The organism is Rhodoplanes sp. SY1, from assembly GCF_046000175.1.
Lineage (GTDB): Bacteria > Pseudomonadota > Alphaproteobacteria > Rhizobiales > Xanthobacteraceae > Rhodoplanes.
The window spans coordinates 1-56993 of sequence record NZ_JBEOMB010000007.1 but is presented as its reverse complement, the minus strand read 5'-3'; the positions used below and the strand labels follow the sequence as shown (position 1 = coordinate 56993).

General features: G+C 70.7%; 46 protein-coding genes (1 of these 46 running past the window's edge). 27 read left to right on the top strand and 19 right to left on the bottom strand.

Annotated elements, in window-relative coordinates:
* On the bottom strand, positions 1–58 hold the 5' portion of the coding sequence (fmt, locus tag ABTU92_RS02285) for a methionyl-tRNA formyltransferase (protein ID WP_408087266.1). Its footprint begins 875 nt before the window's first position; only the first 58 of its 933 coding nucleotides appear in the window; the start codon lies at positions 56–58; the stop codon falls past the left edge of the window.
* A 259-nt stretch (positions 59–317) separates the two neighbouring features.
* Between fmt and ABTU92_RS02280 the strand changes: the two genes are divergently transcribed.
* The 5 genes from ABTU92_RS02280 (at position 318) to atzF (ending at position 7869) form a co-directional block, all read left to right on the top strand.
* On the top strand, positions 318–1010 hold the full coding sequence (locus ABTU92_RS02280; RefSeq protein ID WP_408087264.1) for a DUF2848 domain-containing protein: 693 nt from the start codon (positions 318–320) through the stop codon (positions 1008–1010).
* A gap of 2 nt (positions 1011–1012) precedes the next feature.
* Positions 1013–1807: a M15 family metallopeptidase gene (locus ABTU92_RS02275; RefSeq protein WP_408087262.1), complete on the top strand. Its 795-nt coding sequence runs from the start codon at positions 1013–1015 to the stop codon at positions 1805–1807.
* Positions 1808–1988: 181 nt separating this feature from the next.
* Positions 1989–4673 (top strand): EAL domain-containing protein, encoded by a 2685-nt coding sequence (locus tag ABTU92_RS02270; RefSeq protein WP_408087260.1) that lies wholly within the window; start codon positions 1989–1991, stop codon positions 4671–4673.
* Between the two features lie 179 nt (positions 4674–4852).
* Positions 4853–5770 carry an NAD(P)-dependent oxidoreductase gene (locus ABTU92_RS02265; RefSeq protein WP_408087258.1) on the top strand — a complete coding sequence of 306 codons (918 nt, stop codon included), beginning with the start codon at positions 4853–4855 and terminating at the stop codon, positions 5768–5770.
* 296 nt (positions 5771–6066) lie between these two features.
* On the top strand, positions 6067–7869 hold the full coding sequence (gene atzF / locus ABTU92_RS02260) for an allophanate hydrolase (RefSeq protein WP_408087256.1): 1803 nt from the start codon (positions 6067–6069) through the stop codon (positions 7867–7869).
* Here the strand turns inward: atzF and ABTU92_RS02255 are convergent.
* From ABTU92_RS02255 to ABTU92_RS02230, 6 genes are all read right to left on the bottom strand, one after another.
* On the bottom strand, positions 7814–8533 hold the full coding sequence (locus tag ABTU92_RS02255) for a GntR family transcriptional regulator (RefSeq protein WP_408087254.1): 720 nt from the start codon (positions 8531–8533) through the stop codon (positions 7814–7816). The two genes, atzF and ABTU92_RS02255, sit on opposite strands and share 56 nt — an antisense overlap.
* On the bottom strand, positions 8530–9609 hold the full coding sequence (locus ABTU92_RS02250; RefSeq protein WP_408087252.1) for an oligopeptide/dipeptide ABC transporter ATP-binding protein: 1080 nt from the start codon (positions 9607–9609) through the stop codon (positions 8530–8532). The genes ABTU92_RS02255 and ABTU92_RS02250 overlap by 4 nt, the downstream gene beginning before the upstream one ends.
* On the bottom strand, positions 9606–10577 hold the full coding sequence (locus ABTU92_RS02245) for an ABC transporter ATP-binding protein (protein WP_408087250.1): 972 nt from the start codon (positions 10575–10577) through the stop codon (positions 9606–9608). Before ABTU92_RS02245 ends, ABTU92_RS02250 begins: the two co-directional genes overlap by 4 nt.
* The gene (locus ABTU92_RS02240; protein WP_408087248.1) at positions 10574–11428 is read right to left on the bottom strand and encodes an ABC transporter permease; all 855 of its coding nucleotides are present in this window, start codon (positions 11426–11428) and stop codon (positions 10574–10576) included. The genes ABTU92_RS02245 and ABTU92_RS02240 overlap by 4 nt, the downstream gene beginning before the upstream one ends.
* 181 nt (positions 11429–11609) lie before the next feature.
* On the bottom strand, positions 11610–12623 hold the full coding sequence (locus ABTU92_RS02235) for an ABC transporter permease (protein WP_408087246.1): 1014 nt from the start codon (positions 12621–12623) through the stop codon (positions 11610–11612).
* A 191-nt stretch (positions 12624–12814) separates the two neighbouring features.
* Positions 12815–14434: an ABC transporter substrate-binding protein gene (locus tag ABTU92_RS02230; RefSeq protein ID WP_408087244.1), complete on the bottom strand. Its 1620-nt coding sequence runs from the start codon at positions 14432–14434 to the stop codon at positions 12815–12817.
* A gap of 381 nt (positions 14435–14815) precedes the next feature.
* Between ABTU92_RS02230 and phnD the strand changes: the two genes are divergently transcribed.
* The 4 genes from phnD (at position 14816) to phnE (ABTU92_RS02210) (ending at position 18469) form a co-directional block, all read left to right on the top strand.
* Positions 14816–15775, top strand: a complete 960-nt coding sequence (gene phnD, locus ABTU92_RS02225) for a phosphate/phosphite/phosphonate ABC transporter substrate-binding protein (protein WP_408087242.1) — start codon at positions 14816–14818, stop codon at positions 15773–15775.
* A gap of 37 nt (positions 15776–15812) precedes the next feature.
* Complete coding sequence (gene phnC, locus ABTU92_RS02220) at positions 15813–16682, top strand: phosphonate ABC transporter ATP-binding protein (protein WP_408087240.1); 870 nt, start codon at positions 15813–15815, stop codon at positions 16680–16682.
* A 4-nt stretch (positions 16683–16686) separates the two neighbouring features.
* The gene (gene phnE / locus ABTU92_RS02215) at positions 16687–17496 is read left to right on the top strand and encodes a phosphonate ABC transporter, permease protein PhnE (protein WP_408087238.1); all 810 of its coding nucleotides are present in this window, start codon (positions 16687–16689) and stop codon (positions 17494–17496) included.
* 154 nt (positions 17497–17650) lie between these two features.
* Positions 17651–18469: a phosphonate ABC transporter, permease protein PhnE gene (phnE, locus tag ABTU92_RS02210; RefSeq protein WP_408087236.1), complete on the top strand. Its 819-nt coding sequence runs from the start codon at positions 17651–17653 to the stop codon at positions 18467–18469.
* A 123-nt stretch (positions 18470–18592) separates the two neighbouring features.
* Here phnE (ABTU92_RS02210) and hutW read toward each other — a convergent pair whose 3' ends face one another.
* The 5 genes from hutW to ABTU92_RS02185 form a co-directional block, all read right to left on the bottom strand.
* Positions 18593–20659, bottom strand: a complete 2067-nt coding sequence (gene hutW / locus ABTU92_RS02205) for a heme anaerobic degradation radical SAM methyltransferase ChuW/HutW (protein WP_408087234.1) — start codon at positions 20657–20659, stop codon at positions 18593–18595.
* A gap of 20 nt (positions 20660–20679) precedes the next feature.
* Complete coding sequence (locus tag ABTU92_RS02200; RefSeq protein WP_408087388.1) at positions 20680–21498, bottom strand: heme ABC transporter ATP-binding protein; 819 nt, start codon at positions 21496–21498, stop codon at positions 20680–20682.
* A gap of 151 nt (positions 21499–21649) precedes the next feature.
* The gene (locus ABTU92_RS02195) at positions 21650–22738 is read right to left on the bottom strand and encodes a FecCD family ABC transporter permease (RefSeq protein ID WP_408087232.1); all 1089 of its coding nucleotides are present in this window, start codon (positions 22736–22738) and stop codon (positions 21650–21652) included.
* Positions 22735–23730, bottom strand: a complete 996-nt coding sequence (locus ABTU92_RS02190) for a hemin ABC transporter substrate-binding protein (RefSeq protein WP_408087230.1) — start codon at positions 23728–23730, stop codon at positions 22735–22737. Before ABTU92_RS02190 ends, ABTU92_RS02195 begins: the two co-directional genes overlap by 4 nt.
* A 7-nt stretch (positions 23731–23737) precedes the next feature.
* Positions 23738–23947 carry a hemin uptake protein HemP gene (locus tag ABTU92_RS02185; protein ID WP_408087228.1) on the bottom strand — a complete coding sequence of 70 codons (210 nt, stop codon included), beginning with the start codon at positions 23945–23947 and terminating at the stop codon, positions 23738–23740.
* A 315-nt stretch (positions 23948–24262) separates the two neighbouring features.
* Here ABTU92_RS02185 and ABTU92_RS02180 point away from each other — a divergent pair, with 315 nt between their 5' ends.
* The 3 genes from ABTU92_RS02180 (at position 24263) to ABTU92_RS02170 (ending at position 27983) form a co-directional block, all read left to right on the top strand.
* Complete coding sequence (locus tag ABTU92_RS02180) at positions 24263–26407, top strand: TonB-dependent hemoglobin/transferrin/lactoferrin family receptor (protein WP_408087226.1); 2145 nt, start codon at positions 24263–24265, stop codon at positions 26405–26407.
* Positions 26408–26415: 8 nt separating this feature from the next.
* Positions 26416–27585, top strand: a complete 1170-nt coding sequence (locus tag ABTU92_RS02175; RefSeq protein WP_408087224.1) for an energy transducer TonB — start codon at positions 26416–26418, stop codon at positions 27583–27585.
* A 62-nt stretch (positions 27586–27647) separates the two neighbouring features.
* A complete protein-coding gene (locus ABTU92_RS02170; protein ID WP_408087222.1) occupies positions 27648–27983 on the top strand; it encodes an antibiotic biosynthesis monooxygenase family protein in 336 nt (111 codons plus the stop codon).
* A 64-nt stretch (positions 27984–28047) separates the two neighbouring features.
* Here the strand turns inward: ABTU92_RS02170 and mutS are convergent, their stop codons facing one another.
* A complete protein-coding gene (gene mutS / locus ABTU92_RS02165; protein WP_408087220.1) occupies positions 28048–30798 on the bottom strand; it encodes a DNA mismatch repair protein MutS in 2751 nt (916 codons plus the stop codon).
* A 243-nt stretch (positions 30799–31041) separates the two neighbouring features.
* Positions 31042–32061: an amidohydrolase family protein gene (locus ABTU92_RS02160; protein WP_408087218.1), complete on the bottom strand. Its 1020-nt coding sequence runs from the start codon at positions 32059–32061 to the stop codon at positions 31042–31044.
* A 312-nt stretch (positions 32062–32373) separates the two neighbouring features.
* Here ABTU92_RS02160 and ABTU92_RS02155 point away from each other — a divergent pair, with 312 nt between their 5' ends.
* The 12 genes from ABTU92_RS02155 (at position 32374) to ABTU92_RS02100 (ending at position 43806) form a co-directional block, all read left to right on the top strand.
* Positions 32374–33225, top strand: a complete 852-nt coding sequence (locus ABTU92_RS02155; protein ID WP_408087216.1) for a CoA transferase subunit A — start codon at positions 32374–32376, stop codon at positions 33223–33225.
* A gap of 132 nt (positions 33226–33357) precedes the next feature.
* Positions 33358–34146, top strand: coding sequence for a CoA-transferase subunit beta (locus ABTU92_RS02150; protein ID WP_408087214.1), 789 nt, complete (start codon positions 33358–33360; stop codon positions 34144–34146).
* Between the two features lie 202 nt (positions 34147–34348).
* Positions 34349–35047 carry a protocatechuate 3,4-dioxygenase subunit beta gene (gene pcaH, locus ABTU92_RS02145; RefSeq protein WP_408087212.1) on the top strand — a complete coding sequence of 233 codons (699 nt, stop codon included), beginning with the start codon at positions 34349–34351 and terminating at the stop codon, positions 35045–35047.
* 1 nt (position 35048) lies between these two features.
* Positions 35049–35639: a protocatechuate 3,4-dioxygenase subunit alpha gene (gene pcaG / locus ABTU92_RS02140; protein ID WP_408087210.1), complete on the top strand. Its 591-nt coding sequence runs from the start codon at positions 35049–35051 to the stop codon at positions 35637–35639.
* A 242-nt stretch (positions 35640–35881) separates the two neighbouring features.
* The gene (locus tag ABTU92_RS02135) at positions 35882–37057 is read left to right on the top strand and encodes an ABC transporter substrate-binding protein (protein WP_408087208.1); all 1176 of its coding nucleotides are present in this window, start codon (positions 35882–35884) and stop codon (positions 37055–37057) included.
* A 212-nt stretch (positions 37058–37269) separates the two neighbouring features.
* On the top strand, positions 37270–38130 hold the full coding sequence (locus ABTU92_RS02130) for a branched-chain amino acid ABC transporter permease (protein ID WP_408087206.1): 861 nt from the start codon (positions 37270–37272) through the stop codon (positions 38128–38130).
* Positions 38127–39206 carry a branched-chain amino acid ABC transporter permease gene (locus ABTU92_RS02125; protein ID WP_408087204.1) on the top strand — a complete coding sequence of 360 codons (1080 nt, stop codon included), beginning with the start codon at positions 38127–38129 and terminating at the stop codon, positions 39204–39206. Before ABTU92_RS02130 ends, ABTU92_RS02125 begins: the two co-directional genes overlap by 4 nt.
* Positions 39207–39211: 5 nt before the next feature.
* Positions 39212–39988: an ABC transporter ATP-binding protein gene (locus tag ABTU92_RS02120; RefSeq protein ID WP_408087386.1), complete on the top strand. Its 777-nt coding sequence runs from the start codon at positions 39212–39214 to the stop codon at positions 39986–39988.
* Positions 39981–40742, top strand: coding sequence for an ABC transporter ATP-binding protein (locus ABTU92_RS02115; protein WP_408087202.1), 762 nt, complete (start codon positions 39981–39983; stop codon positions 40740–40742). Before ABTU92_RS02120 ends, ABTU92_RS02115 begins: the two co-directional genes overlap by 8 nt.
* Before the next feature lie 167 nt (positions 40743–40909).
* Positions 40910–42013 (top strand): cobalamin-independent methionine synthase II family protein, encoded by a 1104-nt coding sequence (locus ABTU92_RS02110; RefSeq protein WP_408087200.1) that lies wholly within the window; start codon positions 40910–40912, stop codon positions 42011–42013.
* 145 nt (positions 42014–42158) lie between these two features.
* Positions 42159–43139 carry an ROK family protein gene (locus ABTU92_RS02105; RefSeq protein WP_408087198.1) on the top strand — a complete coding sequence of 327 codons (981 nt, stop codon included), beginning with the start codon at positions 42159–42161 and terminating at the stop codon, positions 43137–43139.
* 157 nt (positions 43140–43296) lie between these two features.
* The gene (locus tag ABTU92_RS02100) at positions 43297–43806 is read left to right on the top strand and encodes a GNAT family N-acetyltransferase (protein WP_378476773.1); all 510 of its coding nucleotides are present in this window, start codon (positions 43297–43299) and stop codon (positions 43804–43806) included.
* Between the two features lie 144 nt (positions 43807–43950).
* Here the strand turns inward: ABTU92_RS02100 and ABTU92_RS02095 are convergent, their stop codons facing one another.
* The 4 genes from ABTU92_RS02095 to ABTU92_RS02080 form a co-directional block, all read right to left on the bottom strand.
* Positions 43951–45735, bottom strand: a complete 1785-nt coding sequence (locus tag ABTU92_RS02095) for a chloride channel protein (RefSeq protein WP_408087196.1) — start codon at positions 45733–45735, stop codon at positions 43951–43953.
* Positions 45736–45826: 91 nt separating this feature from the next.
* Positions 45827–47698 carry a DNA translocase FtsK gene (locus ABTU92_RS02090; protein ID WP_408087194.1) on the bottom strand — a complete coding sequence of 624 codons (1872 nt, stop codon included), beginning with the start codon at positions 47696–47698 and terminating at the stop codon, positions 45827–45829.
* Positions 47680–49833, bottom strand: a complete 2154-nt coding sequence (locus tag ABTU92_RS02085) for a hypothetical protein (RefSeq protein ID WP_408087192.1) — start codon at positions 49831–49833, stop codon at positions 47680–47682. Before ABTU92_RS02085 ends, ABTU92_RS02090 begins: the two co-directional genes overlap by 19 nt.
* Positions 49830–50636, bottom strand: a complete 807-nt coding sequence (locus ABTU92_RS02080) for a hypothetical protein (RefSeq protein WP_408087190.1) — start codon at positions 50634–50636, stop codon at positions 49830–49832. The genes ABTU92_RS02085 and ABTU92_RS02080 overlap by 4 nt, the downstream gene beginning before the upstream one ends.
* Before the next feature lie 437 nt (positions 50637–51073).
* Here ABTU92_RS02080 and ABTU92_RS02075 point away from each other — a divergent pair, with 437 nt between their 5' ends.
* Both ABTU92_RS02075 and ABTU92_RS02070 read left to right on the top strand, forming a co-directional pair.
* Positions 51074–52096 (top strand): Bug family tripartite tricarboxylate transporter substrate binding protein, encoded by a 1023-nt coding sequence (locus ABTU92_RS02075; protein ID WP_408087188.1) that lies wholly within the window; start codon positions 51074–51076, stop codon positions 52094–52096.
* Between the two features lie 197 nt (positions 52097–52293).
* Positions 52294–53271 carry a tripartite tricarboxylate transporter substrate binding protein gene (locus ABTU92_RS02070; RefSeq protein WP_408087186.1) on the top strand — a complete coding sequence of 326 codons (978 nt, stop codon included), beginning with the start codon at positions 52294–52296 and terminating at the stop codon, positions 53269–53271.
* A 142-nt stretch (positions 53272–53413) separates the two neighbouring features.
* On the opposite strand, the gene ABTU92_RS02065 is transcribed toward ABTU92_RS02070, so the two are convergent.
* Positions 53414–53956, bottom strand: a complete 543-nt coding sequence (locus ABTU92_RS02065; RefSeq protein WP_408087184.1) for a hypothetical protein — start codon at positions 53954–53956, stop codon at positions 53414–53416.
* Between the two features lie 550 nt (positions 53957–54506).
* Here ABTU92_RS02065 and ABTU92_RS02060 point away from each other — a divergent pair.
* The gene (locus ABTU92_RS02060) at positions 54507–56828 is read left to right on the top strand and encodes a transglycosylase domain-containing protein (protein WP_408087182.1); all 2322 of its coding nucleotides are present in this window, start codon (positions 54507–54509) and stop codon (positions 56826–56828) included.
* The last annotated feature ends 165 nt before the right edge of the window (positions 56829–56993 follow it).

Below are 56993 nucleotides of genomic sequence, written 5' to 3'. Positions count from 1 at the left end.
CGAGGAAGGTCGGCACGGCGAAGTCCGGCGTGCCCATGAAGACGAGGCGGAGCGGCATGACGAGCCCGAATCGCCGGAACGGCGCGCCGCGACCGTAGTCGAACGGGATGCCGCAAGCCAAGCCGTGCCGACACTATTCGGTAACCATCGGCGCGTGCCGGCATATCGTCCGGTTCACGACCCGGAACGTCCCTTAGTTGTCGGCGCTTTTTGGGACGGGCTATGGTTTGCTGGGGACGTGGCCCGCGACCGCGGTGGCGTGCCGGCCGTCGTGCACGGCCCTGGTCGCACCCGGGCGGCATTCAGGACAGGACCACATGCCTGCCGAGACCCTGACCTTCCGGACGCTGAGCGGCAGCGCCATGGACCGGCGCCCGATCGACCTGCGCGCCGTCGTGATCGCGGTGTGGACCAGCCGCGACCCGACCGGACGCGACCTGCGCGTCGCCGAGATGGAGGCGCTCGGGATTCCGCGCCCGCCTTCGACCCCGCAGTTCCGGCGGATCTCCACCCATCGGCTGACCTCGGCGGACGCCATCGAGGTGGTGGGGGCAGAGTCGTCGGGCGAGGTCGAGGTGGTGCTGGTGCGCGACGTCCGCGGCCTGTGGGTCGGGGTCGGCTCCGACCATACCGATCGCCGCATGGAGCGCAGCGAGCCGCATGTGGCGAAGCAGATGTGCGACAAGCCGATCGCCCCGGATCTGTGGGCCTTCGACGACGTCGCCGACCACTGGGACGCGCTGATCCTGCGCTCCTGGATCGTCGAGCACGGCGAGACGCGGCTCTATCAGGAAGGCAGCGTCGCCGCGATCCTGCCGCCCGGCGAGCTGATGCGCGCCTTCGCGGGGCGCGAGGATCTGCCCGAGGGCACGGCGCTCTACTGCGGCACCTTCGCGGCGATCGGCGGCATCCGCCCGTCGTCGCGCTTCGCCTACGAGCTGTTCGATCCGCAGCGCGAGCGGCGCATCGTCCACGCCTACGACGTCGTCGCGCTGCCGGCCGGGATCTGACGATGCCGATGCGGCGGCCGGAGTCTCTCGTCGGCGTGATGGTGGTCGTCCTGATCGCGGCGGCGATCGCGGGAGCGGGCTCGACCGCGCCGGCCGCGGCCCAGTCGCCGTCCGTCCCCTCGGCCGGACTGCCGGATGGCTTCGTGCGGCTGCGCGAGCGCGATCCCTCGATTCGCCAGGACATGCGGTATGCCGGGCCGTTCAACTTCACCGGACGGCGCGTGCCGGGCTATCTGGCCGGCGAATGCATCCTGCTGCGGCCGGTCGCCGAGGCGCTCGCCCGCGCCCAGGCGCGCCTGCTGGCCGACGGCTATTCGCTGAAGGTGTACGACTGCTACCGGCCCGAGCGGGCGGTGCGGGCCTTCGTCGAGTGGGCGCAGAGCCCCGAGCCCGACCGCATGGCGCCGATCTTCTCGCCCGCCATCCACAAGTCGCAGCAGTTCGCGCTCGGCTACATCGCCAAGCGATCGCGCCACTCGCTCGGCATCGCCGTCGATGTCGGCCTGGTGCGGGCCGACGAGCCCGACCTGCCGACGCCGCGCGACGCCGGCCCGTGCGACGGTCCCTTCGCGCAGCGGGCGCGCGAGTCGAGCCTCGACATGGGCACGGCCTTCGACTGCTCGGCCCCGGCGAGCGCGACGGCCGCCCGCGTCGCACCGGCGGCGCGGGCGAATCGCGACCGGCTGGTCGGTGCGCTGGCGGCGGAAGGCTTCCGCAACTACCGGCTCGAGTGGTGGCACTTCGACTATGGCGGGCCGACACCGCCGCTGCGCGCGTGGGATTTTCCCGTGAAGTGAGAACTCGCCTTCGCGATCGCACGGCGGGCGGTCCGATGCCGCGACGGGTGATGGATACCGGCTTCGCCCGGCTCGCCCGCGTGATTAACCTTTCGGTAAGGGCCGACGAGAAAATACCGGGAGTTGAGTCGATTCCTCCACCTTCGCCGTCCAGAATAGGGCGATTGTCGGTGGGGACCACATGAAGGCGCGCGGACTCGTTCTGCCGTTCCATGCGCTGATCGCAGTCGCCGGAGCCCTGATCGGAATCGGGCTGCTGGCGATCGGCTTGACCGTCTGGGGACTCAGGTCGGACGCGATCCGCGTATCGGTGCGCGACTCGGAGAACATCGCCCTGCTGATCGGCGATCAGATCGCCGGAGCAGTGGAGCCGCTCGTCGACATCCTCGACGAGGTTCGCGAGCGCGCCGCCGCGGTGCGCATCGACAGCGAGGAGGCGTTCCGCCGCCACTTCGGCTCCGAGGCGGTGTTCCAGACGCTCAACGATCGCCTCCGCCGGCTGCCCGGTCGCGCCGTCATCACCATCACCAACCGCGACGGCGAGACCGTCAACACCACCCGGGCGTGGCCGCCGCTCGCGATGAATCTGGGCGACCGCGAGTACGTGACCCATTTCGGCGGCGAGCCGTCCGACTCGCTGTTCGTCAGCACGCCGCTGGTCAGCCGCGTCACCGGCGAGACCACGATCTACTTCAGCAAGGCCATCGTGAGCGATCGCGGCGAGTATCTCGGCGTCGTCACGGCCGGTTTCGAGATCGCCTATTTCGAGCGGATCTGGCGCTCGATCGCGAGCCTGACCGGCCGGACCTTCCTGCTCGTCCGCACCGACGGAACCATCCTGGCCCGCTTCCCGGATCCGCGCCGCTGGGCCGGCGAGCGGCTGCCGGCGACCTCGCCGTGGTACCGCGTGGTGGCGGACGGCGGGGGCTCGTTCCGGGGGGGCGGCTATTTCGATCCGGAGCGGCGCTGGGTCTCGGTGCAGCCGCTCGACCGCTTCCGGCTCGTCGTCGACATCGCCGTGTCGGAGAACCTGGTGCTCGAGGCGTGGCGCCGCCGCGCCGTGCTGATCGCGGTCGCCACCCTGCTCGCGGTGTTGTCCGCCGTGATGCTGCTGCGGGCCCTGATCGTCCAGTTCCGTCGGCTGACCCGCTCGGAGTCCTCGCTCGCCGCGACCTCGGCGGAGCTCAAGCAGGTCAATGCGCGGCTCGACACGGCGCTCAACAACATGTCGCAGGGCCTGTGCATGTTCGATCGCGAGCAGCGCCTGGTGATCTGCAACGAGCGCTATCTGCGCATGTACGGGCTGACGCCCTACGACGCGCCGCCCGGCATCACGCTCGAGCAGCTGCTCGCCCGCCGTCTCGCCGCCGGCACCTTCATGGGCGACATCACGGATTACCAGTCCCGCCTGCTCGACCGGCTCGGCGACGGCACCCGCATCTACATCCAGACCGAGCTGCCCGACGGCCGCATCGTCGCGGTGCTCAACCAGGCGACGCCGGACGGTGGCTGGGTCGCCACCCACGAGGACGTCACCGAACGCCAGCGCGCCGCCTGGCGCATCGCCCACATGGCGCGCCACGATGCGCTCACCGACCTCGCCAACCGGCTGCTGTTCAGCGAGCGCATGGACGAGGCCTTCACGCGGCTGCGCGACACGGGCGAAGGCTTCGCCCTGTTCATCTTCGATCTCGACCTGTTCAAGGCCGTCAACGATTCGCTCGGCCACCCGGTCGGCGACGCGCTGCTCAAGGCGGTCGCCGAGCGCCTGCGCAAGCACGTGCCGGAGGACTGCACGGTCGGTCGGCTCGGCGGCGACGAGTTCGCCATCCTGATGCCGGGCGGCGACGATCGCCGCGGTGCCGCCGCGCAGCTCGCCACGACGCTGCTCGAAGTCGTCGGCGCCCCCTACGACATCGACGGCAGCCGCATCGGCATCGGCATCAGCGCCGGCATCGCGCTCGCGCCGGAGGACGGCGACGACACCTCGACGCTGCTCAAGAACGCCGACCTCGCGCTCTACCGCGCCAAGGCGGCGGGCCGGCACTGCATCCGCTTCTTCGAGATGGAGATGGATGCGCAGGCCCGCATGCAACACGTGCTGGAGATCGACCTGCGCAACGCGCTCGCCCGCGGCGAGCTCGACGTCCACTATCAGGTCATCGTCGACGTCGGCTCCCGCATGCCCTGCAGCGTCGAGGCGCTGGTGCGCTGGCAGCATCCCGTCTTCGGGCCGTTGTCGCCGGACCGCTTCATCCCGATCGCCGAGGACACCGGGATGATCATGGCGATCGGCGAGTGGATCCTGCGCCGCGCCTGCACGGACGCGATGGCGTGGCCGGCGCACATCAAGGTCGCCGTCAATCTCTCGCCCGTGCAGTTCCGCGATCCGGGCCTGGTGCCGACCGTGCGCGGCATCCTCGCGACCGCCGGCCTGCCGCCGGCGCGGCTGGAGATCGAGATCACCGAATCGGTGCTGCTGCAGAAGAACACCGCCATCACGGGCATGCTCACCGAGCTCGCCGGGCTGGGCATCAACATCGTGCTCGACGATTTCGGAGTCGGCTACTCGTCGCTCAGCTATCTGCGCCAGTTCCCGTTCTCGAAGATCAAGATCGACCGCGGCTTCGTGAGCGAGATGACGCAGCGCACCGACTGCGCCACCATCGTCAGCGCCGTCACCGGGCTCGCTCATGCCCTCGACATGCAGACCACGGCCGAGGGCGTCGAGACGTGGGAGCAGTTCCGCCTCGTCCAGGCGGCCGGCTGCAGCCAAGCCCAGGGCTATCTGTTCAGCAAGCCGCAGCCGGCCGACTGCATCGACTTCTCGCGGCGCGGCAACGGCGAGCGCAGCAACCACGGCTGAGCGTTTCGCGATCCGAGATCGCGCGGCCGCGCGCGACGCCTGACGAGCCAGCCGCTGACAAGCGCGACACGACGCGTTAGAACAAGCGACAGCGCCGGCGACCTTCGGATCGTCGGCGACCCGCCTCGCGTCGGTTCCGTCCGCATCCGTCCCATCTCCCTCATCGTCAGGATCTCGTCATGCAGGATTCGCGCACGCCGGTCGGCCTGATCGGCCTCGGTCTCATCGGCACGGCGCTGGCGCAGCGTCTGCTCGGCGCCGGCTTCGCCGTGGTCGGCACCGACATCGCGGCCGATGCCCGCGCCCGCCTCGCCGGGCTGGGCGGCACCGCGGTCGACACGGTCGCGGAGATCGCGCGGCGCTGCGAGCGTGTACTGATCGCGGTGTTCAACAGCGATCAGGTCGAGAGCGTGATCGAAGGCGAGGGCGGGATCCTGTCGGTCGATCCGGCGTCGCGCCGCACGACCCTCGTCCTCAACTTCGCGACCTGCGATCCCGACCGCATGGTGGCGCTCGCGGCGCGGCTCGCGCCGTCCGGGCTCGGCTTCCTGGAGACGCCGCTGTCCGGCGCGAGCGATCAGGTCGCGCGCGGCGAGGCGGTGTGCCTGGTCGGCGGCGAGCCGGCGGCGCTCGACGCGGCGCGCGATATCGTCGCGGCGGTCTGCGCCAAGTCCTTCCATCTCGGCCCGGTCGGCAACGGTGCCAAGGCGAAGCTCGCCACCAACCTGATTCTCGGCCTCAACCGCGCGGCGCTCGCCGAAGGGCTCGTCTACGCCGATCTGCTCGGCCTGCCGCTCGACGCCTTCTTCGAGGCGGCGCGCAACTCCGCCGCCTACTCGCAGGCCATGGATGTCAAGGGCCGCAAGATGATCGCGCGCGACTTCGCCACCGCCGGCAAGGTGTCGCAGTCGGCGAAGGACTTCGCCTTGATCCTCGGCACGGCGCGCGAGCACGGCCAGGCGCTGCCCTTCGCGGCCGCCTATGCCGAGGCGATGGCCGGCTGCATCGCGGCCGGCGAGGGCGACTGGGACAACTCGGCCATCATCGAGCACGTCCGCCGCCAACGCACGCGAGGGGTGAAGCGCCACGATCGCTGACGCATCCTGCTGAGTTGACGAGCCCCTCCGCCGCGTGTCCCGGCCAAGGCGCAGCGGGCCGAAGGCCCGAGGCGCCGCAGAGCCGGGACCCAGGGCCGCACGGCAATCGCATCGCCTCATGGCTCCTGGGTCCCGGCTCGCGGTGCGACGCACCGCGTCCGGGACACGAAGCCGCGTCCAGCCGTTCGGTCTGCGCACGCCTCTGATCCTGGCATTGCGCTTGCACGAATCTCGTGCTGACAAGGCATGTGCATGACAAGGCATCCGGCGCAGGCCGGCAGCACGAGGGGGAGCCCGTGGCGGAGACCGTCGTCGACATCGTGACCGCGCATCGCAGCGGTCGCGCCGATCCGGCCGAGACGGTCGCGCGCGCCTATGCGCGGGCCCGCGCCTACGACGATCCCGCCCTGTTCATCACGCTGCGCGACGAGGCCGAGGCGATCGCCGAGGCGCGCGCGGTCGCGTCGCAAGGCCCGGCCGGCAAGCCGCTCTACGGCGTGCCGATCGCCGTGAAGGACAACATCGACGTCGCCGGCCTGCCGACCACGGCGGCCTGTCCGGGCTTCGCCTACATGCCCACGCGGGACGCGACCGCGGTGGCGCGGCTGCGCGCCGCCGGCGCCATCGTGATCGGCAAGACCAATCTCGATCAGTTCGCCACCGGCCTCGTCGGCGTGCGCTCGCCCTACGGCACGCCGCGCAACCCGCACGATCCGGCGCTGGTGCCCGGCGGCTCGTCCTCGGGCTCCGCCGTCGCGGTCGCCGCCGGCATCGTGCCCCTGGCGCTCGGCACCGACACGGCCGGCTCCGGCCGCGTGCCGGCCGGGCTCAACAACATCGTCGGGCTGAAGCCGAGCCTCGGCCTCGTGCCGGCGACCGGCGTCGTCCCGGCCTGCCGCTCGCTCGACACGATCTCGGTGTTCGCGCTGACCACCGACGACGCCCATCTGGCGCTCGCCGCGATGGCCGGCCCGGATCCGGCGGACGCCTTTACGCGCAGCTTTCCGGCCGTGGCGCTCGGCCCGCTGGCGACGGGGTTGCGCATCGGCGTGCCGCGCCACGCCGACCGCATCTTCTTCGGCGACGGACGGGCCGAGACGGCGTTCCTGCGGGCGCTGGAGATCGCCACCGAGCTCGGCGCCACGCTGGTCGATCTCGACATGACGCCGTTCTACGCGACGGCGCGCCTGCTCTACGAGGGCCCGTGGGTCGCCGAGCGCTTCGCCGCGGTCGGCGAGTTCATGGCGACGCATCCCGACGACGTGCATCCGGTGACCAGCGAGATCGTGCTGGGCGGCAGCCGGCCGACCGCCGTCGACGCCTTCCAGGCCTTCTACAAGCTGCAGGAGCTGCGCGTGCGGGCGCGCGAGACGCTCGCGCATGTCGACCTGCTGATGGTGCCGACCGCGCCGGCCGCCTACACGGTGGCGGAGCTCGAGGCCGAGCCGATCCTCTTCAACAGCCGGCTCGGCACCTACACCAACTTCGTCAATCTGCTCGACATGGCGGGGCTTGCCGTGCCGGCGACCATCGCCGCGGACGGCACGCCGTTCGGCGTCACGCTGCTCGCGCCGGCGGGCCGCGACGCGGCGCTGGCGTCGCTCGGTCGCGTGCTGCACGCGAAAACCGGCCTGCCGCTGGGCGCGCTCGGAGTGCCGCAGCCCGACCTGCCGCCGCTCGCGCCGGCACCGCGGGAGGGCGAGGTCGTGCTGGCCGCGGTCGGCGCGCATCTCACCGGTCTGCCGCTCAATCACGAGCTGACCGGGCTCGGCGGTCGTTATCTGGAGACCACGCGGACCGCCGCCGACTATCGCCTGTTCGCGCTGCCCGGCACGACGCCGCCGAAGCCGGGGCTCCTGCGCGTCGCCGCGGGCTCGGGCGGGCCCATCGAGGTGGAGCTGTGGGCGCTGTCGGCCGAGAGCTTCGGCCGCTTCGTCGCCGCGGTGCCGTCACCGCTGTCGATCGGCAACGCGACGCTGGCGGATGGTCGCGTGGTGAAGTGCTTCCTGGTCGAGGCCGAGGCGGTCGCCGGCGCCCGCGACATCACGGCGTCGGGTGGGTGGCGCGCGTTCCTCGCGAAAGGGGCGGCTCCGGCGTGAGCACGCCGCGCGTGTCGGCGTAGACGCCGTACTCCTCGCACACCGTCATGATGTGGGCCTGCATGGCGCGGACGGCGCCGTCGCGGTCGCCGCGCAGGATCGCCTGCACGACGCGGTCGTGCTCGCCGTGTGATTTGGCGAGCCGGCCGAGATTGCGGAACTGGGCGCGGCGGAACGGCTGCAGCCGCGCCCGCGTCGCCACCGTGATCTCGGTCAGATAGGCGTTGTGGGCGCCGGCATAGACGGCGCCGTGAAAGACCTCGTTCGCCTCGTGGAAGCGCTGCGGATCGCCGAGCCGGACGAGCGCGCGCAGGTCCTCGTGCACGCCCTCGAGCGCGCGCCGCTCGGCCCCCGTCATGCGCTCGGCGGCGAAGCCGGCGCACAGGGCCTCGAGCTCGGCCATCACCTCGAACATGCCGACCACCTGGGCGTCGCTCGGCCGCGCCACCACGGCGCCGCGATGCGGCCGCGAGTCGACCAGGCCGCTCGCCGCGAGCTGGCGGATCGCCTCGCGCACCGGCGTGCGCGACACCTTGAATCGGCGCGCGAGCTCGCTCTCGTCGAGCGCGGTGCCGGGCTGGAGCGCGCCGCGTACGATCTCGTCGGCGAGCTGCAATCGCAGCTCCTCGGCGAGCGTGCGCCGCCCGGTGTCGGTGCTGCTCATCGCGACGGGATCTCCTCGGCGAAGTGACAGGCGACCTCGCGGTCGCCGAAGCGGCGCAGCGCCGGCATCGCGGTCGTGCAGCGGTCGGTGCCCTTCGGGCAGCGGCCGTAGAAGCGGCAGACGGCCGGATCCGGATCGATCGGCGAGCGTGGCTCGCCCTGCAGCCGGATGCGCCCGGCGCCGCGATCGTGCAGGCTCGGCGCGGCGTCGACGAGCGCGCGCGTGTAGGGATGCAGCGGGTTCGCGAAGACCTCGCGGGCCGGGCCGGACTCGACGATCTTGCCGAGATACATGACCAGCACGCGGTCGCAGATCAGCCGCACCACGCCGAGATCGTGCGAGACGAACAGATAGCTCATGCCGAGATCGGCCTTGAGCGTCTCCAGGAGCTGCAGGATCACGACCTGCACCGAGACGTCGAGCGCCGCGGTCGGCTCGTCGAGCACCAGGAGGTCGGGCTCGACCGCGACGGCGCGGGCGATGCCGACGCGGGCGCGCTGGCCGCCCGAGAGCTGATGCGGAAACCGCGTCAGCAGCGCGCGCGGCAGCCCGCACTGGTCGGCGGCGCGCTCGACCTTCGCGGTGAGGGCCGCGCCCTTCAGGCCGCGCAACCGGCGCAGCGGGTCGGCGATCGCCGCGAAGGCCGTGAAGCGCGGATTGATGCTCTCGCCGGCATCCTGAAACACCATCTGGATGCGGCCGCGGTCGGGATCCTTGGCGAAGCGCCGCGCCGGGGTGAGAGACAGCTCGCGCCCGGCGAGCCGCACGATGCCGCCCGACGGATCGAGCAGACGGGTCAGCACGCGCACCAGCGTGGACTTGCCGCAGCCGGATTCGCCGACCAGCCCGACCGTCTCGCCTTTCCTGATCACGAAGCTCACGTCGTCCACGGCGTGAACGTGGGGCAGGTGGACGGGGCCGCCCTTCATGCGGCGGCGCAGCCGGCCGAGCGGGCCGATCGTGCCGCTCACCGGGAACCGCTTCTCCAGCTCGGCGACGTCGAGCAGCGGCATGTCCGCGGGCGGGGCGTCGTGGATGGTGGCGGCATGCTCGGTCACGGCGAGGGGCGCGGTCATGACAGCGGGTTCCGGCAGGCGACGACGTGCTCGGGGATCGCGAGGGCGGGCGGCAGCGCGGCGTCGCAGTCGGCGAGGCGCCGCGGGCAGCGCTCCGCATAGCGGCAGGCCGGCAGGTCGAGCCGGCGCAGATCCGGCAGCGCGCCCGGAATGGAGGCGAGATCGCGCAGGCTCGTCGCCGCGTCGGGCGTCGCGGCGATCAGCTCGGCCGTGTAGGGATGGCGCGGCCGCGCGAACAGTTCTTGGGTCGCCGCGTTCTCGACGACGTGGCCCGCATGCATGACGACGATCCGGTCGGCGCGCTGGGCGGCGAGCGCCAGATCGTGGGTGATGAAGATCGTCGCCATGCCGATGTCACGGGCGAGATCGCCGATCAGATCCATGATCACGGCCTGGGTGGTCACGTCGAGCCCGGTGGTCGGCTCGTCGGCGATCAGCACCGAAGGCTTCGCCGCGAGCGCGATGGCGATCATCACGCGCTGGCACATGCCGCCCGACATCTCGAACGGATAGGCCTTCGCACGCCGCCCCGGATCCGTGATACCGACCGCGCGCAGGAGCTCGACGGCGCGCTCCGGCGCCTCGCGGCGCGGCACGTTGGCGTGGCGGATCAGCACGTCGGCGATCTGCCGGCCGACCGGACGGATGGGGTTGAGGGCCGTGCGCGGGTTCTGGAAGATCATAGCGATCTCGCGCCCGCGCACCGCGGCCACCTCGTCGGCGGTCGCGGCGAGCAGATCGAGGCCGCCCAGCATGGCGCGTCCCGACGTGATCTGTCCGGCCGGATCGAGAATCCCCATCACGGCATAGGCCGTCACCGACTTGCCGGAGCCCGACTCGCCGACGATCGCCAGCGTCTCGCCCTTGGGCACCGCGAAGCTGACCCGCTCCAGCGCCCGCACCGTGCCGGAGCGCGTGCGGAACGCGACGGAGAGATCTTCGACCAGAAGGGCAGGAGCCGCCGTCATGTTCGCCTCCGCGGATCGACGATGTCGCGCAGGCCGTCGCCGAGCAGGTTGAAGCAGAACACGGCGATCATCAGCGCGAGGCCGGGGAAGAAGGCGATCCACCATTCGCCCGAGACGATGAAGGCGGCGCCCTCGGCGACCATGATGCCCCACTCGGGCGTCGGCGGGCGCACGCCGAGGCCGATGAAGGAGAGGCCGGCCGCGTTGAGGATCGCGTAGCCCATGGTGAGCGACATCTGCACGACCAGAATCGGAATCACGTTGGGCAGGATCTGGAGGACGAGGATTCGCCACTCGCCGTTGCCGGACAGCCGGGCGGCTTCCACGAATCCCGCCTCGCGCCGGACATTCGCCTCGGCGCGCGCGACACGCGCGTACAGAGGAAAATTCACGATCGCGGTGGCGATGACGATGTTCTGCACCGTGTTGCCGAGCGCCGCGACGATGCCCATGGCGAGGACGAACAGCGGGAACGCCATGATGGTGTCGGCGATGCGGCCGACGATTCGGTCGGTCCAGCCGCCGAAGAAGCCGGCCGCGACGCCGGCGAGCCCGCCCATGCAGAACACCAGCACGACCGAGGCGACCGCGATACCGAAGTCGAGCCGGGTCGCGACGATCACGCGCGAGAAGATGTCGCGCCCGAGCTGATCGGTGCCGAACCAGAACCGTGCGGAGGGCGGCTGCAGCGCCATCGCGGTGTTGGAGGCGAGCGGATCGTGCGGCACCAGGAACGGCCCGAACAGCGCGGTGAGGACGATGGCGACGAACAGCCCGAAGGCGAGCCCGGTGACCGGGTTCTCGGAGACGACATAGCGGGCATGACGCAGCGTGGCGACGAGGGCGGTCATGGGTTGCGCCTCGTGCTCAGCGAGAGGGTCATCGATCGGCCTGTCCCGGCCTCATGGTGAGGAGCGCTCCGCAAGAGCGCGTCTCGAACCATGGGCCGCCCCCGCCCTTCGAGACGCGGCCTGCGGCCGCTCCTCAGGACGAGGGCGGAGGAAGGCCCGGCCATGACGAATCCGGGGGCGTTCATGCGTCCATCCTCGCGCGGGGGTCGATCAGGCCGTAGAGGAGGTCGATCGCCAGATTGAGGGCGACGTAGAGCACCGCCATGGTGAGCACGAAGCCCTGGACGGGCGCGAAGTCCGAGGCGATCAGCGCCTCGACCGCGAAGGAGCCGATGCCGGGCCAGGCGAACACTTTTTCCACCAGCACGTTGGCGCCGAGCAGGAACGAGAACACCATGCCGAGCGTGGTGATCACGGGCAGCATGGCGTTGCGGAACGCGTAGGTGACGACCACCGTGTAGGAGGCGAGGCCGCAGGCGCGCGCCGTCCGCACGAAGTCGGAGGAGAGCACGGCGAGCATCGAGGCGCGCGTCATGCGGGCGATCGGCGCGAGGGCGAAGATGCCGAGCGTCAGGGCCGGCAGCGCGAGCTGCTTCAGGCTGGCCCAGAAGGTCGGAACATCGCCGGTCAGGAGACTGTCGATCAGATAGAAGCCCGTCACGGTCGGCGGCGGGCTGTCGAACACGCCGAGCCGGCCGAGCGGCGCCGGCGCCCAGCCGAGCAGATAATAGAACACATAGACCAGGATCAGCCCGGTGAAGAACACCGGCAGCGACACGCCCGCCGTGGTGACGATGCGGCAGGCGTGGTCGATCATCGAGCCGGGCTTGGTCGCCGCGAGAATGCCGAGCGGCACGGCGATCGCCATCGAGACGAGTAGCCCGAGCAGCGTCAGCTCGGCCGAGGCCGGCAGCCGCGCCGCGATCTCGGCCGCCACCGGCTGGCCGGTGGTCAGCGAGGTGCCGAGATCGCCGCGCGATAGCGCCGCGACATAGTCGACGAACTGCACGGGGAGCGGCTGGTCGAGCCCGAGCGATTTCCTGATCTGCTCGATCGCTTCCGTGCTGGCGGCCGGCCCGGCGAAATAGGCGGCCGGATCGCCCGGCAACGCGCGGGTGAGCAGGAACGTCACGATCACGACGCCGATCAGGCTCGGGATCGTCATCACGAGGCGCTTGAGGATCAGGGTCGGCATGGTGCGCTCCGCTGCGTGACGCCGGTCTCACCTCTCCCCGCGCGCGGGGAGAGGTCGACATTCGCGCGTTCAGCGCGAATGTCGGGTGAGGGGGCATCTCGTGGATACGGAGGCGCCCCCTCACCCCACCCCTCTCCCCGCGTGCGGGGAGAGGGAGCGCCCCCGTCGTGCGGGCGCGCCGTGCCTCTCACTCACGCCTTGCTCAGCGTGCGGTAGTCGAGCTGGCGGTGGAACCAGTAGCGATAGCCGGAGACGTTCTTCTGCATCGCCGCGTTCAGATAAGGCTGGAACAGCGGGATGCGCGGCACGTCGTCGAACGCCTTGGCGACGAAACCCTTCACGTCCTTGTCGTAGGCGGCGGTGTCGCCCTCGGCGGCCGCCTTGCGGGCGGCGTCGATCAGCGCGTCCATCTCCTTGTTCTGGTAGCTCATGGTGTTGAACAGCGCGTTCTGGCCGTGATAGCACCAGAAGAAGAAGTACTCGGGATAGTCGAGCCAGCCCGAGAAGAAGTTGGAGATCAGCGGCATCTCCTTCTTGGTCATCTCGGCGCGCCAGCTCGAGCCCGGCACCTTGTTGATGGTCGCCTTGATGCCGATCTGGGCGAGGCTCTCCTGTACCAGCACGCACAGCGGCTCGTTGACGGCGGCGAAGCCGAGATCGAACGAGAGCGTCGTCTCGAAGCCGTTCGGCAGGCCGGCCTTGGCGAGCAGCGCCTTGGCCTTGGCGAGATCCGTCACATAGCCGTGCGGCTGCGGCCAGGCGACCGAGAGGGCGGCGCCCTCCGGCGCGCCGAACATCGGCTTGGCGAGCCCGAACATCACGGCGTCCATGATCTTCTGATAGGGGATCGCGTAGGCGACGGCCTGGCGCACCTCGAGCTTGTCGAAGGGCGGCTTGGTCACGTTCATGCCGATGTACTGAATGCCGTTGCCGATCGGGCTCGACACCACGGCCACCTTGCCGGCCTGGCTCAGCTCGACGAAGTCCTTGTTGGGCAGGTCGAACGAGATGTCGGCGTCGCCGCGCTCGATCAGGGCGCGCCGGTTGCCGGCGGACGGCACCATGCGCCACACGATGCGCTTGATCTTGGGCAGCGGCCCGCCCTTCCAGGTCTCGTTGCGCTCGTAGATCACCTCGGTGCCGGGCGTCCACTTCGTCACCTTGTAGGCACCGCCGCCGGCCGTGTTGGCCTTGGCGTACTCCATCGCCCACGGGTCCTTCTCGGTGGCGTTCTTCTTCATCAGCGCGGAATTGAAGATCGACGGGACGATCACGGCGATGTCCGGGATCGTCAGCTTGTCCTTGCGGATGAAGTCGACCCGGAAGGTGTGGTCGTCGACGACGACGAACTGCTCGGGCTTCTCCAGCGAGCCGGCCTTCATCTGGAAGGTCGGGAAGCCGCCGACCGTCACGGCGCGGTCGAACGACCACTTCACGTCCTTGGCGGTCACCGGGGTGCCGTCGTGGAAGGTCGCGTCCTTGCGCAGCTTGAAGGTCGCCGAGGTGTCCGTGACGTTCCAGTCCTCGGCCAGCTCCGGCGTGTACTTGTCACGGTCGTAGGAGGCGACGCCGTTCTCCAGGGTCTTGGTGCCGTGCGAGATCAGCCGGTCGTAGCAGTTCCAGGCGACCTCGTAGCCGGGGCGGTTGGTGCCGACGCCGTGGATGTCGAGATTGTTCGGCCCGCTCTCGGAGACCAGCAGCAGCGTCTCGTTGCGGGCCTGCGCCTTGGCCTCCGACCAGATCGCCGGGGCCGGGAGCATGCTGCCGGCCGCCAGGGCCGTCATCGATTTGAGGACGTCACGACGCTTCATTCTCGTTCTCCGAATGGCAGGGCGGGGGCGCGGGGCGAGAGACATTCCGCAAGCCGCGTGCCAACTCGGCCGAGCGCGCCGCATCGACGGCGCAACCGCTTGAGTTCGCGAGAGAAGGTGCGCCGGGGACGGGAGCGCCCAGGTCGGCCGACCGGGGGTGAGGCGCGCCTCGATTGCATACAAGAGAGGGCGGTATGGCTAATGAGTAGGCAGGCCTGAGAGTGTTCTTCCGGCTCGGGCCGCTCGTCGGCGGCGCCGGTCACAATCGTCACATCACTGTAATACGAGCGGCCTACGCGATCGGTTCGGACCCCGGCCCCGGCCGCGGCGCGTCATCGGACAGCCGCCGGTGGGCGACGGGGCGCACATGGAGACTTCGCGATGCGCGTTCGCCGCCTCGGCGCCCTTCTCGGCGCCCTCGCCCTCGCCCTGCAGCCGTTCACCGCCGCCGCGCTCGATGCCCGCTACACCGACGCCGACGGCGATCTCGTCGCCGACACGCCGACCGATCCCAAGCAGTGGGTGGATCCGTCGACGCTGATCTTCGCCTACACGCCGGTCGAGGACCCTGCCGTCTACGCCAAGGTGTGGGACGGCTTCCTGCGCCACATGGAGAAGGTGACGGGCAAGAAGGTGCAGTTCTTCCCGGTGCAGTCGAACGCCGCCCAGCTCGAGGCGATGCGGGCCGGCCGCCTGCACGTCGCCGGCTTCAACACCGGGTCGAACCCGATCGCCGTCAACTGCTCGGGCTTCGTGCCCTTCGCCATGATGGCCTCGCTCAAGGGCGAGTACGGCTACGAGATGGAGATCATCACGTATCCGGGCTCCGGCGTGACCAAGCCGGAGGAGATCCGCGGCAAGAAGATGGCGTTCACGTCGCAGACCTCGAACTCCGGCTACAAGGCGCCGTCCGCCCTGTTGCGCGAGAAGTTCGGGCTCGAGCCGGGCAAGGACTACGAGCCGGTGTTCTCCGGCAAGCACGACAACTCGGTGATCGGCGTGGCCAACAAGGACTATCCGGTGGCGGCGATCGCCAACTCGGTGATGCTGCGCATGCTGGCCCGCAACGTGGTCAAGAAGGATCAGCTCGTCTCGATCTACAAGTCGCAGACCTTTCCGACCACCGGCTACGGCATGGTCTACAACCTGAAGCCCGAGCTGGCCGCCAAGGTGAAGGAGGCGTTCTTCTCGTTCGACTGGACCGGCAGCGATCTGCTCAAGGAGTTCCAGTCGACCGAGCCGCCGCAGGAGAAGTTCATCCCGATCACCTTCAAGCAGCATTGGGAGGTGGTGCGCGACATCGACAAGGCGATGGGCGTCTCCTACGACTGCAAGGGCTGATCCGACGAGCACTGTCACGGGCGAGAGTGGAGCCGGCATGCTGCGGATCGAGGGCTTGCGAAAGCAGTACCGCACCGGCGACGCCGCGCTGCGCGGCGTCGACCTCGTGGTGCCGGCCGGCGAGGTGATCGGCCTGATCGGCCCGTCGGGCGCCGGCAAGTCGACGCTGATCCGCTGCGTCAACCGGCTGGTCGAGCCGACCTCCGGCCGCATCCTGCTCGGCGACGACGAGGTGACGGGCGCGTCGCGCCGCGCGCTGCGCCGCCTGCGTCGCCGCATGGGCATGATCTTCCAGGAGTTCGCGCTGGTCGAGCGGCTCACCGTGATGGAGAACGTGCTGGCCGGCCGGCTCGGCACGGTGCCGTTCTGGCGGAGCCTGACGCGCCGCTTCCCGCCCGACGACGTGCGCAACGCCTTCGCGACGCTCGACCGCGTCGGCCTCCTCGATCACGTCGACAAGCGCGCCGACGCGCTCTCTGGCGGCCAGCGTCAGCGCGTCGGCATCGCCCGTGCGCTCTTGCAGGATCCCGACCTGCTGCTGATCGACGAGCCGACCGCGAGCCTCGACCCGAAGACGTCGCGGCAGATCATGCGGCTGATCGGCGAGGTCTGCGCCGAGCGCCGCCTCGCCGCCATCGTCAACATCCACGACGTCGCGCTCGCCCAGATGTTCCTCTGCCGCATCGTCGGGCTCAAGGCCGGCGAGGTCGTCTACGACGGGCCGTCGTCCGGGCTCGACGCCACGGTGCTGACCCGCATCTACGGCGAGGAGGATTGGACTCGCACGGCGCGCGCGGGCGAGGCCGAGGCGGACGAGGACGGTCAGGCGTCCACGTCGGGGCTCGCGGTCCCGCCTGCGTCCGCGTCCGCGCCGCCGATCGCGGCGCTGCGCGCCGCCGCCGAGTGACGCCGTGACGCTCGCCGCCGCATCCTATCCCGATCACTGGCGCCGCCCGCCCTTCGTCGCGCGCCCGTGGCTGCGCGTCGCGCTCTATGGCGGCGCGATCCTCTATCTCGTCCTCGCCGTCGGCTCGGTCGAGGTGAACGGGGCGCGGCTCGCGGAGGGCCTCCAGCGCGGCGCCCGCCTGCTCGCCGGCTTCATGAGCCCGGACTTCGCCAGCCGTTGGGGCGACATCGTGCTCGGCATGCGCGAGAGCCTCACCATGACGGTGACGTCGACGGTCGCCGGCATCCTGCTGGCGATCCCGATCGGCATCGGCGCCGCCCGCAACCTCGCGCCGCTGCCCGTCTATCTGGTCTGCCGCGCCGTCGTCGCGCTGTCGCGCAGCTTCCACGAGGTGATCGTCGCCATCCTGTTCGTCGCCATGGTCGGCTTCGGCCCGTTCGCCGGCTTTCTCACCTTGACGATCGCCACCATCGGCTTCATCGCCAAGCTCCTGGCCGAGGACATCGAGGACATCGACCCGGCGCCCGTCGAGGCGATCCGGGCGACCGGGAGCTCGTGGCTGCAGCTCGTCGAGTACGCGGTGCGGCCGCAGGTGATGCCGCGGCTGATCGGCCTGTCGCTCTACCGGCTCGACATCAACTTCCGCGAGTCCGCCGTGGTCGGCATCGTCGGCGCCGGCGGCATCGGGGCGACGCTCAACACCGCGCTCGACCGCTACGAGTACGGCAGCGCCGCCGCGATCCTCATCCTGATCATCGCCATCGTGATGGCGGCCGAGTACGGCTCCGGCCTGGTGCGCAAGAGGATCCAGTGATGCCGGTGCTCGCGGGTCAGCTCTGGTCATTCCGGGGCGCGCCAACGGCGCGAACCCGGAATCCAGCCAAGGACTCCCAGTGCGCCGCTGGACTCCGGGTTCGCGGCTTCGCCGCGCCCCGGAGTGACGACAACGATGGCCTGGACGTGACGCCATGCCGGTGAGCCGCGCCATCGACGGCACGCCGGTGTGGCGGCGCACCACGCGCAGGCGCGTGCTCGTCGGCTGGTTCGCGTGGCTCCTGCTGGTCGCGCTCGTCGTCGCCGCCTGGGAGGAGATGACGCGCGACACCATCTGGGCCTTCGTGTGGGACGCGCCGCGCCAAGGCGCCGACATCGGCGCCCGCATGGTGCCGCCGCGCTGGTCCTATCTCGGCGAGCTCCTGCGCCCGTTGTGGGACACGCTGGCGATCGCCACGCTCGGCACGCTGCTGGCGCTGCCGATCGCCGTGCCGGTCGCCGTGCTGGCGGCCCGCAACACGACGCCGAGCGTCGCGCTGGTGCGGCCGGTCGCGCTCCTGATCATCGTCGCGTCGCGCTCGATCAACTCGCTGATCTGGGCGCTGCTGCTGGTCACGATCCTCGGCCCCGGCGTGCTCGCCGGCATCGTGGCGATCGCGCTGCGCTCGGTCGGCTTCATGGGCAAGCTGATCTACGAGGCGATCGAGGAGATCGACCCGGCGCCCGTCGAGGCCATGCAGGCGACCGGCGCCTCCGCCCTGCAGGTTATGGACTACGGCATCGTCCCGCAGGTGATGCCGGCCTTCGCCGGCATCACGGTGTTCCGCTGGGACATCAACATCCGCGAGTCCGCCGTGGTCGGCCTGGTCGGCGCCGGCGGCATCGGCCTGTCGCTCGAGGCGTCGCTCAACACGCTCGCCTGGTCGCAGGTGAGCCTGATCCTGCTCGTCGTCCTCGCCACCGTGATGGTGAGCGAGTGGGTCTCGGCCAAGGTGCGCCACGCGATCATCTGAGGCCGTCGGGTCATTCCGGGTCGCACCGGAGGTGCGAACCCGGAATCCAGCGGCGCTTTCGGCGGTCGAGGTTGGATTCCGGGTTCGCGTGCTGCGCACGCGCCCCGGAATGACGACGATGTCTCACCCCGCGAGCGTCGCCCGCAACGCCTCGAACTTCTCCACCTGCTCCGGATCCATGCTGCGGTCGGGCAGGCGGCGGACGAAGATCTTGAACATCGCCTCGCCGTCCCCGTCGAAGAACTGGATCGAGCAGCTCTCGCGGCCCATGAACGGGCGGCGCACGAAGGCGATCGCCGTACAGCGGTCGGCCTTGATGTGGCCGCCGATCGGGCTGTCGCCGTGCAGGTTGAAGTAGCCGCGGCCGAATTCTCCGGGCGGAATCGCGCCGGCGCATTCCAGCACGATGCTCGGCGTGTGGACGATGAACAGCATCGTGCCCCAGCCGGTCAGCTCGCCCATCACGTCGGCGAACTTTTCGGCCGGCGCGAACGTGCAGTTGGCGGCCGGCAGCATGCGGGTCGCCGCGAGCGTCGAGACGCCGTGCTGGCGGGCCAGCACCTCGAGGACGCCGTCCGGATTGGCGGCGAGCTGGGCCGCGAGCGCGTCGGGCGACGGGGCAGGGGCGGCGAGGGCCGTATCGGTCATGCGAGGCTCCTTGGAGGACGTCGATGGCTGTGCGGCACGGTCGAGCGCCGCGTAGAGGCCGCTGGTGAGATTGGTGATCCAGAACGCGCCGGCCGTGGTGGTGCGCAGCCGCTCGCTCCCGCCCTCGCTGTCGGGCGCGACGAGGCCGGCGTCACGCCAGTTGGCGACCAGCGGCGCCGCCGCCGCGGCGAAGCCGGGCGCGAGCGAATCGACGACGGCGAGGTCGACACTGCCGCTCTCCAGCCCGGCCGTGATGGCCGCCTGGGCGGCGTAGCGGACCGGCATGCGCGAGAGCCCTTCGACGGGCGCGCGACCCTCCGCCTGCAGGGCGCGGCGGCGCGCGATCTCGATGACGTTGCGCCAGCGCACCCCGTGCGCCTGGCCGCCGGCGCCGGGACCGAAGGCGAGGCACGGCATGCCGCGCTTGATGCCGGCATTGTAGACGTTGCGCTCCGCGTCGGACCGGACGAAATGCGACTGCGACACCTGGCGGAAGCCGAGCGCGGTCAGGCGCGCGACGCCGGCCGCATAGGCCTCGGCCTGCCGCGCGATCGGGCTCGCCGGCGGCAGCTTTCCGGCCGCGATGGCGCGCGACAGCGGCCCGCCGCCCCAGATGTTCAGCGCGTAGAGCGTGACGCCGTCGAGCCCCAGCGCGGCCACCGTGTCGAGATCGTGCGCCCAGGTCTCCTCGGTCTGGCCGGGCAGGCCGTAGATCAGGTCGCAGACGATTTTTGCTCGTCCGAGCGCGACGAGTTCGCCGATCGCGGCGCGCAGCTCCTCCTCGGCGAGCTTGCGGCCGAGCCGGCGGCGGATCGTGGTGTCGAAGCTCTGCACGCCGAGCGAGATGCGGTTCACGCCCGCCCCGATCGCCGCCACGGCCTTGGTCAGGCCGAAGTCGTAGGAGCGTCCCTCCAGCGTGACCTCGCAGTCCGGCGCGAGCGGCAGATGGGTGCGCAGTCCCGCGACCAGCCGGGCGAGCCCGGCGGCGGGCAGGCCGGTCGGCGTGCCGCCGCCGATATAGACGGCGGCGATCGGCGCCGAGGCGACCAGCGGCGTCGTCGCGCGCGCTGCCAGCTCCGCGACGATGTCGTCGACATAGGCCTCGGCCGCCTCCGGGCGCCAGACGTTCTGGAAAAAGCCGCAGAACAGGCAGCGGCTCTGGCAATAGGGCACGTGCAGATAGGCGAGCGCCGGTTCTTCGCGCGGCGTTTCGAACACCCGGGCCAGAACCGCCTCGGCCTCGGCCGGGTCGATCGCCGTGCTGCCGCGCCACGGCGGCGCGAAGCTGCGGCCGGCGAAGGCCTCGGTCAGCGCGTCGCGGCCCGGCGGCACCAGGAAGGACTCCAGGCTCTGCGGCGCCGAGGCCGGGTGGTCGCGCATCCCGCCGGAGGCGTGCCCGCCCCCGTGCGGATGGCTGCCCGCGTGCGGGTGCGCGCCGGCGTGCGGATGCCCTCCGGCATGCGGGTGCCCGCCGCCGGCGTGCGGATGCGCCTCCCCCGGATGGCCGACGCCCGCCGCCGGCCGTGTCGCGATCCCGTGCATTCCAACCTCCGTGCGCCCGCTCAGCTCCTTGGGCGCGGGCCGCCGACCGGTCGCCCGGTGCGCGGCGTGATCATGTGCGGCAACACGCAGGGCGTGCCGATCGGCAGGCCGCAGCTCGCCAGCTCGACCTCGAACACCCGCGCCAGCATCTCGGCCGTGATGACGCTCTGGGCCGGCCCCGACGCGGCGATGCGGGCGCGGTGCATCACCACGACCCGATCGGCGAACGAGGCCGCGAGATTGAGATCGTGCAGCACGGCGACGACGGCCGTCCCGGCCTTCGCGCGCGCCCGCGTGGTCGCGACGAAATCGATCTGATGGCGCAGATCGAGCGCCGCGGTCGGCTCGTCGAGCAGCAGCAGGCCGGGGCCGTGGTCGGCCTCGCCGCGGGCGAGCTGGACCAGCACACGGGCGAAATGGGCGCGGTGCTGCTCGCCGCCCGACAGCGTCGTGATGATGCGGTCGCGGCAGGGCAGCAGATCGACCTCGGCGAGCGCCGCCTCCACCAGGGCGTCAGCGGCCGCGCCGTGTGCGTCGCCCGTGCCCATGCGGACGACCTCGTCGACCGTGAACGGGAACGCCACCGCGATGCTCTGCGACAGCACGGCGCGATGGCTTGAAAGCGTTTTCGGATGATAGCTCGCGAGCGCCGCGCCTTTCAGGGACACGGCGCCGGCGGCGGGCCGGATGTCGCCGGAGAGCACGCGCAGCAGCGTCGACTTGCCGGCCCCGTTGGGGCCGACGATCGCCACCGTCTCGCCGGGTGCGACGGCAAGATCGACGCCGTCGAGCAGCGTCGCCCGCCCCGCCCGCACCGTCACGCCCGTCGCCGCGATCATGCTCATCGGACGTCCCGCGCCTTGTCGTCATTCCGGGGCGCGCCAGCGGCGCGAACCCGGAATCCAGCCGCACCCTCCGAACACGTTGCTGGATTCCGGGTTCGCGCGTTCCGCGCGCCCCGGAATGACGGAGGGAGCGAGATGATCATGGTCATAGGCCCACCACGGCGCGCTGGCGGAGCAGGAGCGCGAGGAAGAACGGGGCGCCGATCAGCGCCGTGACGATGCCGACCGGCAGCTCGGCCGGCGCCGCGACCGTGCGGGCGATCGTGTCGGCGATCAGCAGCACGAGGCCGCCGAACAGCACGGCGGCCGGCAGCAGCATGCGATGTCCGGGGCCGATCACGAGGCGCAGGAGATGCGGCACCACGATGCCGACGAAACCGATCACGCCGCTCGCCGCGACGGCGGCGCCGACCGCAGCGGCCATCAGCACGATGGCGAAGCGCTTCAGGTTCTCCACCGGCACGCCCATGTGGAACGCCTCGGCCTCGCCGAGCACGAGCAGATCGAGGCCGCGCCCGATCATCGGCAGCGAGACCAGGACGGCGGCCAGGAACGGCAGCATCGCCCACACCTTCGGCCAGGTGGCCCCGGCCATCGAGCCGAGCGTCCAGAACGTGATGTCGCGCAGCTGCCGGTCGTCGGCGAGAAAGACGAGGAGACCGGTCCCGGCGCCCGCCAAGGCCGCCACGGCGAGGCCGCGGAGCAGCAGCGTCGCGATCGAGGTACGGCCCTCGCGGGTGGCGATGCGGTAGAGCAGCGCCGTGACGCCGAGCGCGCCGACGAAGGCGGCGGCGGGGAGCGCCTCCAGGCCGACGATGCCGCCGAAGAGCTTGTCGCCCAGCACGATGGTCGTCGCCGCCGCGAGGCCGGCGCCGGCCGAGACGCCGACCAGGCCGGGATCGGCGAGCGGATTGCGAAACAGCCCCTGCATGATCGCGCCGGCGGTCGCGAGCAGCGCCCCGACCGCGATCGCCATGACGACGCGGGGCAGCCGGATCGACACCAGGATCAGCCGGTCGCGGGCGACATCGGCGGCGCTGCCGTCGGCGAGCCCGAGCGCGGCGAGGAGGCGGCCTGGCGGGATGCCGGCGGCGCCGATGCCGGCCGACGCGACGGCGGCGGCGAGGAGCAGCAGCGCGAGCCCGGCGATCACCATCCAGCGCGGCAGCGCCCGCAGGCCCGGCGGGCCGCGGCGTGCCACGAGGGCGGGATGGCGGGCCGCGGCCTCGGTCATTTGAGGCACGCCTCCAGCGCGGCGTCGTGGCGAGCCGCCATGGTGTCGGCGACCCGCTGCGGTTTCGCGGCGGTGTCGCCGAACGCGGCGAGCCGCTCGGCGAGGTCGCGGACGGCGAGCGCCGTGCGCGGGCCGAAGCCGAGCAGATACTGACCGTTCATCGACACGAAGGCCTTGGTGGCGCCGGCCGGCGTCATCGCGAAGGCGGGCCGCGACAGCACGGCGTCGGCCGTGAAGGCCTGTCCCGGGCGCTCCATCATCAGCACCACGTCGGGCTTCGCCGCGATGATCGCCTCGTCGCCGACGGGCTTGTAGCCGGCGAGATCCGCCATCGCGTTCTCGGCGCCAGCCATGCGGATGATGCCGTCGGCAGCGGTGTCGCGACCCGCCACCATGGCGCGCTCGTTGACGAAGGAGAGGACGAACAGCACGCGGGGCGGCCGGCCCGCCGGGCGCGGCTGCTGGGCGACCGCGGCGAGCTCCTGCGCCACGGCGGAGGCGAGGCATTCGCCGCGCGAAGGCTCGCCGGCCGCCGCGACGAGACGGATCTTGTCGAGGATGCCGGCCGGGGTGAAGCGGTCCGGCACCTGCACGAACGGCACCTTGGCGGCGCGCAGCACGGTCAGCGCCTCGGGCGGGCCGGAGCCGTCGAGCGCCAGCACCAGCGACGGCGACATCGCCAGGATGCCTTCCGGCGAGAGCTGGCGCATGTAGCCGACATTCGGCTTGTCCTTCAGGGCGCTCGGCGGATGGATGCTGGTCGTGTCGACCGCGATGACGCGCGCGTCGAGCCCGAGCGCGTAGAGGATCTCGGTGACCGAGCCGCCGATCGCGACGATGCGGCGCGCGTCCGTCACGGTGACGTCGCGGCCGGTCGCGTCATTCACGACGATCTCGGCGGCGTGCGTCGGCGCGAGGCCCGCGGAGAAGAGGCCGGTGCCGACCAGCATCGCCGCCGCGAGACGCCGGAGCCGCGGGCGCGTCCGTGTCATGAAAGCCTCACTTGGTCAGAATCAGCTTGTTCTGCGCCGTCAGCCGCAACCGATAGGCGTCGGGCCCGTGTGAAATGATGATCTCGCGGGTGGCGACGAACAGATCACGGCTCTCGATCCGATGGTCCACCACCGTCACGCTGCGTTCAGCACGAGTGTCGTTCGCGGATGCGGGGGTGGCGGAAACGGATCCTCGGTCGATGTCGGTGCGGTTCATCTCGGGGCCTGTTCCGCTTTGTACTGAATAGTCTTGACGACTTCTATAGTTTAGAGACATTTTAGACTAGATACTCGATCATTAGAGAGTTTCTAAACTCTCATAGTCTTCCTTGACGTGCCGTAATACAGTCAGTTACCAAAGGCAAGTCTTAACCGCGGAACCCGAACGGGACCGCGACGTCTAGCCAGCAAGCAGCCGGTCTTCGGCTCGCCCGCCAGCCCGCGACGACAATCAGAACCGCGAGTGGGGGCTCACATGGTTGGACAGGGGCGGGGAGCCGGCAGGCTTCTGCTGGGTGCATCGACGATCGCCATGACGGCCGCGATGCTGGCGTCGTCGGGGACGGGCGCGAACGCGCAGGCGGTCGAGTCCCTCGACGCCATCACGGTGACGGCGACCAAGACCGAGGAGAAGGCGATCGACTCCCTCGCGCCGGTCTCGACCGTGCGCATGGATCAGATCAACCAGATCCTGCCGAAGCGCCTGTCGGATCTCCTGATCGCGGTGCCCGGCGTCGCCGTGCAGGATCGCGGCGACGAGCCGTCGACCTCGATCAACATCCGCGGCCTGCAGGACTTCGGCCGCGTCGCCGTGGTGGTCGACGGCGCCCGCCAGAACTATCAGCGCACCGGGCACGGCGCGAGCGGCGCCTTCTTCCTCGATCCCGAGTTGATCGGCGGCGTCGACATCGTGCGCGGCCCGACCGCCAACATCTACGGGTCCGGCGCCATCGGCGGCGTCGCCTCGTTCCGCACCAAGGACATCCAGGACGTGGTGCGGCCCGGCGAGCGGTGGGGCACCGAGGCCCACACCCAGGTCGGCAGCAATCACGGCAGCGGCCTCGCCTCGGTGTTCGGCGGCGTCCACGTCAACCCGAACATCGACTTTTTCGCCGGCGGCAGCTTCAAGAAGCAGGCGAACTACGACGACGGCTCCGGCACCGAGGTGGTCAACTCCTGGAACCAGGTCGGCAGCGCCATCACCAAGCTGACGGTCCGTCCGGCCGACGGGCACGAGGTGAAGTTCACCGGCATCTTCCAGAACTATCAGTACGACGCCGGCCAGCCGACCCGCACCATCGGCGGCGTCAGCAGCCGCGGCACCTCGGTCTACGCGACCGACCTCACCAACATCACCACGGCGGCGCGCTGGCGCTATCAGCGGCCCGACAACCAGCTGATCGACTGGGACGCCAACGTCTACTGGAACCGTACCGACTCCCAGCAGGTGAAGACGCAGCACATCTCGACCTCGTCGGCCTCGCCCTGCCGCACCGGCGTGCCCGGCAACGCGGTCTCGGGCTGTGTCGGCGACGAGCGCAGCTACCTGCTCGACACGGTCGGCTTCGACGCCAACAACACGTCGCGCTTCGAGGCCTTCGGGTTCCGCCACGCGGTCACGGTCGGCGGCGATGCGTTCCGCGACACGGTCGAGACCATCGATCCGCGCGGCGTGTCCGACGTCACGACACCGGGCGGCGAGCGCACCGTCGGCGGCGCCTTCGTGCAGGTGAAGAGCAACTACGCGACCTGGCTCGAGGTGATCAGCGCGGCCCGCTACGACACCTACGAGCTCTCCGGCACGGGCGGCGGCTCGTCGGGCGACCGCGTGTCGCCGAAGGTCACGATCGGCGTGACGCCGATCGACGGCTTCACGCCCTACGTCACCTATGCCGAAGGCTATCGCGCGCCGTCGCTGACCGAGACCGTGATCAGCGGCGCGCACGCCCGCGCCAGCACGTTCGAGCCCGGCTTCCTGTGCTCGGACGGCAATTTCGGCAGCTTCTGCTTCCTGCCCAACCCGAACCTCGCGGCCGAGGTCGGCAAGAACAAGGAGGCCGGCGTCAACCTGAAATACGACAACGTGTTCCTCGCGGGCGCGACGTTCCGCGGCAAGTTCAACGTCTTCCGCAACGACGTCTACGACTACATCGAGCTGACGAGCTTCGGCGGCACCAACCCGAGCCTGCCGCAGTTCTATCAGTACCAGAACATCCCGCACGCCCGCATCGAGGGCTTCGAGGCGGAGACCATGTACGACACCGGCGGCTGGTTCGTCGGGCTCGCCGGCACGATCCAGCGCGGCAAGAACGTCGACACCGGCGTCGGCCTGGTGCGCATCCAGGGCGACCGGTTGGTCGCCACGGTCGGCGCCCGCTTCCTCGATCGCAAGATCACCGCGATGGTGCGCTGGGCCGCGGTCGCGTCCAACGACGACATCCCGGCCAACTACATCCCGGCGAGCTCGTACAACCTCGTCAACGTCTATCTCGGCTACCAGCCGACGCCCGACGTGCTGATGAGCTTCGGCATCGACAATCTGCTCAACCAGTACTACCGGCCCTATGCGATCGCGAAAAGCGCGGACGTCGGCGCCCAGAACGACCTTCTGTGGGCCTCGCCGGCGCCCGGCATCACGTTCAAGGGCTCGGTCAAGATCCGCTTCGGAGGAGCCTGAGCCCCGACATGAAAGCCTCGCGTGCCCCGATCGATCCCCGGCGCGGCCTGCTCATGGTCGTGCCGGGCCGCACCCTCGACACCGACGTCCCGACGTATGCCCCGCCCGTGGAGCTGCGGCGCGACACCGATCCGCGTGGCGACGGAGTTTCGGCGGGCGAGGGGACCACGCGCGGCGGGAACGTGGTGTCGCTCGCCCACGTGCGGGCGACACGTGATCACGGGCCGGGCAATCACGCGGCGCCGCCGCTGCCGCCGGCGACCGCGGACGATCGCGCCGTCGTCGGCGCCAAGGCCGGCTCGGCGAGCCGCACCGCACTGGTGCTGCTCTGCTCGGTCGCACTGCACGGGGCGGTCTTCACCGCGTTCTTCCGCGATCCGCCGCCGGCCGCCAGCATCGGGCTCGAGGTGATCTCGGTCGAGATGGTCCTGGGGGCCGACCAACTCGCCGGGCTGGCGCCCGATCCGGGCGACTCGGAGACGACCAGCACGGCCTCGACCGGCGAGCCGACGCCGCAGCCCGACGAGAAGCCGCCTGAAAAGGTCGAGGAGCCGCCGCCCGAGGAAGCGAAGGTCGAGCCGACGCCGGAGGAGCCGCCACCCGTCGAGGAGCAGGTGGCGGTGGCGCCGCCGCCGGAGTCCGAGCCCGTGAAGGAGCCGCCGCCGCCCGAGCCGGCGCCGGTGATCGAGGAGGAGGCGCCCGAGACCATCGCGGTGGTGCCGCCCGAGCCGCCCAAGCCGCAGCCCAAGCCGCCCGAGGTCAAGCCGCCCGAGGTCAAGCCGGCGCCTAAGCCGAAGGCCAAGACCGAGACCAAGAAGCGCGTCGCCAAGCGGACCCCGACCGCGACGGCCAGCGTCGCGTCGAGCGCGGCGAGCGGGCTCGGCCGCGGCCGCTCGGACCTCAACACCAACTACCGCGGCATCGTCGCCGCGCATCTCGCCCGCCACAAGCAGTTCCCGGCCTCGGCGCGCGCCGCCGGGCACCAGGGCGCGACCAGCGTCAGCTTCTCGATCGACGGATCCGGGCGCGTCACCTCGGTGCGGCTCGGCCGCTCGTCGGGCATCGCCAGCCTCGACCAAGAGACCACCGCGATGGTGCGCCGCGCCTCGCCGTTCCCGGCGCCGCCGAGCGGGCAGGGGATGAGCTTCTCGGTGCCGGTCAGCTTCTTCCTTCGATGACGCTTCACTTCACGGAGCGTTCAGGGTTCAATCCAGCCAAACCGCCAGACAGGAGACCCCCGATGTACATTGCGATGAACCGCTTCAAGGTGAAGAAGGGCAGCGAGACCGCGTTCGAGACCGTTTGGACGACGCGTGAGACCTATCTCGATCGCATGCCGGGCTTCGTCGAGTTCCACCTGCTGAAAGGCCCGGAGGCCGAGGACCACACGCTCTACTCGTCGCATACCGTGTGGGCCACCAAGGCGAACTTCGAGGCGTGGACCACGTCGGACGAATTCCGCAAGGCGCATGCCCGCGCCGACAACTCCGGCACCGGGCCGCTCTATCTCGAGCATCCGAAGTTCGAGGGCTTCGAGGTCAAGCAGACGGTCCGCCCGCGCGCCGACGCGGCGTAACGAGATTCATCAGACGTGAGGCGCGGCTTCTTCCCTCTCCCCGCTGCGCGGGGAGAGGTTAAGATCACCCCCGTGCCGCCTGCTTCAGCGCATAGAGCGCCTCCAGGGCGTCGCGTGGCGACATGTCGTCGGGGTCGAGCTCGGCGAGGCGCTTCATCACGGCTTCGGCGTGCGGATCGACGGCGACCTTGGGCGGCGCGATGCGCGGCGCGAACAGCGGCAGGTCGTCGACGAGCTTTCGGGCCGGTGACGTTCTGTCCTCCGCCTCCAGCACACCGAGCACGTGCTTGGCGCGCTCGATGACGGCGGGCGGCAGGCCGGCGAGCTTCGCCACCTGGATGCCGTAGGAGCGGTCCGCCGCGCCGGCGACGACCTCGTGCAGGAACACGACGTCGCCGTGCCACTCCTTCACCCGCACCGTGATGTTGAACAGCCGATCGAGCTTGTTGGCCAGCGCCGTCAGCTCGTGGAAGTGCGTGGCGAACAGGGCGCGGCAGCGGTTTCTGTCGTGCAGGTGCTCGACCGCAGCCCAGGCGATGGAGAGGCCGTCATAGGTCGCGGTGCCGCGGCCGATCTCGTCCAGGATCACCAGCGAGCGGTCGCTCGCCTGGTTCAGGATCGCCGCCGTCTCGACCATCTCGACCATGAAGGTCGAGCGCCCGCGCGCGAGATCGTCGGCGGCGCCGACCCGCGAGAACAGCCGGTCGACGACGCCGATGCGGGCGCGCGCCGCCGGCACGAAGCTGCCGGCCTGGGCGAGCACGACGATCAGGGCGTTCTGGCGCAGGTAGGTCGACTTGCCCGCCATGTTGGGGCCGGTGACGACCGCGATGCGGCCGCGGCCCGTGTCCGACATCGGCGAGAGGTCGCAGTCGTTGGCGACGAACGAGCCGCCCTCGCTCGCGATCGCCTGCTCGACCACCGGATGGCGCCCGCCCTCGATGCAGAAGCCGACGCCGCCGTCGACCTCCGGCCGCACGAAGCGGCATTCGATCGCGACCGCGGCGAGCGCCGCGGCGACGTCGATCACGGCGAGCGCCTGCGCGGCGGCCTTCACGGCGTCGGCGGCCGCGATCACGGCGGCGGCGAGACGCTCGAAGATCTCGAGCTCGAGCCCGAGCGCGCGGTCCGCCGCGCTGGCGATCTTCGCCTCCAGCGCACCGAGCTCGGTCGAGGTGAAACGCACCTGGCCGGCGAGCGTCTGGCGATGGATGAAGGTGGCATTGAGGGGCGGCGTCATCAGCCGCTCGGCATTCTGCGCCGTCACCTCGACGAAATAGCCGAGCACGTTGTTGTGCCGGATCTTCAGCGCCCGGATGCCGGTCTCGTCGGCGTAGCGGGCCTGCAGGGCGGCGATGACGCGCCGCGACTCGTCGCGCAGGGCACGCGCCTCGTCGAGCGCCGGCTCGTATCCGGATCGCACGAAGCCGCCGTCGCGCTTCTGCAGCGGCAGCTCGTCGGCGAGCGCTGCGCTCAGCATCTCGGCGAGGGCCGGATCGGGGGCGCGCAGATCGCGCGACGCCGTCGTGATCTCGTCCGGCAGCCCGTCGGCGGACAGGCGCCCCGCGAGGTCGGCCGCCGCCGAAAGGCCGTCGCGGATGGCGGCGAGGTCGCGCGGGCCGCCACGCGCCAGCACGATGCGGGCGAGCGAGCGGGCGAGGTCCGGCGCCGCCGCGAGCTTTTCACGCACGACGCCGCGGAGGATCGACTCGCGCGTGAAGAACTCCACGGCGTCGAGACGCCGCGCGATCGCGGCCGGGTCGGTCAAGGGCGCCGCGATGCGCTGGGCGAGCAGCCGCGAGCCCGCCGCCGTGACGGTGCGGTCGATGGCGGCGACCAGCGAGCCGCGCCGCTCGCCGCCGAGCGTCTTCATCAGCTCGAGATTGGCGCGGGTCGCCGCGTCGATCGACAGCGTCGCGCCGAGCGCCTCGCGCGACGGCGGCGACAGCGGCGGCCGCTTGCCGAGCTGGGTGCGCTCCACATAGGTGACGCAGGCCGCCGCCGCGGTCAGCTCCAGCCGCGAGAACGTGCCGAAGGCGTCCGAGGTGGCGACGGCGAAATACGACGTGAGCCGCCGCTCGGCGCTCGCCCCGTCGAACACGTCGCGGCCGAGCGGAGTCACGGCCGGCAGCGACCGCAGGAACGGCGCGACGTCGGGATCCTCGTAGAGCGCGTCGGAGACGATCACCTCGCCGGGCTCGACGCGGGCGATCTCGGATGCGAGCCGCACGCGGTCGCATTCGGTCAGGCGGAATTCGCCCGTCGAGATGTCGAGGCAGGCGAGCGCGAAGCGCGCGTCGTCCGATCCCGACGACGGCTTGCCGCGCACGATCGCGGCGAGGAAGTTGTTGCGGCGGGAATCGAGGAGCGTGTCCTCGGTCAGCGTGCCGGGGGTGACGAGCCGCACCACGTCGCGCCGCACGACGGACTTTCCGCCGCGCTTCTTCGCCTCGGCCGGGTCCTCCATCTGCTCGCACACGGCGACCCGGTGGCCGAGCGCGATCAGCCGATGCAGGTACTCGTCGGCGCGCTCGATCGGCACGCCGCACATCGGGATGTCGGCGCCCTGGTGCTTGCCGCGCTTGGTCAGCACGATGCCGAGCGCCCGGCTCGCCGTCTCGGCGTCGGCGAAGAACATCTCGTAGAAGTCGCCCATCCGGTAGAACAGGAGACAGTCCGGATTGGCGGCCTTGATCTCGATGTACTGCTCCATCATCGGCGTGACGCGGGTTTCGGCGACACGCGTCTCCGCGGCACGCGCGTCGGCGCGCGGATCGTCGGTCTCGTCGGGAGCGGGCTTGTGCAGGGCGTCCATGGCGGCCGCACGCTAGCAGAAGCGCCGCCGGGATTTTAGGGGGGCCGGCAAGGGGATTGTGGAGAGCGCCCCGGATCATCGGCGTGCGATGGGGTGAATGAATTGCCGCGGGGTTCCCTCCCCCCTTGTGGGGGAGGGGCAGGGAGGGGGGTGAGCCACTCGCGCTGGAGCCCGTGGCTTACCCCCCTCGCCAGCCCTCCCCCACAAGGGGGGAGGGAGCACACCGGGGCGGCGCCTCGGCTCTCACCTCACGAACGTCTTGCCGGTGATGCGCTGGATGTTGCCGCGATAGATCAGGTCCAGGGTCTCCTTCGGCAGATCGAGGCTGTCGAGAATCGCCTGGGTGTCGCGGATGAAGCCCGGGCCCTTCTCGGGGTCGAACGGGCAGTCGGTCGCGAACAGGATGTTCTCCTTCGGGTAGAAGGCGAGGCCGGCCTGGGTGCCGATCCGCGACGAGAACACGGCCGTGTCGGGAAAGAAGCTCTCGCGGAAATAGTCGAGCGGGCGCTTTTTCAGCGACGCCTTGAGGCTCGCATAGTCGGCGTCCGAGGTGCGGGTGCCGATCAGATCCCAGCCCGGACCGATGCGGCCCTCCAACATCGGCACGATACCGCCGAAATGGTGGACGATCGGCTTCAGGCGCGGGTGGCGGTCGAGCACCTTGGAGAACACGAGCCGCGCCATCATGGCGGCGGTCTCGTAGGACCAGCCGAACGTCCACCAGATCTCGTAGAGCGACTTGTCCTCGCTCTGGTAGTCGGGGAAGTCGGCACGCCGCGCCGGGTGGATCCACACCGGCTTGTCGAGCTTTTCCACCGCGTCCCAGAACGGCTCGAGCTCCGGCAGGTCGATCGGGCGGCCGTTCACGTTGGTGTAGATCTGCACCCCGCAGGCGCCGAGGTCGTCTATGGCGCGCCTCGCCTCGCGCACCGCGCCCTCGACATCCGCGAGCGACACCTGCGCGACGAAGCCGGGGAAGCGGTCGCCGTGGCGGTCGACGATCTCGGCGAGCCCGTCGTTGATAATCCGACAAAACTCCTCGGTCCTCTCGGGCGCGACCACGTCCTCCATGGGCGGGCTCGAATAGGCGATGATCTGCGCATAGTCCGGAAACGCGTCGAGCATTTTTAGGCGGGCATCGAGGTCGTAGATGCACGGGATGCCGCGCATGCGCTTGCCAATGCCCTGCTGGCCGGCGCCGAGCCGGTCCATGGCGGCGAGAATGCCGGCCGGGATGAAGTGCGTGTAGGCGTCGATGCGCATCGGGGGCGGGATCCAGGTTCGGGCGGGGCGGCCGGGCAGGGCGGGGTGCCCGACCATGGCAGGACACGATGCCGCGGGCCAGTCCCGAGCCCTGCACGGGCCACATGCGGGGCTCCCGGCCGAGCCTAAATTTTTCAACCATCCGAAAGGCTTCGGATGCCGAAACCGGCGCGAGCGCGGGCCCGCGGCGGAGGCCGGCCGCGTTTCGGCGTTTGACGGTGAGGCGGCGGCGGGCCTTAGATGCGGTCTCGCCTTTCAGAATCCGTTTGTCTCGATCTTTTTTCCGGGGCCGTCCCCCTGTCCGAGGTCACGATGGCCGAGCTGATGTCGCTTCACGACGCGATCGCGTCCGCCGTCCACGATGGCGACACGGTCGCGATCGAGGGCTTCACCCATCTGATCCCGCACGCCGCCGCCCACGAGGTGATCCGCCAGCGCCGCCGCGACCTCACCTTGGTGCGGATGACGCCCGATATCGTCTACGACCAGATGATCGGCATGGGCTGCGCCAGGAAGCTCGTGTTCTCGTGGGGCGGCAATCCCGGCGTCGGCTCGCTGCACCGCTTCCGCGACGCGATCGAGCGCGGCTGGCCGCACCACATCGAACTCGAGGAGCACGCCCACGCCGCCATGGCGAACGCCTATACGGCCGGCGCCGCCAACCTGCCCTTCGCGGTGTTTCGCGGCTACCTCGGGGTCGATCTGCCGAAGGTCAACCCGAGCATCCGCCGCGTCACCTGTCCGTTCACCGGGGAAGAGCTCGCCGCCGTGCCGGCGCTGCGCCCGGACGTCGCGATCGTCCATGCGCTGAAGGCCGACCGGGCCGGCAACGTGCTGATCGAGGGGATCCTCGGCGTGCAGAAGGAGGCCGTGCTGGCGGCGAAGCGCGCCGTCGTCACCGTGGAGGAGATCGTCGACGATCTCGGGGACCGCAGCCCCAACGCCGTGATCCTGCCGGGCTGGACCGTCGCGGCGATCGCCGCGGTGCCGGGCGGCGCCTATCCGTCCTACGCGCACGGCTACTATCCGCGCGACAACGCCTTCTATCTCGGCTGGGACGAGATCGCCCGCGACCGCGACGCCTTCCTGGCCTGGATGAAGGCCAATGTGCTGGAGCAGGGGCCGGAGGCTTTCGCCCGGCACCGCGCCCGGCTGGCCGCGTGAGCCCCGGAGTCATTCCGGGGCGCGGCGAAGCCGCGAACCCGGAATCCAGCGGCGAGGTCGAAGCTGGGGGCTGGATTCCGGGTTCGCGGACCTCACGGTCCGCGCCCCGGAATGACGCCGAAACGAACGATCATGCGTGAGGACGCCATGACGCTCGCCTGGACTGCCACCGAGATGATGACCGTCGTGTCGGCGCGGGCGCTCTCCTCGTCCGACGTCTGCTTCGTCGGCATCGGGCTGCCGTCGGCGGCCTGCAATCTCGCGCGCCTGACGCATGCGCCCGGCATCACGCTGATCTACGAGTCCGGCACCATCGCGACGCGGCCGAGCGTGCTGCCGCTCTCCATCGGCGACGGCGAATTGTGCGACACGGCGCTGACCACCGTATCGGTGCCGGAGATGTTCCGCTACTGGCTGCAGGGCGGGCGCATCACGGTCGGCTTCCTGCCGGGCGCCCAGATCGACCGCTTCGCCAACCTCAACACCACGGTGATCGGCCCCTACCACCGGCCGACGACCCGGCTGCCGGGCAGCGGCGGCGCGCCCGAGATCATGGCGCAGTGCGGCGAGATCTTCGTCACCATGACGCAGAGCCGGCGCAGTTTCGTGGACAAGCTCGACTTCGTCACGACGTTCGGCCACGGCGAGGGCGGCGACCATCGCGCCCGCCTCGGCATGCGCACCAAGGGACCGACCCGGCTGATCACCGACCTGTGCATCTTCGAGCCCGACCCCGAGACCAAGGAGATGATCGTCGTCTCGATCCACCCCGGAACCACACGGGACGAGATCCGCGCGGCGACCGGCTGGCCGGTTCGCTTCGCCGAGACGGTCGCCGAGACCGCGATGCCGAGCGAGGTCGAGCTGGCGGTGCTGCGCGACCTTCACGCCCGCACCCGCCGCGCCCACGGGACGGCGTGAGGGCGATCGCGCCGGCTCGCGGCACGGTCCGCGACGGCGGGCGGCTCGGCCCGAGACGGTGGGAGGCTCTCGAAGTGGGTGCGCGATAATCGAACGAAGCGTCCAAAACTGGACCAATCTGGGCTTGCATTCGCCGCCCCGGCGGGGTGAAATACGAAAAAACACGCTCATCGAAGCGAAACAGCAGGAAACACCCAGGGCCATGACGTTCTTTTTTCCCACCCAGAGTCTGTCCGCATTTCCGCCGCGGTTGTCGCCGGGGTACAAGAGCACGCCCAAGCGGTCGCCGACCAAGCCGCTGATCCTGATGAAGCACACGCTGAGCGAGCTGACCGGCCCGGTCTACGGGCAGGACGCCGTGCAGCCTGGCGACGAGGATCTCACCCGCCAGCACGCCGGCGAGCCGCTCGGCGAGCGTATCATCGTGCACGGCCGCGTGCTCGACGAGGACGGCCGGCCGGTGCGCAACGCGCTGGTCGAGATCTGGCAGGCCAATGCCTGCGGCCGCTACATCCACGTCGTCGACCAGCACCCGGCGCCGCTCGATCCGAACTTCACCGGCGCCGGCCGCTGCAAGACCGACGAGAACGGGCACTACAAGTTCATCACCGTGAAGCCCGGCGCCTATCCGTGGGGCAATCATCCGAACGCCTGGCGGCCGGCCCACATCCACTTCTCGATGTTCGGCCACTCCTTCGTGTCGCGGCTCGTCACCCAGATGTACTTTCCGGGCGACCCGCTGTTCCCGTTCGATCCGATCTTCAACTCGGTGACCGACGAGGCGGCGCGCAACCGCATGATCGCGGTGTTCGACCTGGAGAGCACGGTGCCGGAATGGGCGCTCGCCTACCGGTTCGACATCGTGCTGCGCGGCCGCAACCAGACCCCGATGGAGAGCTGAGATGACGCTCGGCATTACGCCGTCCCAGACCGTCGGGCCGTACTTCGCCTACGGCCTCACGCCGAACGGCAAGTACGACTGGAAGGACACCTTCGGCAACAACCTGATCACGCCGGATGCCGCCGGCGAGCGCATCCGCATCGAGGGCCGCATCTACGACGGCGACGGTGCGCCGATCACCGACTCGATGCTGGAGATTTGGCAGGCCGACGCGCAGGGCCGCTACGCCAGCCCCGCCGACCCGCGGCCGCGCAACTCGACCTTCCAGGGCTTCGGGCGCACCGGCACGGACGCCGAAGGGCGCTTCGTGTTCGAGACGATCAAGCCCGGCCCGGTGCCGGGGCCCGACGACACGACCCAAGCGCCGCACATCCTGGTCGCCGTCTACGGACGCGGCATGCTGCGCCAGAGCTACACGCGCATCTACTTCGCCGACGAGGCCGGCAACGCCGCCGATCCGATCCTGGGCCTGGTGCCGGCGGAGCGGCGCGGCACCCTGATCGCGGCGAGGTCGGAGCAGAACGGCCACACGGTCTACACCTTCGACATCCGCCTTCAGGGCGACGCCGAGACGGTGTTCTTCGAGATTTGACGCGGGCGTGGGGCGACTCGTGCGGCGCTGCGCGCGGTGTTCGAAACCCGCCCCGATCTCCGCTCATTCCCGCGAAAACGGGAATCCAGGGTGTCTTCGCCGTGTCGCCCCTGGATCCCCCGCCTTCGCGGGGACGAGCGGGTGACTGCTAGACCGCTTACGGTCTCGCCGATGGGCGAGACCGCCGGGACGACGGAACGAAAAACAACGACAACAAGGCAACGAACCACAGGGAGAGAGACATGCTCGGGACGATTCTGACACGGCTCGCCGCCGGCGTCGCCCTCGGCCTTCTGGCCGCCGGGGCCGCCTCGGCGCAGGGTGTCGTCAAGATCGGCGTCATCGAGGCGATGACGGGGCAGCAGCAGTCGACCGGCGTGCAGACGCTGGCGGCCATGAAGCTCTACATGCAGCAGCACGGCGACACGGTCGCCGGCAAGAAGATCGAGCTGATCGTCAAGGACGACGGCGCCGTCGCCGACAACGCCAAGCGGCTCGCCCAGGAGCTGATCGTCCGCGACAAGGTGAACGTGCTGATCGGCTTCGCCGTGACGCCGACCGCACTCGCCGTCGCGCCGCTCGCCACCGAAGCGAAGATCCCGACCATCGTCGCCAATGCCGGCACCTCGATCATCACCGAGCGCTCGCCCTACATCCTGCGCACCAGCTTCACGCTGCCGCAGTCGAGCGAGATCATCGGCGAGTGGGCGGCCAAGAACGGCGTCAAGAAGGTCGTGACCATCGTGTCCGACTACGCGCCCGGCGCGGACGCCGAGAAGAGCTTCACGGCGGCCTTCACCAAGGGCGGCGGCCAGGTCGTCGAGGCCCTGAAGGTGCCGCTCGCGGCGCCCGACTTCGCGCCGTTCCTGCAGCGTGCCCGCGACGCCTCGCCCGACGCCGTGTTCGTCTTCGTGCCGTCCGGCCAGGGCGCGACCTTCGTCAAGCAGTTCATCGAGCGCGGCCTCGACAAGGCCGGCATCAAGATCATCGGCACCGGCGACGTGACCGACGACGATCTCCTGAACGGCATGGGCGACCAGGTGATCGGCACCGTGACGGCGCACATGTACTCGGCCGACCACCCCTCCGAGCTCAACAAGAAGTACGTCGAGGCGTTCAAGAAGGCCAACAACGGCCTGCGCCCGAACTTCATGTCGGTCGGCGGCTACGACGCCATGCATCTCGTCTACGAGGCGCTGAAGAAGACCAACGGCGACACCAACGGCGACAAGCTCCTCGCCGCCATGAAGGGCATGGCCTGGGAGAGCCCCCGCGGCCCGATCTCGATCGACCCGGAGACGCGCGACATCGTGCAGAACATCTATGTCCGCAAGGTCGAGAAGAAGAACGGCGAGCTCTACAACGTCGAGTTCGAGACCTTCAAGGACGTGAAGGATCCCGGCAAGGCGAAGAAGTGAGCTTGGTCGCTGCCCTCTCCCCGCTGCGCGGGGTCGCGCAATTGCGCGACAAGAGGGTGGCGCGCCGCGAAGCGGCGTGTCGGGTGAGGGGGCCTCTCGTGGATACGGCGACGCCCCTCACCCGACATCCGCGCTGGACGCGCGAATGTCGACCTCTCCCCGCGTGCGGGGAGAGGTTCTGAAGCGTCAACGTCTCACCCCCCGGCGGCCCCATGGTCACGATCCTGTTCGACGGCATCGCCTACGGCATGCTCCTGTTCGTGCTCGCCGCCGGGCTGTCGGTGACGCTCGGGCTGATGAATTTCGTCAATCTCGCGCACGGTGCCTTCGCGATGGCGGGCGGCTACGCGGCGCTGGTGGCGGTGAACCGGCTCGGCGTGCCGTTCGGGCTCGGCCTCGTCGTCGCCTTCCTGTTCTCCGCCGCGCTGGGCGCGCTGCTCGAACGGACCCTCTACGTCCACGTCTACGCCAAGAGCCACCTCGACCAGGTGCTGTTCACCATCGGGCTCGTCTTCATGTCGGTCGCCATGGTCGACTACATGATGGGCTCGTCGCAGCAGTTCATCGCCATCCCGTCCGAGCTGCAAGGCCAGGTCACGGTCTTCGGCATCGGCATGAGCAAGTACCGGCTCCTGATCATCGTCGTCTGTGGCCTGATCACGGCGCTCCTGCAGCTCGGGCTGACGCGGACGCGCTTCGGCAGCCGGCTGCGCGCCGCGGTCGACGACCAGCGGGTGGCGCGTGGGCTCGGCATCAATGTCGGTGCCGTATTCGGCCTCACCTTCGCGTTGGGATCGGGCCTCGCCGGCCTCGGCGGCGCGCTCGGCGCCGAGATCCTCGGTCTCGACCCGATCTTCCCGCTCAAATACATGATCTACTTCCTGATCGTCGTGACGGTGGGCGGCACCTCGTCGATCACCGGTCCGTTCCTCGCCTCGCTGCTGCTCGGCATCGCCGACGTCGCCGGCAAGTACTACGTGCCGCAGCTCGGGGCCTTCGTCATCTACACGATCATGATCGTGGTGCTGATCCTGCGGCCGCAGGGCCTGTTCGTCCGGAAGGGTGCGCGATGAGAGGTCCCGACGTGTCGACCTCGGCGACGCTCGCGAGCGCGATCTCGGCGCAGTTCACGGCCCGCGCCCGCTGGACGCCGCTCGAGATCGTGTTCTGGCTCGCCGCGGCGGCGACCATCTGGGTACTGCCCGAGCACCATCTGATCCTCACCGAGATCGTCATCTGGGCGCTGCTCGCGCTGTCGCTCGACCTGATCCTCGGCTATGCCGGCATCATCTCGCTCGGCCACGCGGCCTTCTTCGGCGTCGGCGCCTACACGGCCGGCTTGCTCGCCAAGCACGCGCTGGTCACCGAGCCGGTGCTCGGCCTGCTGGTCGCCGGCCTGGCCGGCGGCTTGTTCGGTTTCGTCACCAGCTTCCTGGTGCTGCGCGGCACCGATCTCACCCGCCTGATGGTGACGCTCGGCGTCGCCCTTCTGGTGCGCGAGGTCGCCAACCGGGCCGCCTGGCTCACCGGCGGCGCCGACGGCCTCCAGGGGATCGAGATGCAGCCGGTGCTCGGCCTGTTCCGCTTCGATCTTTACGGCCACACCGCCTATGTCTATAGCCTCTGCGTGCTGTTCGTGCTGTTCGTGATCGCGCGCCGCGTCGTCGGCTCGCCCTTCGGCCTGTCGCTGCAGGCGATCAAGGGCAACCCGCTGCGCGCCGCGGCGGTCGGCATCGGCCAGACCTGGCGACTGGTCGGCATCTACACCATGGCGGCCGCCTATGCGGGCGTCGCCGGCGCGCTGCTGACCCAGACCACCGCCTTCACGTCGCTCGAGTCGCTCTCCTTCGACCGCTCCGCCGACGCGCTCCTCGTGCTGATCATCGGCGGCACCGGGCATCTCTACGGCGGACTGATCGGCGCTGTCGTGTTCCGCTTCGCCCAGGACTGGATCGCGGCGGCGACGCCGCAGTACTGGCAGTTCTGGATCGGCCTGTTCCTGGTGCTGATCGTGCTGGTCGGCCGCGACCGCATCGGCGGCTGGTTCGCGCCGCTGCGCCGACTCGTCGACCGCGTGTCCGACTGGCGGTCTTGGCGCGGCTCTTCGCGACGCGCGGAGCCCGCGCCGGACGAGGGAGGGCGCCCGTGATGTCCATGTCCCCTGTTCCGGTCCTGGAGACCCGCCGGTTGGAAAAACGCTTCGGCGGCATCGTCGCGTCGAACGACGTCAACCTGTCGATCGCGCGCGGCGCCCGCCATGCGCTGATCGGCCCCAACGGGGCCGGCAAGACGACGCTGGTCAACATGCTGACCGGCGTGCTCAAGCCGTCGGGCGGCGAGATCCTGCTCGACGGCAAGCAGATCACGATGCTCGATCCGCACCAGCGGGTGCGGCTCGGCATCGCCCGCACGTTCCAGATCAACCAGCTCTTCGCCGATCTCACCCCGGTCGAGACGCTCGGCCTGGCGATCTCCGAGCGGCTCGGCACCGGCACGCATTTCTGGCGGGTGCCGGGCACCCGGCCCGAGGTGGTCGACGAGATCGCCGCGCTGCTCGAGCGCTTCGGCCTCGCCGACGTGATGCACGAGCGCACCGGCGTTCTGCCCTACGGCAAGCAGCGGCTCCTGGAGATCGCGCTCGCCTTCGCGTGCCGGCCGCGCGTGCTGCTGCTCGACGAGCCGGCCGCCGGCGTGCCGGAGGCGGAGCGCCACGAGATTCTCGCCGCCGTCGCCGGCCTGCCGGCGGACGTCACGGTGCTCTTGATCGAGCACGACATGGACATCGTCTTCACCTTCGCGGACCGCATCTCGGTGCTGGTCAACGGCCAGCTCTTCGTCGAGGGCACGCCCGACGAGGTGGCGCGCGATCCGCGGGTCAAGGCCGTCTACCTCGGCGAGTCGCTCGAATCCGGGGAGGCGGTCGATGCCTGAGCTCCTGGAGATCGAGCGCCTCTCGGCCGGCTACGGCGAAGCCGTGGTGCTGAACGAGATCTCGCTCACGCTGGCGGAAGGGCGCTCGCTGGCGCTGCTCGGCCGCAACGGCATGGGCAAGACGACGCTGGTCAACACCATCGTGGGGGTGACGCGCTGGCGCGGCGGCACCATCAGGCTCGCCGGCCGCGACATCACGCGGCTGCGCCCCGACCAGCGCGCCCATGCCGGCATCGGCTGGGTGCCGCAGGAGCGCAACATCTTCAAGTCGCTCACCGTCCACGAGAACCTCACCGCCGTGGCGCGCCCCGGCGCGTGGTCGCCCGCCAAGGTCTACGCGATGTTCCCGCGGCTCGCCGAGCGGCGCGGCAATCTCGGCAACCAGCTCTCCGGCGGCGAGCAGCAGATGCTGGCGGTCGGCCGCGCCCTCGTTCTCAATCCCCGCCTGATGCTGCTCGACGAGCCGACCGAGGGACTCGCGCCGATCATCGTCGAGGAGCTGATCGCCGCGCTCTCGCGCATCACCCGCGACGAGGGCCTGTCGGCCATCGTGGTCGAGCAGAACGCGCAGAAGATTCTCGGTGTCACCGACCAGGCCGTGGTGCTGGAGCGCGGCAGCGTGGTCCACGCCGGCGACAGCGCCGCGCTGAAGGCCGACCGCGCCGTGCTGGAAGGCTTTCTCGGTGTCAGCCACGGCGGCCCGAAGCGGGGAGCGACGAGGGTCGAGGCAAGTCATCACGTTGCGGGCGGGTGACGCCCGTCACCGGTTCTGCGGCGTCATGCCCGCGCTCGTCGCGGGCATCCACGAGCACGGTCGCCGTCCGCAACGACGTGGATGGCCGGGACGAGCCCGGCCATGACGGAGTGGTCGGCGAGGAGCATCGACACATGCGGCCCCGCGCCGCCAGGGAGGAGAAGCACATGTCGCGCAATCGTCCGCCGTTCCGGGCCGATCAGGTCGGCAGCCTCTTGCGGCCCGCCGCCCTGAAGGAGGCGCGCGCCCGCTTCCAGGCCGGCGAGATCCCGGCGGAGGAGCTCCACCGCGTCGAGGACGAGGAGATCCGCCGCGTCATCCGCACCCAGGAGGACATCGGGCTCCAGGCCGTCACCGACGGCGAGTTCCGCCGCTCCTGGTGGCATTTCGACTTCCTCAAGAAGCTCGACGGCGTCGAGGGCTTCGAGGCGCAGTCCGGCATCCAGTTCCACGGCGTGCAGACGCGCGCCGAAGGCGTGCGGGTGACCGGCAGGGTCGGCTTCTCGGGCCATCCGATGCTGGAGCATTTCAAGTTCCTGGCGGCCAACACCAAGGTCGTGCCGAAGATGACGATCCCGTCGCCGACGCTGCTGCACTTCCGCGGCGGCCGCAAGGAGATCAGCACCTCGGTCTATCCGGATCTCGACGCCTTCTTCGACGATCTCGGCCGCGCCTACAAGAAGGCCGTCAAGGCCTTCTACGACGCCGGCTGCCGGTATCTGCAGTTCGACGACACGGTGTGGGCCTATCTGTGCTCCAAGGAGCAGCTCCAGCTCGCCCGCGAGCGCGGCGAGGAGGTCGAGAAGCTGCCGCGCATCTATGCCGAGGTGATCAACCACGCGATCTCCGACCGGCCGCACGACATGGTGATCACGACGCATGTGTGCCGCGGCAACTTCCGCTCGACCTGGATCAGCGAGGGCGGTTACGAGCCGGTCGCCGAGCGCCTGCTCGGCGAGATCGACTACGACGGCTATTTCCTGGAGTACGACACCGAGCGGGCCGGCGGCTTCGAGCCGCTGCGCTTCCTGCCCAAGGGCAAGAAGGTCGTCGTGCTCGGTCTCGTCACGTCGAAGACCGGCACGCTGGAGAATCCCGACGCGGTGAAGCGCCGCATCGAGGAGGCGGCGAGGTTCGCGCCGCTCGATCAGCTCGCGCTCAGCCCGCAGTGCGGCTTCGCCTCCACCGAGGAGGGCAACATCCTGGCCGACCAGGAGCAGTGGGCGAAGCTGTCGATGATCGTCGAGATCTCCCGCGAGGTGTGGGGCTGAGCGGGCACATCCGCGCCGCCGCACGCGATGCGCGGGCTCGGCCCGCGCATCGAGGCCGCCGCGCCGTGCCTTGCGGTTTCCTGATGGGGCGATATCTGAGGTCGAGGGTCTCGTCCTCGCGTCTCGCGCCGTGGAATCCGCCTGCATGATCACGAGCCTGATCGCCGACATCGGCGGCACCAACACGCGACTCGCCGTGACCGGCCCGGAGGGCCGGCCCGAGCGGGTCCACAGCTTCGCCAACGATCGCGTCGCGACGCTCGACGACGCGATCGCGGACTATCTCGCCGCGTCCGGTCTCGCCCCGCAGGCCGCCGTGCTCGCCGTCGCCGGGCCCGTGCGGGGCCGCAGGATCGCCCTCACCAACCGCGACTGGGTGCTCGACCTCGATCGCATCGAGGCGCGCTTCGGCTTCCGCTGGGCGTGCGCCATCAACGATTTCGAGGCCTTCGCCTGGGCGCTGCCGACCTTCGGGCGCGACGATCTGCGGCCGCTCGGGGCCGCGCTGCCGGGGCGCGACGGGCCGCTCGCGGTGCTCGGCCCCGGCACCGGGCTCGGCGTCGCCGCGCTGGTGCCGGAGGAGGCCGGCGGCTACACGGCGGTGGCGAGCGAGGCCGGCCACATGTCGTTCGGTCCTGCGGCGCCCGACGAATGGCCGGTGTTCCAGCGGATCGCCGCGACCGTCGAGACGGTGTCGGCCGAGACCGTGATCTCGGGCGCCGGTCTCGCGCGGCTCCACGCGGCGCTGCATCCGGACTCGCCGGCACACGACGGCGCGATGATCGATGCGGCCGGCATCGACGCGGCGGCGGAGCGCGGAGATCCGGCGGCGCGCGCGACGGTCGCGTTGTTCGTGCGCCTGCTCGGCCGCTTCGCCGGCGACGTCGCGCTCGGCTTCAAGTCGACGGGCGGCCTCTATGTCGGCGGCGGCGTCGCCCAGAAGCTCGGGGACCTGATCGACGGCGCGGCGTTTCGGGCCGCCTTCGAGGCGCATCCGCCGATGCGGCCGATGCTGGAGGCGATCCCGACCGCGCTCGTCACCTGCAGCGAGCCGGGCCTGCTCGGCTGCGCGGCGCATGCGGCCCATCTCGCTCGCCGAAACGCCGCGCGCACCGCGCCGGCCTGATCGCGACCCGCGCGAAACCCCCGCTTCGGCGGGCCACTGCGGCAGGCGTGGCCGGGACGACCCGCATGTGTCCATGGGGCCACAGTCGCGAATACGGTGAAGAATACGTATCTGCGCCCTCTTGATGCAGGTCGGCGCGTTGGTTCTAATCGAGGCCATGAGCACCGTTCTGATCGAGATTCGCCGTGCCAAGGTCTCCGATGCGACGTCGGTCGCAGCGGCCCACGACGAGGCTTGGCGGACCGCCTATCGCGGCATCATCCCGGGCGCCGAGCTGGAAAAGCTGGTGCAGCGGCGCGGCCCGGCCTGGTGGGACGGCGCCATCCGCAAGGGCAGCCGCGTCTCGCTGTTCTGCTTCGGCGATCAGATCGCGGGCTACTCCAACTACGGCCGCAACCGCGCCCGCAGCCTCGCCTACGAGGGCGAGGTCTACGAGCTCTACATGCGGCCGGAGTTTCAGGGCCTCGGTTTCGGCCGCCGTCTGTTCACCGCGGCGCGGCGCGACCTCGCGCAGAACGGCATGAAGAGCCTCGTGGTCTGGGCGCTGTCCGACAACGAGCCGGCGCTGGACTTCTATCGCGCGCTCGGTGGCCGCCCGGTGGCGCGCTCGTCCGAGACCTTCGGCACCAAGACGCTCGACAAGATCGCCTTCGCCTGGCCGGCCTGACGCCGCGTCGCCGGCGGCCCGCGTCGTCGGCAGGTGTTCCGCCCAGCGGCGGCGCGATCTGATTCTCGTCTGCGGGAACCTCTCGTGAGTCCAGCGGGCGCGTTCGCCGTATCGGCGACACGAGCATCACCGCGTCGCCGAGAGTCATCCTTCTCCGATGATCTCCTGGCGGCGGCGCTCGAGCTCGGCCGAGTAGCGGCGCAGCAGATAGGCCTCGGTGAGCAGGCCGACGACCTTGCGGGTCTCCTCCGATTCGACGACCGCCAGCGCCTCCGCCTCGGTGCGGTCGAACACGGCCGCGGCCTGCTTGGCCGTCATGGTGCGCGACAGCATCTCCTCGGAAAAGCGCAGCAGGCTGCGCACCGGCGCCGCCTCGTCGCGCTCGGCCGCATGCGCGTCCGGCACGGAGACGAGGCCGGCATAGACGTCGTTCGCGTCGACCGCCACCACCTGTCCGGTCGAGCCCAGCGGGAAGGCGCGGCGCAACGCCCCGATCGTGGTGTCGGCCGGCACGGTGCGGGCCTCGCGCATCATCCGACCGACGGTGAGGTCGCGCATCCAGCCGACATCGGCGGCGCTGCGGATCGTCTCGCCGCGCAGATGGAATCGCCAGGTCGCGAAGGAGTAGCCGAAGGTTTCGCGCGTCACCTGGGCGGCGACGATCACAGCGACCAGCACGGCGACCGTGAGCCACAGGTCGCCGGTCGATTCGAGCGCGATGAACGTCATGGTCAGCGGTCCGCCGATCACGGTGGCGGCGAGCGCGCTCATCGCCACGACGGACCAGATGTTCGAGTCGACCTGCAGGCTAGGGGCCACCGTGGCGATCGCGACGGCGAAGATCTGGCCGGCGAGCGCGCCCATCAGCAGCGACGCGAAGAACAGGCCGCCGCGGAAGCCGGCGCCGAGCGACACCACCGAGGCGACGATCTTCAGCGCGAGGATCAGCGCGATCGTCTTCAGCGACAGGTCGAGCAGCCCGACGAGATGCAGGGCGCCGTGCCCGGACGACAGCACCCGCGGCGTGATCAGGGCGAGACAGCCGACGACGAGGCCGCCGAGGAACGGCCGCAGCGCCGGCTTGACGAAGCGCACGAACAACGCCTCGACCACGGCGACGGATCGCATCACCGCGATCCCGAGGCCCGCCATGGCGAGGCCGAGCAGGGCGGCGAACAGGAGATCGTGATGGGCGACCGTGCCGCTCGGCACCGTGATGATGCCGAGATGGCCGGGCGAGAGCGCGCCGGCGACCGCGTAGCCGACCACGGCGGCGGCCGCGACCGGCGCGAGGCCGGCGACCGAGTAGGTGCCGATCACCAATTCGAAGGCGTAGAACGCGCCGGCGAGCGGCGCCTGGAAGGCGCCCGCGATGCCGCCCGCGGCCCCGCAGCCGACCAGCACCCGCAGGTCGCCGCGGCGCAGCCGGAACGCGATACCGAGCCGCGACGCGATGCCGGCCGCGAGCTGGGTATAGCCGGCCTCCAGGCCGACCGAGGCGCCGACCCCGCTCGACCACACGGTCTTGACCGCGACGACGACGCTGCCCAGCAGCGACATGCGGCCGCCGTGCAGGGCGTTGGCCTCGATCGGGTCGATCTCGCGCTGTGGCCGGCGCGTCGCCAGCCAGGCCGAGGCGATGCCGAAGGCGAGCCCGCCGAGGCACGGCACCGCGACCGCCGCGACCGGATCGACCGACCACGAGGCCGACAGCCGCGTCCCGGCCGGGATGCCGAACAGGAAGGCGTGCAGGCCGTCGACGGCGGCGTTCATGACGGTGACCACGAGGCCGGCGATGGCCCCGGCCATGGCGCCGAGCACGACCAGCGCCGTCTCGCGCGAGCGGACGAGCGATCGCAGCCGGTGGGGTGCTTCGAACTCGGTAGGGACGGGGGCCACGCGATGCCTTGCCGGAGAACGCCGGTTCATGCAGGCCACGCCGACGCGGCCGTACTGTGGCGAAGCCGGCGGAGAGCGGCAAGCAGGGCGGGGCGCGCGCCCTCGCTCGCCCGCCCGTGCGTCAGGTTCCGCCGGAGCGGCACGCCGGCGGCGCCAGGGCGGCCAGGAACGCGGCCTGCGGGATGAACAGGCCCTGCGCCCGCACGAGGCCCTTGCCGAGGTCGCACAAGAGGTCGCCCTTGCCGTAGAGGCTCTCGGCGCCCGTCTCGTCGAGCACGATCTGGGCGTTCACGGCATTGGCGACCTTGAGGCAGACCTTCAGCGGCAGGTTCGCCTTGACCAGGCCGGTGACGATCGTCTTGTCGGGGCGCTGCGTCGCCAGCACCAGATGGATGCCGGCGGCCCGCCCCATGCCGGCGATGCGGGCGACCAGCGCCTCGAACTCCTTCTTCTCGTCGCGGCCGGCCAGGATCAGGTCGGCGAACTCGTCGAGCACCAGCACCAGGAACGGGATGTCGGTCTCGCCGGCGGCGATGCGCTCGGCCAGATTGGCGAAGCCGCCGCGCTTGAGCCGCTGGTAGCGCTCCTCCATCTCGGCGATGGCGGCGCGCAGGATCGCCATCGCGTCGGCGAGCGTGGTCGCCACCGGACGCCACAGATAGGGGCTCGCCTCGACGCCCGCGAAGGTGAGGATCTTCGGATCGATCAGCGCGATCCGGACCGCCTGCGGCGCGTTGCGCAACGCGAGCGTCGCGACCATCGCCTTCAGCCACTCGCTCTTGCCCGAGCCGGTGGAGCCGGCGACAAGCGCGTGGCAGGTGTTGGGGTCGGCGAAGTCGGCGACCACCGGCTCGCCCTCCACCCCGATGCCGATCGGGATCGCCACCGGGCTCTTCAGCGCGGCCGCGAGCGGCCCGGCGAGCGCGTCCTGCAGGAGGCATGCCGTCGGCTCCGGCCGCGGCAGGTCGAGCATGACGAAACCCTTGCCGGCGCGGATCAGCGGCGGCTCGGCGAGCGCCAGCGCGACCTGAAGATCGGCCGCCCGGTTGGCGAGCGAGGCGACCTTCACGCCCGGCCTCGGCGTCAGCTTGATGCGGACGAGCTGCGGCCCCTGAATGACGCCCGTCACCTCGACCCCGAGGTTGTGCGCGCCGAACGCGGTGATCACCCGGTGGCCGAGCAGCGCGACGCCGGGATCGCGCTTTTGCGCGGGCGTCTCCGCGCGTGCGGGCCGCAGCCCCGTCTCGGCGGCGGATCGCGTGGTCGGAAACAGCTCCCGAAGCACCGGTGCCACCATGTCCGAAAAGATGCCGGCGAGATCGTCGCGCGTGACGTGCAGCTCGGAGAACTCCGGAAGATAGTATTCGAGCGTGCCGGCGAAGGCGCAGCCGGGGCGCCAGAGCGGCAGCAGATGGGCGTAGATCGACAGCTGCACCAGATCGTGCTTCTGCCGGTCGCCCTGCGAGAGCTTGTAGTCGACGACCTCGAGATGGCCGCCGGGATGGATGCGGATCGCGTCGACGCGGGCGCGGATTTCGACGACGCCGTCGCCGACCCGCACCGGCACGCGGGCGAGATCCTGCTCGGCGGCGACGAACACGTCCTGCCAGGTCTCGAAGCTCTTCGCGCGTCGCCGCAGATCGATCAGCCGGGTGCAGAAGCTCCGCAGCCGCGCCGTGAACAGCTGCGCCTCCTCGCCGCGGCCCTCGGCGAACAGCTTGTCGGTGAGAGCCTGCAGCGAGGTCGCCCACAGATGATCGACCAGCGCCTCGGCCGTGTCGGCCTTCGCCGCCGCCGCGATGCTCTCGGGCGCGGTCAGCCAGCGCACCAGCGCCTCGGCCTCGGTGTGGAAGCGCAGGCTCATCGCCCGAACCGTGCCGGGCGGCGCGAAGCTGCGGGTCGACGGCTTCTCGCCGGCGCGCCAGCGCGCCCGCCAATCCTCGTCGAGGACCGCGGCGGTCAGCTCGCTCGCCGTCAGGGTGTGTTGCGCCATTGCAGGAAGATCGTCTTGGGCCCCGGATGCGCCTTCAGGTTCGGATGCAACTCGACGCTGCGCAGGAGCGGATCGCGCAAGGTCTCGTCGCCGAGCCGGCCGAGCACCGCCGCGATGTCGACGATCTTCTGCTCGCGCACGGTCTCGAGCACCAGGCGCAGACGCTTGGGGTCGAGCTCGATCGCCGCCGCGCCGTCGGCCATCACCTGTCCGTCGGCCGGCTGCCCGGCCGGCGTTTGTTCGTTCGATGTCGCCGCCGGGGCGGCGCCGTTACCGGCGGGCTGCGGCGGCGACCCGGCGGGCGACGACGGCGGCCGCTCGGCGAGGCTCTTCAACAGTGGAGCGAAGCGCGCCTGTAGGAAGGCCAGCGTCTCGGCGCCGCTATACGGGATGTTGCCCTGCAGGGCGTTCGAGTACAGCTCGCGCGCCGCGTGCAGCTCGCACACCTGATCGAGCGTCAGCGCCACGATGGCGAAGCCCTTCTGCTCGGCGGCCGCGATCTGCTTGTTCGTGCCGGTCCAGCTCGGGCGCGGCACCTTGGGCAGGTCGGGCGTGCGGAACACGTAGGTGCGCACGGCGCGTCCCGGAATCGCCTCGGCGAGATCGACCGCCTCCTTGGCGATGCTGCCCCAGCGATGCCAGTGGTCGCCGCCTTCGAAGGCGAAGAACACCGAGCGGTCCGGCCACGCCCACTCGACCGTGACGTAACGGCGATGCGCCGGCCGGCTCACCGTGACGCCGGGCTGCCCCTTGCCGACGTCCTTGACGAACCACATCAGCGCATCCGGGCTGTAGGCGATCAGCGCCTGCTTGGAGCGCACGTCGTTGACCTGGAGGAGGAACAGATCGTCGAGTGGTGGAGGTGGGGGCGGAGGTCCCGGCTCGGCGAGCGCACGGAACCGCTCGGCGGCCCGCATCAGCAGGTCCCGGACGCCGATCTCGTTCAGACGATCAAAAAGTGATTCCAGCCAGCCGTCGGCGAAGAAGCTCTCGATTACTTCATCGCCGGCATCATACTCCGATAGGCGCGCGCAGATCAGCTCGCGAGCACCCGAAATCTTGATACCCTCGAGCATGATCTCTGGAGAAAGTCGATCACGCTGCGGGTGCGCGATCCGTGGTAATATCTCGGCCAACCAATTCCCCTGGTTGGTCGTGATCACGGTAAGGTGGTTGCGCAGATCGACATAGAGCTGGTCGATGCAGTTGCCGAGCGTGCGCACCAGCGCCGGATCGCTGGCGTAGAACTCGGTCTGGTCGAAGCAGAACAGGAACGGCCGATAATAAGAAGCCAGCAGGCACAGCCCCTGCAGGCGGCGGAACGAGAGGTCGTTGATCTCCTGTGCCGTGGCGTCGGCCCGCACCTCGTTGTCGGCGGCGGAGAGGCCGAGGAAGTCGAGCTCCTCCGGCTCCAGCGACTCGGCGCGCAGCCATTTGAGCGCGGTGCGGCGGCCTTCGCCGGCGCGCTCGTCGAGCGCGATCGCGGCCAGCACGATCAGCCAGGCCTGCTCGCGGCCGTCGAGATCGATGCCGCGCAGATGCATGCGGGTCGTCAGCTTGCCGATATCGCGCGGATCGAGGATGCGGCCGCTCAGCCACTCGAACCACGGCCGCGTCTTGTCGTCCGGCAGCGTCGCCTCGGCGCCGAGCTTGCGCAGGAACGCCACGGCGCCGGCCGCGTCCTTGTAGTTCGGCAGGTCGGCGATGAAGTCGGCCGCGACATGGGCGAGGGTGCCGACGGCGAGCGACTCGATCTGCCGCGGCGCGCCGCGGCGGGCCTCGTCCGGCTGCTCCAGCTCCTGCAGGGTGAGCAGCAGTATCGAGTGCCACGCCTTGAACGGATCCTGGAACGGCCGCAGATACACCTTGGTGGCGCGCCGCCCGAGCTTGCCGAACAGCCGGCCGAGCAGATGCGACTTGCCGTAGCCGCGGTCCGGCGAGACGACGAGCTGCGCCTTCTTGGCGCGCGCCGGCTTGCGCGGGGGCGGGCCGCCATCGAGCGCCGAGAATTCGCGATTGAGCCGGCTCAGCGGCGCGTCGTTGAGCCCCCTCACCGAGAACGACACGTCGCGCGGCTCGCGCACCACGTCGTCCTCGAACGGGTTGACGGCGATATCGGTCACGCGGCGGCTCATCGCTCGTCCTTGACGACGACGGTGACGAACGGCTCGGAGAAGCCCGCGATCCGGATGCCGGCCGCGATCACGGCCGCGGGCAGCTCGACCGAGGTGGTCGGATGCAGCGACACGCGGCCGGCCTTCGCCTCGGCGAGCAGCAGCGCATGCAGGCTTTCACGCGATGCTCCCAGCGCCGTCTCCAGATCCAGGATCTTCACGGCCGAGAAGCCGCCCTGCTCGGCCTTGATGCGGCGATAGGCCGGGAGGAGGGTTTCGAAGGTCGGGGCGGGCGCGGCAGGCGGGGCCGGACCGGGCGCCGGTGCGGTCTGCGGCGCGCCGCGGTCCGCCGTGGCGTCGGTGCCATCCGGCGCATCGAAGCCGAACCGCTCCGCCGCGACGTCCCGGTGCAGATAGTATTTCGACGTGCCGCACGACAATTCGACGATCGCCCGGCCCGCCACCGCGTGCTTGAGCGCGTCGGGAAAGAACCGCCGGTGCATGCCGGTGACCTTCTTCGCGAGCCCCGGCTTCGACACCAGCTTGGTGCCCGACTGCAGCACCAGCCGCACCACGATGGCGCTCGCCGTCTCGATCGACGGCCCGCGGCCGCGGCCGAAATAATACTGCGTGCCGCCGTGCCGCACCGGCCCCCAGATCGCCCCCTCGCGGGTCAGCGCCGCGAGCGTTTCGCGCAGCGCGGCCTCGCGCTCCGCACGGCCGCCTTTCGCACTGCCCACGAATTTCGTCTTCAGCGCGCCGAGCGTGACGCCGGCGTCTCCTGCGGCGGCGATGGCCGGCGAAAGGTCGTCGAGGGAAGCCATGGGGTATCGGCCGGTCCGGCTATGAATCGGGGGAGGCGATCGCCCGCATCATAGTCGGTGTGCGGTGCGAGAAAAGCCCCATTCGGTCCGCCGGCGGGCGGCATCCTCCTGCCATCCGGCACTTGCACCGCCTGGCTGGCGGGCTGCGACGTTCCGCAGCGCGATTTGCGCCGCCCGTTCTCGCATCGCATCGAATGCACCGCACAATACGAATCTGATCACGTCGCGGCCGTGCGACGCTCCGACCAGCTTTTCATACCAGGTGGGCATGCTACGCTTCGGGCGCTTCCTCGCGGGCGCGGTGCGGGCTCGCCGCCACGCCTTCGCTCGCCGCCTCTTCCGACGCTCGCGACTTTTCTGATGCTCGCGACGTCGCCTTCGTTCTCCACCTCGTCCGCGCTCGCCACCGGTTTGTCCGTCGACACGGAGTCTGCGACATGAAATCAGTGCTCGTCCTGGCCGCTCGCGCGGCCGGTGCCGTCCTCGTGCAAGGCGTCCTCGCGCTCGGCCTGGTCGTGCAGGGCGTCCTCGTCGAGGATGCCGCCGCCGAAACCTATCCCAGCCGTCCCATCACGGTTATCGTCGCCGCCAGCGCCGGCGGGCCGACCGACACCATCGCCCGCATCGTGACGGAGCGCATGGCGGCGGCCCTCGGCGGCGCCACGGTCGTGGTCGAGAATGTCGGCGGGGCGTCCGGCACCATCGGCACCGGCCGGGTCGCCCGCTCGCCGGCCGACGGCTACACGCTCGGCATCGGCGGCTGGAACCACTACGTCGTCAACGCCGGCATCTATCCGAACCTCAATCACGACCTGTTCGGCGACTTCGCGCCCGTCGCCCAGCTCGCGGCCGGGCCGCAGATCATCCTGTCGAAGAAGGACGTGCCCGCGACCAATCTGAAGGAGCTGATCGCCTGGCTGAAGAGCCAGCCCGGTCCGACCATGGCGACCGGCGGGGTCGGTGCGCCCGGCCACGTCTCGGGGCTCACGTTCCAGGACAAGATCGGGGTGAAGTTCCAGTTCGTGCCGTATCGCGGCTCGGCGCCCGGCCTCAAGGACGTCGTCGCCGGCCATCTCGACACCATGATCGAGCAGACGTCGGGCGCGCTGCCGCAGATCCGCGCCGGCACCGTGAAGGCCTACGCCGTGACCTCGCCGACCCGCCTCGCCGTGCTGCCCGATCTGCCGACCACCGAGGAGGCGGGGCTGCCCGGCTTCCAGGTCTCGGTCTGGCAGGGGATGTGGGCGCCGAAGGGGACGCCCAAGGAGGTGCTGGAGAAACTCGGCGCGGCGGTGCGCGAGGCGCTCGCCGATCCCAAGGTGAAGGCGCGTTACGCCGAGATCGCCCAGGAGATCCCGCCCGCCGCCCACCAGACGCCGGACGGCTTCACGGCCTACCACAAGGCCGAGATGGACAAGTGGCTGCCGGTGATCAAGGCCGCCAACATCACCCCGAACTGAGGCGACAAGCCCGGGGCGGCGGCCGGCGGCGATCCGGCCGCGCGTCGGTCGGCGATAGATGCACAAGATTGCTCAATCGCGCAAAACGAACCATTTGCATCATCACTGCCCCGGGCGCAGCCTCCGGCTGCCAACCGCTTCGACGCGCCGGCGGCGGCCCCTCCGCCGAGCCGGCGCGACCTCCAGGGAGATCGCCGATGACCTTCACGAGACGCCTCGCGCTCGCCGCGCTGGCGCTGCCCCTCGTCGCCGCCGCGCCCTCCGTCGCGCCGGCCCAGTCGTTCCCCACCAAGCCCGTGCACATCCTGGTGCCCTATGCGGCGGGCGGCGCCGTCGACGTGCTGGCCCGCACGGTCGGCCAGGCGGTGTCGAAGACCTGGGGCCAGCAGATCGTCGTCGACAACCGGCCCGGCGCCGGCGGCATCATCGCCTCGCAGGCGCTGATCCAGTCGCCCGCCGACGGCACCACGCTGCTGCTGGTCGCCAGCGGCCATCCGCTCAACCAGTTCTTCTATCCGAAGCTCCCCTACGACACCTTCGCCGACTTCACGCCGATCACCGAGGTCGCCTATTCGCCGCTCACCATCAACGTGGCGAAGGCGAGCCCGGTGAAGAGCCTGAAGGAGCTGCTCGACCAGGCGCGGGCGAAGCCGGACGCGCTGTCCTACGGCATGTCGGGCATCGGCACCTCGGCGCATCTCGCCGGCGAGCTCCTCAACCACATGGCCAAGGTGAAGATCGTCGCCATCCCCTACAAGGGCGGCGCGCCGGCGCTGATGTCGGTGATCGCCGGCGAGATCCCGATGAGCATCAACCCGATGGCCGAGGTGGTCGGGCAGCTCGAGGGCGGCACCGTGCGGGCGCTCGCGGTGACGACCGGGGTGCGCTCGCCGGCCCTGCCGAACGTGCCGACCGTCGCCGAGGCGGGCGTCGCCGGCTTCGATACCGCCGTCTGGTGGGGCCTGCTCGGGCCCAAGGGCATGGACCCGGCCCTGGTGGAGAAGATCCAGAAGGACGTCGCTGCGGCCCTCAAGGACCCGACCGTCGAGGCCTATCTGAAGAAGACCGGCTCGGTCGCGGTCGGCTCCACGCCGAAGGATTTCGCCGCCTTCATGAAGGCCGAGGCCGACAAGTGGGGCCCGGTGATCAAGGCCGCCAAGATCGAGTTGAAGTGAGGCGGCGCGTCGCCGGGGATCGTTCCGCGGGCGGTTCGGGCAGGGTGTCGCGCCGATCCGCAGCCCGCCCTCTCCCCCGCATGCGGGGGAGAGGTGGAGAGGGGGCGCCTCGGCGTGACGCCGGCGCCACCCTGTCGCGAGATCAGCAGCAGCCGGGGCGATAGACGACGGCGTAGCCGCAGCCGCCGCAGCCATAGCCGACCGGCACCGCGTAGGTGACGGGCGCGTAGCCCGACCAGCCGCAGCCGGTGCCGAAGGTGGCGCCGCAGCCGGTGCCCCAGCCGGACGAGACCACCGGCGCGGCGCCGCCGTACCCGTACCCATACCCGTACCCGGGCGCATAGCCGGCGGTGGCGCCGTAGACGGCCGCCGCGGCGACGCCGGCGCCGATCGCGGCCGGCGCCCACGGGCGATAGCCATAGCCCCGCCAGCCATAGGCGCGCGGGCCGTAGCCGCGCCACGCCGCCGCCCGCCAGCCATAGGAGCGGACGCCGGTGCCGCGCCAGCCGGCCCGATAGACGCCGTAGCCGCGCGCCATCGGGGGGCGCACCCAGGTGCGCCCGGCGACGCCGTAGCCGCCGCCCCGATACATCCCGGGGCCGTGCCACCGCTGCGCCGAGGCCGCGGGCGAAAACGCCAGGGTCGCCGCCCCGGCGATCAGCATCGTGTACGCGATACGCTTCATCTCGGTTCCTCTCGCTGTCGATGGTGCCGTTTCTCGACGGTGCCGTTTCCGACGCTGCATCGGTCGGTGGCGCCGCGGTCGACGGTGTGGCTTGCCGGTCTTCTGACGCCGGTCGTCGTGATGGCCGGTTCGGCCCGGACACGGCGGTTGCGCGCCGCACCCTCACGTCCAGGGCGAGTGTCAGCCAGCTGCCTCGCCGCGACAACGGCCGATCGCTAAAGTTCGAGGTAATTCCTCGTTATCCATGAATCTTAGGGTCGAGGCGGCCCGCAGCCGGCGTCGACCGGAGCGCGAGCCTCTTGCCTTAACCCGCACTTAAGCGCGCGCTCGCTACGCTCACGCGGGGACATGCCGGCGTCGTGGGGGCGTCGGTTGCCGGCGCTTGCCGGTGAAATCCGGGTGCCGAAAGGCGGTCCGGCCGGGGAGTGTCATGGCGCCGCCGAAGAGCACGCGAGACGCCGGAGCCGGGGCGGCATCGAAGAGCACGGCCGCGCGCGCCCCCGCGGTGAAGCCGCCGCAGAAAGGCGAACCCAAAAGATCCAAGGCGCCCGTGATCGTCGTCGACGAGGACGCTCAGGTGGGGGTGCCGCGCTCGGGAAAACGGCGGCGCGACGACGAGATCGACGCCTTCGATGTCGACGAGGAGCCGGCCATGGCGCAGGCGACCGGGAAGGGCGGGGGCGCCGGCGGCGGCGCGGCCAAAAAGAGCGACGGCAAGAGCGGCGGCAAGGCGGGTGGCGCCAAGGCCGCGGCGGGCAAAGGCGGCAAGGGCGGCGGCAAGGGGAAGGGCGGCAAGGGCCGCGGCCCGAAGGGCTCGGTGCTCGGGCGCGGCGTCTACTGGATGGCGGTCGCCGGCCTGTGGGTCGTGATCGCGGCGGGCGGCCTGTTCGTCTATGTGGCGATGCATCTGCCGCCGATCCACGCGCTCGAGGTGCCCAAGCGCCCGCCCAACGTCCAGGTCGTCGGCATGGACGGCACCCTGATGGCGAGCCGCGGCGACATGGGCGGCTCGGCGATCCCGCTGCGCGAGATGCCGGCGCATCTGCCCAACGCCTTCATCGCCATCGAGGACCGGCGCTTCTACTCGCATTTCGGCATCGACCTGATCGGGCTCGGCCGCGCCGTGTGGGCGAACGTCGCGCATCGCGGCATCGCGCAGGGCGGCTCGTCGATCACGCAGCAGCTCGCCAAGAATCTCTTTCTGCGGCCGGAGCGCACGCTGATGCGCAAGCTCGAGGAGGTGATGCTGGCGCTGTGGCTGGAGCAGAAGTTCTCCAAGCGCGAGATCCTCGAGCTCTACCTGAACCGCGTCTATTTCGGCTCCGGCGCGTATGGGGTCGAAGGCGCGGCGCAGCGCTACTTCGGCAAGTCGGCCCGCGAGGTGACGGTCGGCGAGGCGGCGCTGCTCGCCGGGCTCGTCAAGTCGCCCTCGAAGCTCGCGCCGACCCGCAACTACGACGGCGCCGAGCGCCGCGCCCAGCTCGTGCTCGCCGCGATGGCCGAGGAGGGCATGGCGCCGGACGCGACCATCAAGGCCGCGATGGCCGATCCGCCGCGCGTCGTGAAGCCGGGCGGCGGCTCGGCCGGCTACGTCGCCGACTGGGTGATGGACGTGGTCAACGACATCGTCGGCCGCGTCGAGGAGGATCTGGTCGTCGAGACGACCATCGACCCGGCCCTGCAGATTCTCGCCGAGCGCGCCGTGATCGACACGCTGATCCAGCGCGGCGAGAGGTTCGGGGTCGGTCAGGCCGCGCTCGTCGCGATGACGCCGGAGGGCGGCGTGCGGGCGCTGGTCGGCGGGCGGAACTATCAGGAGAGCCAGTTCAACCGCGCCGTCGCGGCGAAGCGCCAGCCCGGCTCGGCGTTCAAGCCGTTCGTCTATCTGACCGCGATCGAGCGCGGCCTCAAGCCCGACACGCTGCGCGACGACAAGCCGATCGCGATCAAGGGCTGGAAGCCGGAGAACTACGGCCGCGAGTATCACGGTCCCGTCACGCTGACCAATGCGCTGGCGCACTCTCTCAACACCGTGTCGGTGCGGCTCACCATGGAGTTCGGTCCGACCGCGGTGGCGAAGACCGCCTACCGGCTCGGCATCTCCTCCAAGCTCGAACCCAACGCCTCGCTGGCGCTCGGCACCTCGGAGGTGTCGGTGCTGGAGCTCACCAACGCCTACACGCCGTTCGCCAATGGCGGCGTCGCCACGGTGCCGCACGTCGTGCAGAAGATCCGCGGGCCGAAGGGCAAGGTGCTGTACGCCCGCCCGTCGTCGATGCTGGGCCGGGTGATCGAGCCCGCCTCCGTGGCGATGATGAATCAGATGATGCGCGAGACCGTGCGGGTCGGCACCGCGCGCGGCGCCGGCAGCGCCGTGCCGGGCTGGCCGGTCGCCGGCAAGACCGGCACCAGCCAGGATTTCCGCGACGCCTGGTTCGTCGGCTTTACCGGGCATCTCGTCACGGCCGTGTGGTTCGGCAACGACGACAACTCGCCGACCAAGAAGATGACGGGCGGCGGCCCGCCCGTGGAGGCGTGGTCGAAGTTCATGCGCAGCGCCCACGACGGCGTGCCGGTCGCCGATCTCGTCGGCCTCTCCGGCACCACGGCGACGCTGCCGCCGCCGGCATCTACGCCGGCCGCTGCGGGAAACCCGGGCGCCGCCGTCGCGCCGGGGCCCATGTCGTCGGCCCCGTCCGCGCCTTCGGCGCCGGCCTACGCCACGGCGCCCGGCTGGGGCGCCAGCGCCGCCGCCGCCCCGCCGCCGCGGCCGGCCCCCACCTCGGGCGGTTCCGCCGTCGGCGGCCCGCTCCGCCCGGCGGCCGCCGCCGGTCTAGACGGCTGGTTCCTGGACCGCCTCGGCGGCCGCTGAACTGATGAGCGGAGTGCGGGGCGGACTCGGCGCCCGCGACTCGGTGCCTGTGCGCGCTGGCCCGCAGTTCTTTAACGCCTGTGCGCGCTGGCGCGCAGTTCTTTAACGCCTGTGCGCGCTGGCGCGCAGTTCTTTAACGCCTGTGCGCGCTGGCGCGCGGCTCTT

What these genes read in the sequence shown, in the direction of transcription:
- ABTU92_RS02265 (WP_408087258.1), top strand. Translation starts at nt 4,853, where the DNA reads ATGCAGGATTCGCGCACGCCGGTCGGCCTGATCGGCCTCGGTCTCATC.
- ABTU92_RS02280 (WP_408087264.1), top strand. Translation starts at nt 318, where the DNA reads ATGCCTGCCGAGACCCTGACCTTCCGGACGCTGAGCGGCAGCGCCATG.
- ABTU92_RS02135 (WP_408087208.1), top strand. Translation starts at nt 35,882, where the DNA reads ATGCTCGGGACGATTCTGACACGGCTCGCCGCCGGCGTCGCCCTCGGC.
- ABTU92_RS02090 (WP_408087194.1), bottom strand. Translation starts at nt 47,698, where the DNA reads ATGGCGCAACACACCCTGACGGCGAGCGAGCTGACCGCCGCGGTCCTC.
- ABTU92_RS02130 (WP_408087206.1), top strand. Translation starts at nt 37,270, where the DNA reads ATGGTCACGATCCTGTTCGACGGCATCGCCTACGGCATGCTCCTGTTC.
- ABTU92_RS02190 (WP_408087230.1), bottom strand. Translation starts at nt 23,730, where the DNA reads ATGACACGGACGCGCCCGCGGCTCCGGCGTCTCGCGGCGGCGATGCTG.
- ABTU92_RS02105 (WP_408087198.1), top strand. Translation starts at nt 42,159, where the DNA reads ATGATCACGAGCCTGATCGCCGACATCGGCGGCACCAACACGCGACTC.
- ABTU92_RS02235 (WP_408087246.1), bottom strand. Translation starts at nt 12,623, where the DNA reads ATGCCGACCCTGATCCTCAAGCGCCTCGTGATGACGATCCCGAGCCTG.
- ABTU92_RS02085 (WP_408087192.1), bottom strand. Translation starts at nt 49,833, where the DNA reads ATGAGCCGCCGCGTGACCGATATCGCCGTCAACCCGTTCGAGGACGAC.
- hutW (WP_408087234.1), bottom strand. Translation starts at nt 20,659, where the DNA reads ATGCACGGGATCGCGACACGGCCGGCGGCGGGCGTCGGCCATCCGGGG.
- ABTU92_RS02080 (WP_408087190.1), bottom strand. Translation starts at nt 50,636, where the DNA reads ATGGCTTCCCTCGACGACCTTTCGCCGGCCATCGCCGCCGCAGGAGAC.
- ABTU92_RS02110 (WP_408087200.1), top strand. Translation starts at nt 40,910, where the DNA reads ATGTCGCGCAATCGTCCGCCGTTCCGGGCCGATCAGGTCGGCAGCCTC.
- ABTU92_RS02250 (WP_408087252.1), bottom strand. Translation starts at nt 9,609, where the DNA reads ATGACCGCGCCCCTCGCCGTGACCGAGCATGCCGCCACCATCCACGAC.
- ABTU92_RS02155 (WP_408087216.1), top strand. Translation starts at nt 32,374, where the DNA reads ATGGCCGAGCTGATGTCGCTTCACGACGCGATCGCGTCCGCCGTCCAC.
- ABTU92_RS02150 (WP_408087214.1), top strand. Translation starts at nt 33,358, where the DNA reads ATGCGTGAGGACGCCATGACGCTCGCCTGGACTGCCACCGAGATGATG.
- phnE (WP_408087236.1), top strand. Translation starts at nt 17,651, where the DNA reads ATGCCGGTGAGCCGCGCCATCGACGGCACGCCGGTGTGGCGGCGCACC.
- ABTU92_RS02240 (WP_408087248.1), bottom strand. Translation starts at nt 11,428, where the DNA reads ATGACCGCCCTCGTCGCCACGCTGCGTCATGCCCGCTATGTCGTCTCC.
- pcaG (WP_408087210.1), top strand. Translation starts at nt 35,049, where the DNA reads ATGACGCTCGGCATTACGCCGTCCCAGACCGTCGGGCCGTACTTCGCC.
- ABTU92_RS02175 (WP_408087224.1), top strand. Translation starts at nt 26,416, where the DNA reads ATGAAAGCCTCGCGTGCCCCGATCGATCCCCGGCGCGGCCTGCTCATG.
- phnC (WP_408087240.1), top strand. Translation starts at nt 15,813, where the DNA reads ATGCTGCGGATCGAGGGCTTGCGAAAGCAGTACCGCACCGGCGACGCC.
- phnD (WP_408087242.1), top strand. Translation starts at nt 14,816, where the DNA reads ATGCGCGTTCGCCGCCTCGGCGCCCTTCTCGGCGCCCTCGCCCTCGCC.
- ABTU92_RS02125 (WP_408087204.1), top strand. Translation starts at nt 38,127, where the DNA reads ATGAGAGGTCCCGACGTGTCGACCTCGGCGACGCTCGCGAGCGCGATC.
- ABTU92_RS02100 (WP_378476773.1), top strand. Translation starts at nt 43,297, where the DNA reads ATGAGCACCGTTCTGATCGAGATTCGCCGTGCCAAGGTCTCCGATGCG.
- ABTU92_RS02200 (WP_408087388.1), bottom strand. Translation starts at nt 21,498, where the DNA reads ATGATCGCGGCGACGGGCGTGACGGTGCGGGCGGGGCGGGCGACGCTG.
- ABTU92_RS02270 (WP_408087260.1), top strand. Translation starts at nt 1,989, where the DNA reads ATGAAGGCGCGCGGACTCGTTCTGCCGTTCCATGCGCTGATCGCAGTC.
- ABTU92_RS02160 (WP_408087218.1), bottom strand. Translation starts at nt 32,061, where the DNA reads ATGCGCATCGACGCCTACACGCACTTCATCCCGGCCGGCATTCTCGCC.
- ABTU92_RS02065 (WP_408087184.1), bottom strand. Translation starts at nt 53,956, where the DNA reads ATGAAGCGTATCGCGTACACGATGCTGATCGCCGGGGCGGCGACCCTG.
- ABTU92_RS02275 (WP_408087262.1), top strand. Translation starts at nt 1,013, where the DNA reads ATGCCGATGCGGCGGCCGGAGTCTCTCGTCGGCGTGATGGTGGTCGTC.
- ABTU92_RS02230 (WP_408087244.1), bottom strand. Translation starts at nt 14,434, where the DNA reads ATGAAGCGTCGTGACGTCCTCAAATCGATGACGGCCCTGGCGGCCGGC.
- ABTU92_RS02255 (WP_408087254.1), bottom strand. Translation starts at nt 8,533, where the DNA reads ATGAGCAGCACCGACACCGGGCGGCGCACGCTCGCCGAGGAGCTGCGA.
- ABTU92_RS02245 (WP_408087250.1), bottom strand. Translation starts at nt 10,577, where the DNA reads ATGACGGCGGCTCCTGCCCTTCTGGTCGAAGATCTCTCCGTCGCGTTC.
- ABTU92_RS02195 (WP_408087232.1), bottom strand. Translation starts at nt 22,738, where the DNA reads ATGACCGAGGCCGCGGCCCGCCATCCCGCCCTCGTGGCACGCCGCGGC.
- ABTU92_RS02075 (WP_408087188.1), top strand. Translation starts at nt 51,074, where the DNA reads ATGAAATCAGTGCTCGTCCTGGCCGCTCGCGCGGCCGGTGCCGTCCTC.
- ABTU92_RS02185 (WP_408087228.1), bottom strand. Translation starts at nt 23,947, where the DNA reads ATGAACCGCACCGACATCGACCGAGGATCCGTTTCCGCCACCCCCGCA.
- ABTU92_RS02115 (WP_408087202.1), top strand. Translation starts at nt 39,981, where the DNA reads ATGCCTGAGCTCCTGGAGATCGAGCGCCTCTCGGCCGGCTACGGCGAA.
- pcaH (WP_408087212.1), top strand. Translation starts at nt 34,349, where the DNA reads ATGACGTTCTTTTTTCCCACCCAGAGTCTGTCCGCATTTCCGCCGCGG.
- ABTU92_RS02180 (WP_408087226.1), top strand. Translation starts at nt 24,263, where the DNA reads ATGACGGCCGCGATGCTGGCGTCGTCGGGGACGGGCGCGAACGCGCAG.
- ABTU92_RS02170 (WP_408087222.1), top strand. Translation starts at nt 27,648, where the DNA reads ATGTACATTGCGATGAACCGCTTCAAGGTGAAGAAGGGCAGCGAGACC.
- ABTU92_RS02120 (WP_408087386.1), top strand. Translation starts at nt 39,212, where the DNA reads ATGTCCCCTGTTCCGGTCCTGGAGACCCGCCGGTTGGAAAAACGCTTC.
- ABTU92_RS02070 (WP_408087186.1), top strand. Translation starts at nt 52,294, where the DNA reads ATGACCTTCACGAGACGCCTCGCGCTCGCCGCGCTGGCGCTGCCCCTC.
- mutS (WP_408087220.1), bottom strand. Translation starts at nt 30,798, where the DNA reads ATGGACGCCCTGCACAAGCCCGCTCCCGACGAGACCGACGATCCGCGC.
- ABTU92_RS02095 (WP_408087196.1), bottom strand. Translation starts at nt 45,735, where the DNA reads ATGAACCGGCGTTCTCCGGCAAGGCATCGCGTGGCCCCCGTCCCTACC.